Here is a 56,528-nt window from a genome sequence, read left to right on the forward strand (position 1 = left end):
ATTCCCTCACATCAAGAAGCAGCTCAATCGCCGGCACGGCCAACTGCGACGACCACTCGCATGCATTTGATGATGCCATCGTCGAGATGAAGCGCTGGGCGAGCGACGTCGACACAATTGACGCAACCCGTTCTCTTGATTTATCGTGGCTCCATGCAACGCAAACCGATTTCCCTCTCGAGCATCACCACAACGACGACCACCGGTAACGGCGGGTCGTCTGGAGGGTGCGCGCAGTAGTTTCGGCAGTTGCATACCACCAAGGGCCCCGCCGGCAACGGACGGGGCCCTTGGCGTTTACGGCGCTCCGTGTGTTACCAGCACGCATCTAAACGGAGTCATCGTGAACGACATCGATCATCGCATTCTCGGAAACAAACTCGGCCTGTTCCATCAGCAACAGGAAGGTCCAGGTATGGTTTTCTGGCATCCACGCGGCTGGGCGCTGTACCGCGTGCTGGAGGATTACGTGCGAATGCGAATGCGTCGCGCGGGTTTTCGCGAGATCCGCACGCCGCAACTACTGGCGCGCTCGCTGTGGGAACGCAGTGGGCATTGGGACAAGTTCGGCTCGCAAATGTATGCGCTCCCCGATCGATCGCCGATCGAGCCATCAGCAGATATCGATCACGACGATGCGCTGGCGCTTTGTCTGAAACCGATGAGTTGTCCCTGTCATGTGCAGGTTTTCAATCAGGGGCTTCGTTCATATCGTGAGTTGCCGATTCGCTATAGCGAGTTCGGTGCGTGTCACCGCGACGAACCATCCGGATCGCTGGAAGGACTCAAGCGCACACGTGCGTTCGTGCAGGACGATGCGCATGTGTTCTGCACGAAATCGCAAATCGAAAATGAAGTAGCGCGCTTTTGCAACTTGCTGAGGGCTGTCTATGCAGACCTCGGGTTTTCGTCCGTCACGGTCGCGCTGGCAACGCGGCCGATGCAAAGGGCGGGCGAGGAAGCCGTCTGGGATCAAGCCGAAGCATCGCTTGCGGCCGCTGCCCGGGCAGCCGGCCTGGAATTCGAACTGTCCGAGGGCGAAGGTGCCTTTTATGGACCCAAGCTCGAATTCAAGCTGGCCGACAGTCGTGGCCGTGAATGGCAATGCGGGACGATTCAACTGGACTTCGTGCTCCCCGGACGGCTGAGCGCGCATTTCATCAACGCGGAAAGCGTACAAGAGACGCCTGTCATGCTGCATCACGCCGTACTTGGCAGCATGGAGCGTTTCATCGCAATCCTGCTGGAGCACTACGAGGGGTGGTTGCCTGTATGGCTCGCGCCCGAACAGATTGTCGTGGCGAGTATCAGTGATGCACACGCACCGTACGCAATGCGGGTGGTACAGATGCTTGATGACGCGGGGCTACGCGTCGTTGCCGATTGCCGCGCCGAGCGACTGGAGCGAAAAATCATTGATGCCCGGAAATTGCAGATTCCGTTCTTGATTGCCGTAGGGGCACGCGACGAACGGAATGGAACGGTCAGTATCCGAAATCGCAATGGCGATCAGGTGACGTTGCCGCTTGATGAGGCAATCACGGTTTTATCGTGCGAGGCCAAGGCACCGTCGCCATAATTGCGCAAAGCCACGTCGCGATCGACGCTCGCCCCCTTTCGGAATCGCTCGTCGATTGACGATCCTGATGTTGAAGTAGCGTGACCGAAACGGGGCGATGTCTTCATGAATTCACGATAGAGGATCGCAGTATGCCGTCTGGATACGTGTCTGCCTTCGAGGTTCACACTGCCCGGGAGAATACGATTCCCGTTTTAGCGACGATCCCGCACAGCAGCACCTACGTTCCTCCCGATATTGCCCCCTGGGAAATGGACAGAATCGCCAGTCACGCCAAGCACGTACGACGGGGAACCGGTGTATATGCTCGAGCCCACTGCAGCGGGGGCAGCCGTCAGGATCGGCTGCATTCATCGGCCGTTTCACCAGAGGCTCGAGACAGAAATCGATGCGACGGTCGCAAACTTTGGTCATGCCCTGCTGCCTGACCTGCACGCGTTCATGGGGCCGACGACTTTCGATGTTTGCCGTGGGAACCGCGGCCACACCACCACGTCTCCACAAACGTTCCAGGCGTTCGCTCAGAACGTAAAGCGGGTGTGGAATCGCAGGATACTGGCGGCAGGCGGCACCAAGAGGCACCGCACCAGTCCATGCCTATAGCCAGTCAGACGTCGCCGCGCTGCTGCGAACCACACCCGTCACATACGCCTTAAAGCCCAAGCGCCTGTTCCAGTCGCCGCATTTCTTCCCGCCACTGTTCCTGCAGTTGCGGCTTTTGATGTTTCGGTTTGCGTGCGAGCTCTGCCGTCAGCAATGTCTCCAACTGACACAACCGTTGCCACTGTGCCTCAGCGTCGCTGCTGGTGAATTGAACGCCGGTGTGGTTCCGTGTGGCCGGAATCTGCTCGGGTGCAACGGGCGCACGAGAGGTGAACAAATTTCGATACGCACTTTCAGCATCCGGAAATTCCTGCAAGCGCCCGTCATGGATTGCCCAGAAGCGATTGCAACTGTGCTCGATCAATTCGCGGTCGTGCGAAACCAGAATGAAACCGCCATCGAACGCCGCCAGCGCGGCGGCAAGTTCACTCTTGCCTTCCATATCCAGGTGATTGGTCGGCTCGTCAAGCCACAACAGGTGGTAGCTCGCCATGGACAGCGCGAGAAAGAGCAGACGGGCCCGCTCGCCGCCGCTCAGCGTAGCCACGGTCTGACCATGGCGTACATACGCAAACCCCGCAGAAATCAACGCCTGCCGCCGCTCTTTGTCGCCGACCGGCGCAAATTTATACAGCGCGTCAGACAAAGTGGCGTCGTCGGCCAGTTGATGCAACGACTGATCGTAATAGGCGATGCGCGCCGCCGGATGATAACGCCAACCCATGCGCGCTTCTCCCTGCTGCAGATCACTCCAGCACTGGCGCAACAACGAGGATTTGCCCGTGCCGTTGCTGCCCAGAAGGGCGACCTTGTCACCTGGCCGCAACCACAAATCGTGAACCTCAAACAGGATCGGCTCTTCTGCCTGGGCGCGTACATGCAGCCCTTCGAAGGCCATCAGACGATCCGCCGCCAATGGTCTTCCTTGTAGCTTCAAGCGCCACGGGCTGCCACGACTGACAAAGGTCTGGTCTTCCTTGAGTTTTTCGACACGCCTTTGCATGGACTTGGCTTGGCGCGACAGTTTCTCATTGTCGTGCTCGCGCCCCCAGATGGCCAGACGTTTGCTGCTGGCGGCTAGCCGGTCTATCTCGCTTTGCTCACCTGCACGACGCGCTTGTGCCGTTGCGTCGGCCTCGGCCAACGCGACCAGGGCCCGGCTGCACGGCATGTCGAAACTGTACAAGCGCTGATCGCGCAGAATCCAGCTTTTGTCGCTGAGGCTGTCCAGAAGTCGCGCGTCGTGCGACACGAGGATGAAGCCGCCCTGCCAGCGGCGCAGGAAATTTTCCAGCCACAACAACGAGGGGAGATCCAGATGGTTGCTTGGTTCATCAAGCAACAGCAGATTCGGCTGCGTCAGTACCGCACGTCCCAGCAGCAAACGCGTGTGCTGTCCGCCGCTCAGGTCGGAAACGGGCGTGTCCGCCGCAGTGGCCAGTTCCAGATCGTCCAGGAGACTGTCTACCCGCCAATGCTCGGTCCGTTGCTCGCCGACGCTCTCCAGCAACGCCTCTCGCGTCGTCAGGTCGGCAAGTCTTGGCGGGAGATGCTGCTCGACGTGTTGCAGCCGGCACATTGCCGCATATTGCACGCTACCGACACTGGGCTCGCGGCTGCCCGCCAATACATCAAGCAGACTGCTCTTGCCGCAGCCGTTGTGGCCGATCAGGCCGATGCGGTCGCCAAGTTTTACGGTAAAGGAAAGGTCCTGGAATAGCGGGCCATGGCCGGTTTCCAGATTCAAGGAAAGCGCGGAAATCAGGGTTGTCATGCTCATGCTCTCGTTTTTTCGGGACGTGTTTGTCCCTGTCAACAGGAGCGCTGGCGACAACTTTGGAGTCGAGAAAGGACTCGGAAGGAGAAGGCTTTGCTCTGACCGGGTTATCGCAGCGCGATGGAACTCAGACGAGAGCAGGCGAATGTGCTGAACCAATGTGCCAACATCAGTGGGCGCATAAGCAAAACCATATTTACCTCCTTTTAAAAAAAGAGTTGGATGTAGCGGCGGAGTTTATCTCGGCTTACGCCAGTTATACAAGCCGCGGGAGTGACGGCTCGCAGTTTCTTCCAGGAAAGATCACTGAATGCTTTGCAGCAACTCGCTATTGAGCGGCTAATGTCTGTTTTGAAGAACGTGTTTTGAGTGACTGCTACTGACCGGCTGCTATCCGATGCGGCCGAACGGTTGCACCTCGATGGCAAGTGTCAGAGCACAACGGTCACACGTTCCGGAGATCCGAAAGCTTGCCCTCCCTTACCGAATCGGCTGCAGCAGCTGGGGGGCCGGCGCACCACGCGATTGACCTGACGCCAGCCCCGTACCCGGCACAAACTGAGCCCCCAATGGCGAGCGATGATCAGAGATCGCCGCGCACTTCCCCGGTTCCCAGCGCAATCCGCTGCCGGTTGACTTCCGCCCAAAGCTCGTCGCTGTCGTCTTCGCGCAGCACGACCATCCAGTCCAGTTGATCGTCAGTCACGTCGAAGTATTCCAGGATTTCTTGGCGAGTCGCGTCGATGAACTGCGCGTATTCCGGGGTTGCCTGGGCCTCCGCGTGCAAGGCGTCGTATTCGGCATCGTCCGCGCCGCCGCCGTGCTCGTCGATATAGTGCGAGATCCACTGGTCTCGTTCGCGGTCGTAATCGGCCTCGGCGCGCATCGCCTGCAAAGCCGTGTAGATATCCAGTTGGGCAAACGCGGCGATCGCCGCCGTTGTCGCCTCGTCGAAGGTAGTCATCATTCCATCTCTCATGTCAGTCATGGCACATCATCGCACGGGCCGCACCCGGGCAGGTGCCGCGAATCCGGCCGGCACAACGCGCCGCCTGGCGCCGATGATTGATCGGAGCAAAAGGCATCACGATCGCGAGATTCACGCCTTCCGGTGCGCAACTCATCGCGGACGCCTGCGCAACCTGGCACTGCAAGCACTGCAAGCACTGCAAGCACTGCAAGCACTGCAAGCACTGCAAGCACTGCAAGCACTGCAAGCACTGCAATGAAAACACCCAAGCGCGGCTGATCGCAGAACAAGCTTCGAGCGTATCGCCGCAAGCGTCACGCCGGCACTTGAGCGCCACCGCTGGCGCCGGCCGTGAATGGCGCATGATGGCCGAACCGAACGCCGTCGGATACCTCCGTGGTGGTCCGTCACCGGCTCACAACGATCCTGAACGGACTGCCGGCATTCCCGACTACGGCCTATCGGCCTGGTGTTTTGCCGACTGCAGATGACTACAGTCGGCCCTGGATACAAGCTATGCAGGGCCAACGCACTTGGTCATCGGCACGCACGCCAATTCCAGTCCGCTCGACGTTCGGTACGTCGAAATCGATGTCCCCGACCAGCCACAAGAGCGATAAAACGGCGCCGCGTTCAGCGTGGCATCGAGACGCATCGAGGCAAGCCCATGATCGCGAGCCAATGCTTCGAGTGACGCCAGCATGCTGCGTCCAACACCGCGCCCCATGTGAGACGGCCGGACGAAGATCGCATCCACTTGCCAGTTTGCGACGGTAAGCATGCCGGTGCCCACGACCAACCCGTCATCGACGGCTACGTATAAGTCGCGCTCGACGATGCGGGCCCACTTGTCGGTCGGCGATCCAGCCACCCAGGCTGACAACGACGCTTCTGGGTAATATTCAGCACACGCAACCCGTACCGAAGCTTTGCGGATTTCCCACGTATCGAGTACATCGCCGCCATTCGCTTTTCGTATTGTCAGCATGCCGCGCTCCCGGGCGTGACCTGCCAGATCAAGGCGTCGACCAGGCGCAAAAGATTAACAACACATGATTTTTCGTGCATGCAATCACTCCGATTTGTGCCAATGCAAACGGAGCGATTGAAACGACACGGCCCCGTCATGAGTGGCGGGGCCGCTGAGGAAATCTACGTACGATGTATGAACGTCACGATTCCCACGACTCGCCACCGGCGGTCATGGCGCACATCATAAATTTTCGCGCGTCGTAGTTCATGACCGAAAGATTGCCGTTCGGTAACGTGGCTGTCAAGAACGATTGGGATATCGTTACCGATTCAGGTAATCGGCGTGAGAGGCTCAACCGAAAAGTCTATCTGCCAGAGCACATAGTGTGGCAATTCAGTCGCAGGTCTCAGCGGTGTGATTGCGCTCATACCGTTCGGTGCGCGCCCAGGACGTCGAGTCGTTGAAAACGCGCACATGCCATAATTCGCCGATTCCTGAGCTACCGGACGCATCGTGTCATACGCGAAATGATTTTGATCAGATCACTTGCCGCCTACCTGTTGCTGGCTGGATGTCTTGCTACAGCACACGCCGAGACGTATCCACCAGAAGTATCGAGAAACATCGACAAGCTTCAGTCCAAATGCGCCCGCAAGTCCAACGATCCCGAGGCGCCAGCCTGCATCGAATACAAGGCCACGTTGGCCCGCACCATTCCGTCTGCCGTCCAGGCACTCATGCATCAGGAAGAAGTGGCCAATGACAAATGCCGGAACGGCCCGGCACCGAAATTATTGCCTGACGGGCAATATGCTCCAGGAAGCGCCTGCGCACAACGCGAACAGTTGATGAAGACCATTCACCAGCACAACTGGTGCTGGGGTCATACGGACATGGATAGCTACCTTCCGGGTTGGGTGATCTGCCATCCTGGTGAATGGCAGTAAGGCCGCATCAATAACAGGACGGGATTCCGCAAGGCTACGGAGGCGGCTTTTTCCCGGCACCGGCATGGCACCCGCCATGGCTTGCAGCACTTTGGGTGCATGAAAAGATCGGACTTGCTCCGCTTGTCCACCGTCACCACCCACTGCTTGATCTTGCTGGCCGTGGCATTGGGCGGGCTGACGCTGATGTTGAACGGGTCGCGCAGAATGGTCGCCTCCATCGCGCGGATATCGTCGGTAAACGTGGCCGAGAACAGCAAGGTCTGGCGCTGCGCGGGCAACGCGGCAAATACGGCTTGAGTTAGCGCGCAAAGCCGAGCGCTTCGATATTTCTCGGGTGATCTGCTACAAAGAAATATCGCGACAGGACCTCTCGTCGACAAACGGCCGCTACGATGCCGCGAGTTCCTTGTGTCGAGCCACCGCCTGCTCAACCGTTTTTTCCAGATCCTTCATCTCACTTCCAACGAGGAACCCTCCATGGCTATCCATCGAACTGGCCACAGGTATCGCGATGCGGCTTCAGGCAAGACGATCGATGTCTGGTTTCCAGCATCTGGTGCCGGAAAACGACGCGGTTGCCTTGCCGAGAAGGTCGGCATCATTTCGGGTGATTTCGTCGAAGTGGTGATTGAAGCACTGGAAACCCCTCCAGCCTCGACCGAGGAAGCTTATCTGCGGTTGCACCTGCTGTCCGAGAGATCGGTAAAGCCTAACGAAATCAATCTCGACGGCATTTTCGGCCTGTTGCCCAATGTTGCCTGGACATCTGCAGGCCCGGTATTTCCCGGAAATGTCGATGATCTCAGGGATCGACTGGCATCCGAGCACCATCATCTAACCGTGTCCTCCGTAGATAAATTCCCGCGGATGACAGACTACGTCGTTCCCGAGGGCGTGCGCGTCGCCGATGCAGATCGCGTGAGGCTCGGCGCCCATCTGGCAAGTGGCACAACCGTCATGCACGAGGGTTTCGTCAACTTCAATGCAGGCACACTGGGCGAATCGATGGTCGAGGGGCGCGTGACCCCGGGCGTTACGGTCGGCAAGAATTCGGACGTTGGCGCCGGCTCGTCAATCATGGGCACGCTGTCGGGCGGGGGCAAGAGCAAGAACGCCATAGGCGAGCGCAGCCTGCTCGGAGCGAACGCAGGCATCGGCATTTCACTTGGAGACGAGTGCATTGTCGAAGCCGGCCTTTACGTCACCGCGGGTACGAAGGTGAAGATGCCCGATGGCAGCGTCGTGCCCGCAAGACAGTTGTCCGGTCAATCCGGCTGGCTGTTTCGTCGAAACAGTCAGACCGGCGCAGTCGAGGCACTGCCGACAGATTCCTCGCGATGGGGTGGACTGAATACGAGCCTGCACAACAACGATTGAGTGTCACCTCAGCCGCTTTTATGCGCCGCAGGCATCCCGCCCGAGTACGGGGGTGACCGCATTACGCCAGGGTGCTCGAACGTCCGCTCGTGACCGCGAATTCGCTCGGTCGATGCAACCCACTCGAAGATGTCAGCGGCCACCGAGCCGCCAGCCATGTTGAATGGCTGGCGTGCCTCATCCCCACGAATCAGGACGGACGTTTCCCTCGCCCACCAGCAGGTTTGCCAGCCGGCTTGCGCGCTCCCGCCGCCGGCTTGGCGGCAGATTTACCACGCGGCTTCTGCACGCTGAACGGACTGCCAATGGTGTAGTCCGGTCCGTTACCAGCCGGTTTCGCGTGCGCCGCCGCAGGCTTCCGCTTGTTTTCGCCATTCTGCGGACGCGGCTTTTTGCCCGGCACAGGCATGGCACCCGCCACAGCGTGCGGCACTTTCGGCTTCTTGGGCTTTTTGGGTTTCTTGATGATCTCGCCCGTCGCGCTGGTTTCCGGCACGCGGTGTTCGGCCTCGAAACCCGGCTCTTCTTCACGGCGCAGCGTTTGCTTGATCAGCGCTTCGATCGCGGCCAGTTGCGGCGCTTCGTCCGCACACACCAGGGACACCGCCACACCGCTGGCGCCCGCGCGGCCGGTACGGCCAATACGGTGCACATAGTCTTGCGCCACGATCGGCAGGTCCACGTTGATCACCAGCGGCAAGTCGTCGATATCCAGCCCGCGCGCCGCCACATCGGTGGCCACCAGCATCTGTACTTCGCCCGTCTTGAAGCGCTCCAGCGCACGCAGGCGCGCCGGTTGCGGCTTGTCGCCATGAATGGTGTCGACTGCATAGCCGGCTTCGTCCAGCATGGCCGCCAGGTAATCCACGCCGTTGCGCGTCTTGACGAATACCAGCGCATGCTCCCACTTGTTCTCGGCCACGAGGTGCATGAAAAGGTCGGGCTTGTTCCGCTTGTCCACCGTCACCACCCACTGCTTGATCTTGCTGGCCGTGGCATTGGGCGGGCTGACGCTGATGTTGACCGGGCCGCGCAGAATGGTCGCCGCCATCGTGCGGATATCGTCTGAAAACGTGGCAGAGAACAGCAAGGTCTGGCGCTGCGCGGGCAGCGCGGCAAAGACGGCGTTGAGCTCGCGCGCGAAACCGAGATCCAGCATGCGGTCGGCCTCGTCCAGCACCAGCGTCTGCACCTGATCGAACTGCACCGCATTCTGGCGGTTGAGATCCAGCAAACGGCCCGGCGTGGCCACGAGCACATCCACGCCCTTGCGCAACTTCATCATCTGAGGATTGATACTCACGCCCCCGTAAGCGGCCAGAAATCGCAAATCGAGGCCCTTGCCGTACGCGATGAAGCTTTGCAGCACCTGTTCCGCCAGTTCACGCGTGGGCACCAGCACCAGAACACGTGCGCGGTTGCTGGACACCGCGGGGCCATGTTGCACCAGCCGCTGCAACAGCGGCAGCGCAAAACCCGCCGTCTTGCCCGTGCCGGTCTGGGCGCCCGCCATCACGTCCTTGCCACCGAGCACGGCAGGAATCGCCTTGGCCTGCACCGGCGTAGGGGCCTGGTAATTGAGGTCCTGCAGGTTACGCAGCAAGGGATCGATCAGGCCAAGCGAGGCAAAAGACATGGACGTATTCCGGACTAAAACCGCAATTCTAGCGGTTGCCGGGCGATTCAAGGCCCACTGGTCCTGGCAGGAAGGTGCCGACGGTGAGCGACGACACGGCCAGCCCGCACAGCCACTGGCGCAAAGCTAGCCAATCCCCCCTTTTTCCCGCATCAAATTGCCTCTCGCAGCAGCTCAGCCCCCTTTTTTCCCGTCTATAGCGGCTCGGGCCACAAGATGACGGAAACCCACATCCCAGTTGGCAACGAAGGCCGGCTTGCGCGGCTCGACGCTGCGCTATGACGAAAGCCAGGTGATAAGCTCGATGCCGACGATCAGCCGCGCATCGACGCGCCCCGAACCCTACGACCGCCACGAGCCTGCCATGCCCCTCGCCCCTTCCGTCCTCTCCGCGTTCACGCCGACCGGCAAGCTGCGCGCGTCGATCAACCTCGGCAACCCGATCCTCGCGAACCGCGACCCGGCAACCGGCGAACCGTTCGGCGTGTCGATCGACCTCGCGCGCGCGTTCGCCGAACGCCTGTCGGCCGAGCTGGAGCTCGTGGTGTTCGACGCCGCCGGCAAATCGGTGCAGGCACTGACCGACGAGCTCGCCGATTTCGGCTTCTTCGCGGTCGATCCGCTGCGCGGCGAAACGGTCGCGTTCACGGCGCCGTACGTGCTGATCGAGGGGTTCTATCTGGTGCGCGACGCGTCGCCGATCCGCACCAACGCGGACGTCGACCAGCCGGGCAACCGCGTGACCGTCGGCAAAGGCAGCGCCTACGACCTGTTCCTGACGCGCGAACTGAAAGCCGCGCAGATCGTGCGTGCGCCGACATCGCAAGCCGTCGTGCAGACCTTCATCGAACAGCAACTGGAAGTCGCGGCGGGCGTGAAGCAGCAACTCGAGAGCGACGCGGCGAAAACGCCCGGCCTGCGCCTGCTCGACGATCGGTTCATGGTGATCCGGCAGGCAATGGGTGTGCCGAAGAGCCGCGGCGAAGCGGCCGCGGCGGCGCTGAATGCGTTTGTCGAGGAAATGAAGGCATCGGGCTTCGTCGCGGATTCGCTGCGGCGGCATGGCATCACCGGCGCATCCGTCGCGCCGCAAGCGTGATGGCACGGGGCGTAACGCAGCGATCCAGGACTGCTAGCGCCCCGCTTTCCCGCCGGCCGCATTCGTGCGGCCGCCTCGGGCGCGGGACGCCACGATCGCTTCCCGCTTTTCCACCAGAAAATCGATCAGCGCCCTGATCTTCATCGGCATCTGCGCACGGGTCGGCGCATACACGTAGAAGCCGGCGAACGGTTTGCACCACGGTTGCAACACCCGCACCAGTGCGCCGGAATCCAGATGCGGCTGCACGGCAATGTCGATGTGCTGGATCAGCCCGACGCCCTGCAACGCCGCGCGGATCATCCCGTCGTCGTCGTTGGTGGTGATGCTGCCCAGCGGCTCCACCGTGAAGCCGTGCCCTGACGCATCCGGCGACTCGAACTCCCACGGATGAATGGCCCCGCTGACCTGCCGGAATCGCAGGCAATTGTGCCGGACCAGATCGGCCGGCGTCGCGGGCTCGCCGTGACGCTTGAAATAGGCCGGCGTGCCGACGACCGCCATTTCCAGCGACGGCGTAATCGGCACGGCCACCATATGCGGCGCGAGGCTCTCGCCGATCCGGATGCCGACATCGCACCCGTCGGCCACGATGTTGGCCAAGCCGTCGTCCATTACCAGTTCGAGGCCGAGCCCCGGAAAGCGGGTGCTGAACTCCTCCAGGTGCGGCTCGATCAGCGTCTTGGCGGCGACGCGCGACGTGTTCATGCGAATCAACCCGGTCGGCGCGTCGCGCGCCTCGTGCAACGCGTCGACGGTCCGCTCGACGGCAACCAGCGCCGGATACCACACGTCGTAGAGCCGCTGCCCTTCCTCGGTCAGCGACATGTCGCGGGTCGTCCGGTACAGCAGCTTGACGTTCAGCCGGCGCTCGAGCGCCTTGACGTTCTGGGACAGGTTCGCGCGGGAAACGCCCATCTCGGCGGCCGCCTTCGTGAAGCTCCGATGATGGGCGACGTGGGCAAACCACGCGAGAGACGGAAGCAATGAAGGGTCCATGCCAAGGCCATTGTCAATTTCGGAATACCACTGTAGTCCAGATTGCGATCTTTCGTAAATCCAATCGCCTCTCTATATTCGAGTCATTGCCCCGGTTGCCCAAGCGTCACCCGGCCCGGCGAACCTCGAATCTCCCCCTGAATGGAGCTGTCATGAAAAGTGTGAAGATCAAGAATCTGTACTGGGACATTGCCGCCAACGTCTACTTCCCGTCGAATTTCGATGATGGCAAGCAGTATCCCGCCATCATCAGCGCTCATCCGATCGGCAGTTGCAAGGAACAGACGTCCGGGAACGTGTACGGCGAGGCGCTGGCCAAGGAAGGCTTCGTGGTCATCGCATTCGACGCCAGCTTCCAGGGCGACAGCGGCGGCGAGCCGCGCTACATCGAAGATCCGACGTTGCGGGTCGAGGATTTCCGCGTTGTCTGCGACTACCTCGTGACACTCCCGTACGTCGACGAAGCGCGCATCGGCGTGCTCGGCATCTGCGGTGGCGGCGGCTATTCGATCAATGCGGCGATGACCGAACGCCGCATCAAGGCGGTGGCCACCGTGACGGGCGCCAACTACGGCCGCCTGATGCGCGAAGGGTTCAGCAACTACGACCCGATCGCCGCCCTCGAGGCAATGGCCAAGCAACGGACGGCGGAAGCGCGCGGTGCCGCGCTGCGCGTGGACGACCTGCTGCCGCCGTCGCCCGAAGCGGCCCGGGAAGCCGGCCTCACGGAAGTGGACGTGTACGGTGCGACCGAATACTACCGCTCGGATCGCGGCCGCGCGCCGAACGGCGTCAACCGCTCGCTGTTCTCGCACCAGGCCGCCGCCGTGGGCTGGGATGCGTTCCATCTGTGTGAAACGCTGCTCACCCAGCCGCTGATGGTGGTGGTGGGCGATCAGGTCGGTGCGTTCGGCGCCTATCGCGACGGGTGCGAAATCATCGGCCGCGCAGCATCGAAGCAGAAGGAACTGGTGGTGATCGCAGGCTGGTCGCACTACGACCTGTACGACAAGCCGGAGCCGGTCGGCAAGGCGCTGGCCAAGCTGATCCCCTTCTACAAGGAACACCTGTAATTCCCGTTGCCGGGATCCTGCCGGCACGCTCTTGCGCCGAGGAGCCCGTCCCGGGTTCCTCGTTCTTTCGTAATCCGGAACAAACACCATGACCAACGTATTGATCCTCGGCGCCAGCGGGCAGATTGCCCGCTGGGCCGTGCAGATGCTGGGCGAGCACCAGAACGTCAGACAAACCCTGCTCGTGCGCGATCCTGCGAAGCTGGCCGGCAACGAGCCCGCCAACGCGAGCGTGGTGATCGGCGATGTCCTGGACAAGAAGCTGCTGCCCCGGATCATGGACGGGCAGGACATCGTCTACGCCAACCTGGCCGGTGACGTCGACGTGCAGACGGAGCATGTGCTTGCCGCCATGAAGGCCGCGAACGTCAAGCGGCTGATCTTCGTCAACTCGCTCGGCATCTACGACGAGGTACCCGGCAAGTTCGGCGACTGGAACCGCCGTGAAATCGGCCAGTACCTGCCGCCGTATCGCCGGTCCGCCGACCTGATCGAGGCATCCGATACGGACTACACCGTCCTCCGCGCCGCGTGGCTCCAGGACAAGGATGAGGTCAGCTACGAGATCACCCGTCGCGACGAGCCGTTCAAGGGCACCGAGGTGTCGCGCAAAAGCGTCGCCGCGCTGGTCACCGAGCTGGTCGCGCATCCGGAAAGGCTGGTGCGTGCCAACGTCGGCGTCAACAAGCCGGGGACCGACGGCGATCGACCGGCTTTCGTCTGATCTTCCAGCGTGGACATGCCAGGCGACGGCCAGCATCCGCCGCCGGCTTCGCCAATCAGTCGCGCGGCCGGTCGAGCAGTTGCTTGACCAGCGCGCGCACGATCGGATTCTGTTCGCGACCGCGCGCCGTCGCGATATGAATGTGTCGCACCGCCCAGGGTTCGGCCAGCTCCAGCACGGCAACCCGGCTGAACAGCTCGTGACTGACCAGGCATTCCGGCTGAATCGTGACACCCAGCCCGGCCTCGACGAGGCTGACCGCGACGCCCGCACTCCGGACGCCGTAGCGTGGCTTGAATTCCTCCCCCAGGCGCCGCGCGGCCGCCCGTATCACGCCGACCATCGCGGTGACGGTAATGACGTTTTCCGGCAGAAGATCCTTGAAGGTCACGCTCGCGCGTCCGCTCAGGTGATGCTCCTTGGGGACGACCGCGATCAGCCGGTCCTCGCGGTACGGCGTGATATCGACGCCGCCCAGGTCGATCTCGTGGGCGGCGGCGAATACGCCCACATCGGCTTCGCCGCGGGCCACCGCGTGCACGATCTCGGCGTTCTCGAGCTCCTGGATCACGAGCTCGACCCGCGGATACTCGCGGCCGAACTCGCCGACTTCACGCGCGATGAACGGCACGATGATCGAGCGTGCCGACGCGACGGTCAGCTCGCCCTGCATGCCCTCGGTAAAGGAGGCGATCTCGGATCGCATGTCGTCGAGGTCGTCGAACATCTTGCGGATATAGCGCAGCAGGACTTCGCCCGCCGGGCTCGGCGACACGCCTTTCGGGCCGCGTTCGAGCAGCTTGACGCCGGCGATGTCCTCGAGATCCTGGATGCGCTTGGTCGCCGTCGACGCCGCGATATTCTCGCGGATCGCGGCCAGGCCGATCTGCTGCTCTTCAACCGCGGACACGAACAGTTTCAGCGTAAACAGATCGACCTGCCGAATCAGGTGCAATCGGTTGAATGTACTCATGTCTCCTCGCATGCACTGGTTCATGACGTTGTCGGGCGTCATGTCGCACGGCGCGCGGGTTCGTTCCCGCTCCTCCCGCCATGGCAACGCGTCGAGCCAGTCCGTGCCTGTGCAACAGCGATGCTGCGTGTCACAGGCGCACGACGCTACCCTCCGCGATCGTACACCTGTGCCCTGCCGCTTGTTTTGCGAACACACGATCTACCCAACCGCACGCCACGCGCAACACTGCCCGGTACGGGTGAGCGGCCGCTCCGCCAGCCTGCTCGACGCATCATCGAGCCGGCCCGTGCAACGGCAGGTCACGCCTTCACATACGACGCGTCGATGCGAGCCGCCCTGGGAATCTGCGTCACCACGACGGCGGCAATGATCGACGGAATCGCAAACACGTAGAAATTCCATTGGTGCCCGAGGCTCGACCCGACGACCCATCCGCCGATCATCGGCCCCAGCACCGAGCCGATCCGCCCCAGCCCCTGCGCCGTCCCGATGGCCGAGCCGCGACACGACGCCGGGAAATATGCGGCGATGAAGCCGTACCCGAGCGTGGTCGATCCGATCGACCCGAGGCCCGCGCCGAACACCGCCAGCATCAGCCACGCATAACCGGGCTTCTGGCTCATGACCAGCAGCGAAAGCGCGCACACGAGGAACAGCGAAATGAGAATTTTCCGCGCGCCCACGCGATCAGCAAGCCATGCGCCGATCAGGTTGCCCGCAACGGCACCGAACTGCATGACCAGCAGAAAGTGCAGCGACGATCCCAGCGGATAGCCGGCCTTGCGCATCAGCGTGGGCAGCCAGACGTTCATGCCGTAGACGACGATCTGTCCGCAAAAGAACAGCACCGCAAACAGCAGCACCTTCGATCGCCAGTCGACCGACATCGCGAGCCGGAAGCCGCCCGCATGGCCCGACGCCGCATGAAGCTGCCGCTGGTGCGCGTGATCGGCCAGCACGCGATCGAAGTCGATCGAATAGCGGGCCGCCAGTTCGCGCGCTTCGTCGATCCGGTTGCGTTCGACGAGAAAACTGACCGATTCCGGCAGGAAGAAATACATGACAGGCAGGATGACCAGGTACAGCGCACCGGCGCCATAGAGCACTCGCCAGCCATGGCTCTGCAGCAGTGCAATGGCCAGCAGCGCACAGACCACGCCGCCCACCGCATAGCCCGTGAGGGCAAGCGCGTTGTAGAGCTGCCGGCGATTTCGCGGCGCGTACTCGATCGTCAGCGCCACGGACGACGGCACCACGCTTCCGAGCCCGATGCCCGTGAGGAATCGGGCAATGCCCAGTTGCGTCGGCGAATGGGCCAGTGCGCACAGCAGCGAGCCGATCGAGAACCACAGCACGCCGGCCATGATCAGGTTGCGCCGGCCGATCCGGTCGGACAGCGATCCGGCGCCGAACAGGCCCAGCATCAGACCGGCCAGCGTCCAGCTTCCGATCATGCCGGCACCGCCGGCACTCAAACCCCATCCGGGTTCTGCGAGGAGCGCCGACACCGTCGCGCCGTAGACGATCAGGTCGTAGCCGTCGACGGCAATCGTCATGAAACACAGTAGTACTACGAACAGGCTGCTTCGAGAGGGAATGGATGAATCGTTCACGTCGTCTCCTGGTTACTCGTGATCGCCCGTCGTCGAGCGGGATTTTTTATGTTCTCGCCCACTATAGGGACGCGAAATTTCTCGACCAAGTGCCGGATTTCGAAACGACGTTTGACCAAATTCGAATCGCGCTTCGTGAGATCGGAATCGCGTGTTTACGAAGGGCGGAATGGGCTCGACACACGCGGTCGAGCGTGCATTCGCACTTCGTCACGCGTGGGATTCAGTGGAATTCGTCGAGCGGAAAGTCATGGGGAGACGACCTCGATAAACCGGCCGTACCGAGGCGAAAACGCATCGTCCGCCGAGGAGGCGGAGATGACGACGCGAACCGAAGCGACGCTGCCGGCCGCCCCGAGCGAATGTCGAGGCCGCAGCGTGAGTGAAAGCGTCGTTAGTGGTCGGTCAACTGCGCGACAAACGCCCGCGTCGCCGCTGTCAACGCATCGCCGCGCCGCGTACCGATGCACAGCCGGCGCAACGCCCACGGTTCGTCGAGCGCCACGAGCGTCACCTTGTTGACGTCCTCGGCCGGCAACATGCTTTCGGGGTGAATCATCACGCCGAGGCCGGCCTTGACCAGGCTGCGCGCCGCCTCGATCGAGCTGACCCGGTACTTGACGCGCAGCTCGCGCCCGAGTGCGGATGCCGCATCGTGCAGTTGCGTCATCAGCAAGGTCGTCGGCGCGAGGCCGATGATGTTCTCGTCGACGAGATCCTGGGTCGTGACGCTCGCGCACGCCCCGAGGCGGTGGCCGTGCGGCACGACCGCAACCAGTCGATCGGTCCGGAACTCGATGATGTCGAGCGCGTCGCGGTCGACGTCGGCCGTCGCGTAGAACATCGCGACGTCGGCCTTGCCGGTCACGACCGAGCCGATCACGTTCGCATTGGTGTCCTCTTGCAGCTCGATCTCGACGAGCGGAAAGTCTCGCGTGAATTCGGCGATCTCCCGCGCGAGAAAATGGACGATGATCGTGCTCGTCGAACTGATGCGGATATGACCGCGCACGCCCTCGGTGAATTCGGCGACCTCGCGGCGCATCACGTCGAGATTCTCGAACAGCACGCGCAAGTGGCGCGCCAGCACTTCGCCGGCCGGGCTCGGCACCATGCCACCGGGCAACCGCTCGAACAGGTCGATGCCGGCAATCTCCTCGAGATCCTGGATGCGCCGCGTCGCGGCCGACGGCGTGATGTTTTCCCGCACCGCCGCGCGACGCATCTGCTGCTCTTCGACGACCGTGAGAAACAGCCTCAGCGTGAACAGGTCGACGCGCCTCGTCAGATTGTGGAGACTGAGCCCCGTCATTTCCGCTCTCCTGTCTTCGTGCCCGGCCGGATCGCAAGCATGCGCGATAGAGACTAAGCCGGGGGTCGGCATGCGTCAATCGGGATCGAAGACAGGCCGGCCGTGACTGCCGCGGCGATGTCGCCCGCTTTGCGCAACGAGATCGCGCATCGCGAATCGGCCGGTTCAGATCACGTTCGTGTTCCGCAATGTCGTGATCGCGTGTTCATCCAGGCCCAGCCAGTCGTGCAGCACGTCCGCGTTGTGCTCGCCGAGAACCGGCGGCGTCTTCGCGTCCGGTTCGGGCACATCCGACATCTTGACCGGATTGCCCGCGACCTGAATGGAACCCCATGCCGGGTCGTCGAGCGTCATGAGCATCTTCCGGGCGGCAACGTGAGGGCATTCGAACAGGTCCGGCACGTCGTTCACGTTCGAGCACGGCACGCCACCCGCGCGCAGCGCCGCCAGCGCCGCTTCGCGCGACCGGTCGCCGAGCCACGCATCGATCTCGACGTTCAGCGCGTCGACATGCTGCTTGCGCAACATGCCGTCGGCGAATCGCGGATCGTCCTTCAGGCCGGGCCGGCCGATCACGTCCGCAAACCGCTTCCAGATGTGTTCGCCCAACACTGCGATCACGATATAGCCGTCTTTCGCGCGATAGGTGCCGAACGGCGCGGTAACGGCATGCACGCCGGGCGGCGACGTGCGCTTCGTCGCCGAGTACATCGCGACCGAGATTTCGTTGAGGATCAACGATGCATCGACCATCGAGATGTCGATCTTCTTGCCCTTGCCCGTGGTGTGCCGATGCAGGAGCGCCAGCACGATCCCGTAGAGCGCCAGGATCCCGCACTCGATATCGGCCAGCGAAAAGCCGAGATAGGTCGGACGATCGTCGCCGCGCTCGGGGCGGTACATCAGCCCGCTCATCGCCTGCCCGACGATATCGAACGCGGGGAAATCGCCGTACGGGCTCGGCAGGATGTCGTCGTGCCCGAAGCCGGAAATGGCGCCGTAGATCAGGCGTGGATTGATCCGGCTCAACGCCGCGTAGCCGAGCCCCAGCCGGTCCATCACGTTCGGCCGCAAGTTCTCGAGCACCACGTCGGCCTGCGCGGCGAGCTCGGTGAAGATGCGGCGCCCCTCCGGGTGCTTGAGATCGAGCGTGACGCTCTTCTTGTTCCGATTCGTCCGCAGAAAGGCGAGCCCGCTGGGCCGGCCATCGGCGCCCGGCCGGACCGGGTCCGTGCTCCGTGCATAATCGCCGCCCTCGCGCGCTTCGATCTTGACGACTTCCGCGCCGGCGTCCGCCAGCCACATCGAAGCAAACGGCGCCGCGATGAAGTTCTCGACCGTCAGCACGCGAATACCGGCCAGCGGTCGTCCCGCGCCGATCGTCGTTCCGGCGCGCGACTCATGAATCACCTCCTCCATCTCCTCTCCTTTTTCATCGTCTCCTGATACCGCGGTTCGCATGCGACGTTGCGCGGGTGTCGTGGCGATTCCGTCACAGGCAGCACCGGCGCGATGCACACGCGGGCCACGGCTACGCATTCACCGCGGCACACCGACACGGCCAATGCTAGGGGCGCGGCCCGCGCCGTTCAATTGCCGATTCATGAAAGCGGGATTGCGGTCTCGCGAACGTCAACATCGGCCCGCACGCAGCCGGAACGCCGGGCGACGCGACCGTCACGCATCGATTCGAAAAACGTCAACCGGGCATTCGAGAATCGGCACTCGAATTGAGGATTCCACGTCCGTACTATTGGTCAGGCAAACAGCCGGCGGACCGGTACGCGCAATCCGCACGATCGACACGGTCCCGCGTCAGGCCAGCAACGCGCATCCGAAGTTTATTCAACGAACTGAAGAAGGCATTTTTCGATGAGCAGTCTTGAAGGGAAAGTAGCCATCGTCACCGGCGGCACCGGCGGGATCGGCAAAGGCATTGCACTGCAACTCGCCGCGCGGGGCGCCACGGTCGTCATCAGCGGGCGCAACGCGGCCAAGGCCGAGGGCGTCCTCGCCGAATTGCGGCAAGCTGGCGGCCAGGCGGATTTCCTGCCGGGCGACGTGCGGAACAAGGCCGACATGGACGCCCTGGCCGCGGAAACGGCACGCCGCCACGGCGGCATCGACATCGTCGTCGCCAATGCCGGCGGCAACGACGACGAGGCGCGCTCGCCCGACGTGCGCGGCCCGTTCGCCAACATCGATCTCGCGCGTGTCGCGGCGGTGGTGGCGGAAAATACGGCCGCCAAACTCTTCCCGGTCCAGGCCGCGTTGCCCTACATGCGCCCCCGGGGCGGCGGCAGCGTGATCTTCGTGACGTCGGAAGGCGGCCGGGTGCCGACGCCCGGGCAGACCGCCGTGTCGACGTTTGCCGGCGGCCTGATCCGGGCAAGCAAGGTGATCGCGAAGGAACTGGCGCGAGACAGGATCCGGGTCAACTGCGTCTGCGTCACGGTGGTGCGCGACAGCCCGTCGTGGGAAGCCGTGTTCGGCGCCGACAGCAAGGTATCGGTGCAGCATCGCAAACAGTACGAGAAGATCGTCGACGGCTGCCCGCTCGGCGTGGCGGCCCCGCCCGACATCGGCCAGGTCGTCGCGTTCCTCGCATCGGACGAGTCGGCCTACCTGACCGGCGCCACGCTCAGTCCGACCGGTGGATTGACCATTCATTGACCACGCCGCGCGTGGCGCCCCGGCTCAGCGCAACAGGATCGGCATCGCGCCGCCTTGCGCGCGCGAGCTGAAACGCACACGCCGGCTCAAGAACAATAAACCGGAGGAGTTTTCATGCGCGGCATGGTCTTTCAAGGGCAGTGCAAGGTCGATGTGCTCGATTTCGACGATCCCGTTCCGGGATACGGTGAAGCCGTGATCGAGATGAAGGCATCGGGCATGTGCGGGACCGACCTTCACTATTACCGCCACGGCATGGCGGAATCGCTGGGCATGCTCGGCCTGCGCGACCGGATGGAGTCCGCACAGGTGATCGGCGGCCATGAGCCGTGCGGCGTCGTAGCCGCGCTGGGCCCCGGCGTCGATCCGAAATCGTTCCGGGTCGGCGATCGCGTCATGGTGTTTCACTACGCGGGTTGCAGTTGCTGCGATCCGTGCCGCACCGGCTGGACCCAGCTCTGCGATCACGGCGCGCGCATCTATGGCGTGCTGAGCCACGGCGGGCACGCGAACTACATGAAGGTGCCGGTCTCGTCGCTGGTTCATCTGCCGCAGGAAGTGTCGTTCAAGGGCGGCGCGGCCATCGCGTGCGGCACCGGCACCGCGTATGGCGCGCTGCTGCGCCTCGATATCAGCGCGCGCGACACGCTGGCCGTCTACGGGCTCGGCCCGGTCGGCCTGTCGACCGCCCAGCTCGCCGCCGCGATGGGTGTCGAAGTGATCGGCGTCGACATCAACCCGCATCGCGTCGAACGCGCAAAGGCATTCGGCGTCGCGCACGGCATCGATGCCAGCCAGTGCGACCCGGTCGAAGCCATCCATCGGTTGACCGGCGGCCAGGGCGTGTCGTGCGCGGTCGAATGCGCCGGCGGTGAATTGCCGCGCGCGCAAGCGATTCGCAGCACGAAGGTGTGGGGCCGTGTGGTGCTCGTCGCCGTCGGCGGCAACGTGACCGTCGACGCAATGAAAGACCTGATCGGCAAGCAACGCACGCTGATCGGCTCCTTCACCTTCTCCGAGCCGGGCATGAAGGAATGCGCGCACTTCATCGCCGATCACGGCGTCGAGGTCGACAGGCTGTTCACCGACGAATGGCGCCTCGAACAAGCCGGTGACGCCTACGCTCACTTCAATCGGCAAACGAGCGGCAAGGGCGTCATCGTATTTTGACGGCACGCATGACGATGCCGTCCGGAATCTGGAAAGCGCCGTCCATGACGGCCATGGAGAATGAAATGACCAACAGAACGATTGAACTCAAGCATCCTCGAGCGTTCTACATCGGCGGGCAGTGGGTCGCGCCGTCCACCCCGGACACGTTCGACGTGCTCGATTGCGCGACGGAAGAAGTCGTGGCGACCGTGGCGAAAGCCGCGTCGGCCGACATGCAGCGCGCGATCGACGCAGCACGCGACGCGTTCGACAACGGCCCGTGGCCGCGCATGACGCCACAGGAACGCGCGGGTTATCTGGAAAAATTCGCGGAACGGCTGGAAGCGTTGAATGACGAATTTGCCCGCATCTGGACGATCGAAACCGGGATCGTCTACAAGGTCGCGCAGCCGCGGATCGGCCTGTTCATCAGCGGCGCATTTCGCCAGTATGCGGCGATGGCCGCGACGTTCCCGTTCGTCGAGGAACAGCGATCGGTGACAGGCAATCTCGGCTATCGCGTCTACGAGCCCGTCGGCGTGGTCGGCGAAATCATCCCGTGGAACGGCCCCGCCGGCCTGATGGCGTACAAGACCGCGCCGGCGCTGCTCGCCGGCTGCACGCTGGTGATCAAGTCGTCGCCCGAGGCGCCCTGCTCGGCCTACCTGTTCGCCGAGATCTGCGACGAAATCGGCTTGCCGCCGGGTGTCGTCAATGTCGTGACGGCCGATCGCGACGTGTCCGAGGAACTGGTGCGCCATCCCGGCGTCGACAAGATCACGTTCACGGGATCGACGGGCGCCGGCCGCCGGATCGCGTCGATCGCCGGCGACCGGATCGCCCGCGTCACGCTCGAACTCGGCGGCAAGTCGCCCGCGGTCATCCTCGACGACTACGACATCGAAACCGCGGCGAACGTGCTCGGCCCGTCCTATTTCGGCTACAACACCGGGCAGATCTGCCATAGCCTGACGCGCGTGATCGTGCCGCGGGCCAAACACGATGCGATGGTCGAAGCGTTGTCGGCCATCGCGAAGCAGATCGTGGTGGGCGATCCGTTCGCACCGGAGACGACGTCCGGCCCGCTCGCGAGCGCACGGCAGCGCGAGACGGTCGAACGATTCGTCGCCACGGGCATCGCGGAAGGCGCGACGCTGGCCACCGGCGGCAAGCGGCCGGCGGGACTGGCGCGCGGGTTCTTCTTCGAGCCGACGGTATTCGGCAACGTGGACAACCGTTCGACGATCGCGCAGGACGAGATCTTCGGGCCGGTGCTGAGCGTCATTCCCGCCGACGACGAAGCGAGCGCGATCCGGATGGCAAACGATACGCCGTTCGGGCTGAACGCCGCGGTCTTCACGAACGACCGTGCTCGCGCGTTGCACGTGGCGCGGCAAATCCGCTCGGGCACGGTCGGCCACAACGGCCCGCGCACCGATTTCTCGATCGGGTTCGGCGGCTTCAAGCAGTCCGGCATCGGTCGCGAAGGCGGCGTCGAAGGGCTGACCGCGTTCATGGAATCGAAGACGATCGTGATGGCCTGACGGTCTGACGGCCGGGCGCTTCGCGCCGGGCCGAGTCGGGTCGAATCGAGTCGAAGAAGCGCCGGCGTCGTGCCGGCGCTTCACGTTGCGTTGCGATCAACTGCGTCGACTCACGCCTCGTTCGGCGGTACGAGAAGGTCGATACCGGCCGCCTCGATGGCACGCCTGTTCGGCAATCGCGTGCATCGTCGTGGCCGCATCGCCGCGCATCGCATGCAAGCGCGCAGCGTGTCGCGACAGCATGTCCCCCGCATGCACGCCGGCATTCGCAGTCCGCTTCGGCGCGATTGCGCGGCGGACATACGCGGCCTGCTTATCCGCCTGCACGAAGCGCTTGTTCCAGCTGCTCGCGATGATCCGGATGGGCAACCGCGATCATTCTCGGAATGCGCTGCGCGAGCGACAGCCCGCGCAGATCGGCGATCCCGTACTCGGTGACGATCACGCATGCATCGCTTCGCGGTATCGTGACGGGCCCCGTCACGCGCGGCACGATGCGGCTGTGCCGGCCGGCAGTCGACGGCAACGCCACGACAGGCACACCGCCCCGGCTGGCCTGCGCCGCACGCAGGAAGTCCGCCACGCCGCCCACCGCGCCGACATACGTGCCGCCGATCGCCTCGGCGTTGATCTGCCCCGTCAGGTCGACCTCCACCGCCGAATTGATCGCGACGAAGCGGTCGATCCGGCGCAGCACGTGCGGATTGTGCGTGTACTCGGTGCCGCGCAGCTCGAGCGCGGGGTTGCGGTGCGCAAAGCGGCGCACGCGCTCGGAGCCGATGATCACGCCACCGACGGTGATCCCCGCATCGATCGTCTTGCGTGCATTCGTCACGACACCGGCTTCGCACAACGCCGCGACGCCGTCCCCGATGCTGCCGGTATGCACGCCGAGATCGCGCTTGTCGTGCAAGGCCGCCATCACCGCGTCAGGAATCGAACCGATGCCCGTCTGCAACGTCGCGCCATCTTCGACGAGCGACGCGACGTGCCGTCCGATCGCCCGCTCGACCGGCCCCGGCGCAGTGGCCGCGGCCTCGGGAAACGATGCGTCCGATTCAACCAGCAGGTCGATGTCGGCCGCGCCGAGCGTCGGGCTGCCGTAGGTCCATGGCACGTCGGGATGCACTTCGGCGACGATCGCGCGCGCATGCTTCACCGCTTCGACCAGGTATTCGCGTGCCAGCCCGAGGCTGTAGCGGCCCTGTTCGTCCGGCGGCGACACCTGCAGCATCACGACGTCGATCCGCAGCCGGCCGTCGCGGATCAGCTCCGGCAGTTGCGAATAGTGCGCCGGAAGAATGTCGAGCACCCCGGCACGGGCGAGCGCACGATTCGATCCGCTGCCGCAGTAGGCGAGGAAGTCGAACGCATCGGCGTGCTCGGGCGCGAGCACGTCGGAGAGACCGATCCCGAGGAAGATGCGGATCCGCTTCAGGCGCTCGCGCTGCGCAACGAGTGCGCGCATCAGCGTCACGGGTTCGGCGTGCGACTGGCCCCACATCACCGTATCGCCGGGACGAATGATCGCGGCAAGATCCACGCTGCCGCCGGACGCGACGGCAGCGCTCGCGCGGCCCGGAATCTCCTGTGCGATGTCGTTCATGCAGATCGAGCCGGCGACACCGGCGTAGTCACGGGAAACTCGGGCGCGCGCTTCTCGCGGAACGATTTCACGCCTTCGCGCACTTCGGCCCCGCCGAAACCGAACATCTCCAGTGCGAGCGACGCGTCGAACGTCGGCCCGGCCTGGCGCAGCCAGTTGTTGAGCGCGTACTTGGTCCAGCGTGTCGCCGACGGCGCGCCGTTCGCGAGCCGCACGGCGATCGACAGTGCGGTTTCCTGCACGTCCGCGTCATCCACCGCGACGGAGACGAGGCCGATCTGTTCGGCCTTCTCGCCGTTCACGGGCTCGCACAGCATCAGGTGATACTTCGCCTTCGCCATCCCGCACAGCAGCGGCCAGATGATCGCCGCATGATCGCCGGCGGCGACGCCGAGCCGCGTGTGGCCATCGACCAGGCGCGCGCTCCGGCCGGCCACCGAAATGTCCGCGAGCAGCGCCGCCACTAGGCCAGCGCCGACGGCTGAGCCGTGGATCGCCGACACGATCGGCTTCGAGCAATTGATGATGTTGTAGACGAGATCCTTCGATTCGCGCCACACGCGCACGCGTGCATCGAACGAGTCGATCATTTCCTCGACCATGTCGAAGTCGCCGCCGGCGGAAAACGCCTTGCCCGCGCCACACAGGATCACGGCGGAGACGCTCGGATCCTCGTCGACTTCCCGCCATACGCGCGCGAGTTCGTCATGGCCGCGCGCATCGAGCGCATTGAGCCGATCCGGCCGGTTGAGCGTGATGCGCAAGACGCCTTTCGCGGGGCGGTCGAACGCCAGGCTTGAATACGACGCGTAGTCGGACGCGTGCTGACTGCTTTCGGACATGATGCTTCCCTTTCCATGTTGGGCTCGCCGGGCGGCGTGGCGATCGTTCCGGACGCCTCGGTTGGCCAGCGTCCGGGGACCTCCTTGAACGCAGCCGACGGCATCGCGAAACCCGATCGGTGTCGATGTCCATCGTGTGCGCCGCCGCTGAACGCGTCAATCCACGCGCGGGCGTTGTTCCGTACGTCGGAACGGCTGCGTGCCACGTGCGCGTCGACGCATCGCGATCCGGCACGCGCGACGCGTTCCACTGGCTTCTCGCACGTTCCGAAGTACGGAATCGTCGGGCAAGCAGTCTTGACGCCACGTCCGTCGAACCGACACTGTGGGTTCTCCCCGAGTGCCCCGGTTTTTTTCGCGTGGCTGGCGGTGAGTGGTCGAATGGAAAGGAGACGCAGAATGAAGGTATCGCTCGCGACCGAACGTCTCGCAGACGCGAACGTCAAGGCCGGCGTGGCCGATTGCAGGACGGACACCGCGCAGAAGCGGCGCACGGAAAACTGCGCACCGAACATGCGGGTCGCACGCGAGGCCGCGCGCGACAGCGCCAACGCGGAAGACGCGGCGCTGTGGCGATGGTTTGCCGAGTTGCTGGACGATCGTCGGATCCGCTGGTGCCACAGCGGTCGCGGCTGGTTGATCAGTGTCGATCACCGTCATGTCGCAACCGGCGCGCAGTTCGATCAGGCGATGCGCATCGCGAAGGCCAACGTCGAAGCCGACGACATCGAACACGCAGGCGCTACCCGAAAGCGCAAGCGTATCCAGTAATCGGTTGCGATCTGCCTGCCGGACGCAACACGAATCAGCATTGCTTCACGCGCGACAGGCCCATGAACAACAATGAAAGGGCCGACCGCGAATGCGCCGATGCGCATGTCTCAGCCAGCCGCCGTGCTGCGCACTTCTCCCATCGCCCTGCCCTGATGCGGCTTTACCCTTAAGGGTCTCCACGCTGATTGCCGGGCCCGCGACGCCGTCGTTTTCAATGCACGGAATCTCTCGGCCCAAGCGGTTGACCGGTGACATTCGCCCCGAATCTAATCGATCAACGCTGCGATGACATGCGGTTCCGGATTCGGTTGAATTGACCAGGACGAGCGTTTCACCTGGTCTTCGATCCGATTCCATTGATATGCTGTACTGATCAAATGTCAGATGAAAAATCGCGGCGCCATACAACATGAATTCAGAAGAAACTTTGGAGACGTTCAATGAGAAAGACGATTGCGCTTTGCGCAGCAGCCGGGTTCGTCAGTGGGACAGCGCATGCGCAAAGCACCGTGCAGCTCTACGGCATTCTTGACGAAGGGATCAACTACGTCAGCAACGCATCGGGCAACCACCAGTACGCGATGGCGAGCGGTGTGCTGAACGGCAGCCGCTGGGGGCTGCGCATCAAGGAAGACCTCGGCGCGGGCTATGGTGTGGTCGCCGTGATGGAAAACGGCTTCGACGTCAATACCGGCAAACTCGGCCAGGGTGGGCTCGGGTTCGGGCGGCAAGTCTATGTCGGCCTGTCCAGCCCTTACGGCACGATGACGCTCGGGCGCCAGTACGATTCCGTCGTCGATTCCCTCGGCCTGTTCGAGGCGGGCGATCAATGGGGCGGCTACCTCGCTGCCCATCCGTCCGACAACGACAACTTCAACAACACCAACCGCGTCAACAACGCGATCAAGTACACCAGCCCGGTCTTTCACGGCTTGACCGCGACCGCCCTCTACTCGCTGGGCGGCGTGCCGGGGCGCACCGGCCGCAACCAGATCTGGTCGGCCGGCGCCAGCTACACGAACGGTCCGCTCGCGCTGGCCGCCGGCTACCTCAATGTCCGGAATCCGAATACGTCGTTCTACGGTTCGGGCGGCACCGTCGCCGCGACCGTCAATGACGTGCCCGGCTCGAACTTCGGTGCATCGCCGGTGATTTCGGGCTATGCATCGGCGCATACGCTGCAGGTCATCGGCACGGGCGCCGCGTACACGATCGGTGCGTTCACCGTGGGCGCGACCTATTCGAACACGCAGTTCCGCGGCCTCGGCGACACCACGACGGGCCCGGTACCGGCAGGCGGCATCGCCGGCACGGCGAAATTCAACAACGCCGAGCTGAACGTGAAGTATCAGATCACGCCGGCCTTCCTCGTCGGCGCCGCGTATGTCTACACGAAGAACAGCGGTGCCGATGGCCAGAACGGCGCGCACTACAACCAGGCATCGTTCGGTGCCGACTACTTCCTGTCGAAGCGGACCGACGTGTATTTCGTCGGCACGTATCAGCGCGCCAGCGGGACGGATTCGACCGGCCGTATCGCAGTTGCATCGATCAACCAGTTGACGCCGTCGACGTCCAATCACCAGACGGCGCTGCGCGTCGCCATTCGACACCGGTTCTGATACGCCGCGATCGCGTCGATCGGGATCCGGAAGCGCCGCAAGGCGCTGCGCACCCGCCGGAGCAACATGATCCGGTGGGTGCATGGAGGCTTGCGGCGCGATGCGTTTGGAGCGAGTCGGACGGATCGGTACTCCCTGCACGGCACTGGAGGCCGGCCCTCGCCGACTTCAGTGCAACTGGCTGCAGAGATCCAGATACCAGAGCAGCAGTTCTCGGTGGCTGCCAATCGCCAGCCGTTCATATAGACGTTTCCGATACGTGACGACGGTCTCGGTGCCGATGCCGAGATCCGCGGCAATGCCCGAAGTCGGCAAACCGTACAGATAGCGCGCGCAGACCTCGGACTCCCGAGCGGTCAAGCGCTCGCCCGCCAGCGCGATCTGCCGTTCGATCCCGGCCAGGTCGGTCAACAGGTCCGGCAAACGGCGTGCGCGCATCGCCAGGTCGCAATGTCTGGCGACGATCGACAGCATCGTCGCCGCGCGTTCGGCCAGCGCATCGACATGACGCGTCTCGAACGGGCCGTATTGCTCCGACCGTGTCACGCTGAGCACCAGCGGATTGCCGTCGACTCGGCTGCACATCAGCACCCGGTCGCGAATGTTGAGTTGTCCATACAGCGTCTGGCGCAGGCGCGGCGGCGCCGACAGCTTGAAGTCGGTCTTGAGAAACCGACTCGCACCGCCCTCGCCCGCCGCGAGTTCGTTGATCTCGTCGTCGAACTGCCACCACTTGCCGCCGAGGTACGTATTGCGCACGTACTCGACGCGATTGGAACCGTCGCACCCGATCGACACGAACTCGACCGGACGCGAATCGACCAGACGAAAAATGAACGCGAGCTCGGCGCCGCACAGCGCCCGCAAGGAGGCGCCGAAGCACTCGCCAAACGTCGCGCTCCCGATCGTGCCGATCAGGTTGTCCAGCGGGTTATTCGCTCCGATTGCAGCACCGGACAAGGTCGCCTCCATCTACCCGACAAGGTTGATCCACCGAGGTTGCGATCCGTCCGGACGATACGCCGGAGCCGGACGCGCAACCGATCAAATGTTAGGTAGACGGGCGAACCTTTCATAGCTGGTGTTTTCCTGTAGAACAGGTGCCGTGCGAACCCGGTCAGCGCGCCGCGCGCAAGCGTCTTGTTCCGGCCTCGTCGATCCGCAACCCCTCCGGGTCGCGCCGTGGATCGCCCACCACGATCACGCCATAGTCGCGCGCCGCCCCTGCGATGCTGACATACTCGTCGCGCACGTCGGCCAGCACCCTCGCCGGATCGCGGCTGAACGCATCGCCCCAGCCGCCGCCGCCATTCGTGATGTAACGCGATATCGCACCCGGTGCGGTCTGCCAGACCGGCCGGCTCGCGTAGTAGTGGTAGCGCCCCTCGCCCGGATCAAGCACCTTGCTTTGCGGGTTCAGCACGCCCGCGACCGGCGTGCTGGCCGCATAGACCTCCGGGCCGGTGCCGAGCAGCGCATCCGGACGGCCGTCCGCACCCGCCGCGGGCGGAAAGAACCAGACGCCGCCGCATGGCCCCGCGTCGCCGCCGTTCGCCCCGACGCCGCTCGGCTCGCGCGTGCGAAACGGCGAACTGTGGTGACTGGCGGCCGTCAGCCACAGCGTGTCCTTCAGATGCGCGGCGCCGCCGCGGTGCGTGCCCGCGCCGCCGCCGTCGATCGCATGCTCCTTGCGCAGCAGCACCACCGGCGAATCGGCCTCGATGGACTCGGTCGCCGGGTCGAGGTTGTTGAGCGTCAGCAGCACGGTGTAGCTATCGCCGTCGGCTTCCTTCGTCGCGCCCCACGGGCCGTGTTCGCCGCCGCACTGGCAGACGTTGGCCCACGGCGTGCCGGCCCCGGTCACGCCATACGCGTTGTGCGTGCTGGTCGACCCGTAGTCGCCCGCCACCGCGTTCTCACCGAGCACCGGGTTGAGTGCCTTGAGGATCGCCGCGACCAGTGCGCCGCTGCTTTCCCAGAACATCATGATGGCGCCGTCGGGCGGCAGCGAGGTCAGGAGCGTGCCGGCCGGCGCAGCCAGGTCGATGTCGCGCCAGGTGCCGGAGGTGAACGGCGCGTCGGGATCCAGCAGCAGGGTCAGCGCCACGCCGAGCGCGGTCTTTGCATCGAGGATGCCGCAGTTGATCGACGAGCGCGCCTGCGCCGACGTGCCCGACAGGTCCGCTTCGATCCGGTGGCCGCGCTTGCGCAGCGTAATGTTGACGCGATAGTCGACGGTGTCGTCGACGCCGTCCGCATCGATCAGCGCATCGCCGTGGTAGTCGCCGTCCGGAATCCGTTCGATCGCGCCGCGCATGCGTTCGGCCGACACGTCGCACGCGTAGGCCAGGCTGCCGAAATAGGCATCGAGGCCGTAGCGCTCGATGTTTTCGCGCACCAGACGCTCGCCGAGCTCGAGCTGATGGGCGATGCTGTAGAAGTCCGGCAGCAGCAGGCCGCCGAAACGCGAGTTGTCGAAGATCAGGCTGAACGTCGAGCGCACCGGCTTGCCCTTCGACCACAGCAGCATCGGCGGGATCACCAGCCCGTTCTCGTAGACGTTGCGCTTGGTCGCCGAGAAGCCGCCCGGCACGACGCCGCCGATGTCGAGCTGGTGCGCGCGCATGTTGACGAACGACACGAGCCGGCCGTCGACGAATACCGGGCGGATGAAGCAGACGTCGTTGACGTGCGTGCCGACGCGGTACGGATCGTTGCAGATCAGGATATCGCCGGGCTCGAGGTTCTCCGGCCCGTATTCCTGCACCGCGTTGCGCACGGCGTCGCCCATCGTGCCCAGGAACACGATCAGGCTGTTGCTGACGACGGGCATCGGATAGTCCATCTCCGGCGGCCCGCTGATGGTGCACGCGAAGTCATACCAGTCGCGGATGATCGGCGAAAACGCTTCGCGCATGAAACCGGTCGACATGTGTTCGACCGCGTAGCGCAGCCGGTTGATCAGCACGGACGCCGTGAAGCGTTCGCACGCGTAACGCTCGAAGAACTGCGCGTCGGACAGCGCGCGGATGCGCTCGGCCGTGTCGGAACCGCGCGGCGCGGCGGCGATATCGGTCATGAGATTCATGGTGCGGTCATTCCTCGTTGCGGATCAGCATTTCGCCAAAGCGGCCCACCGTCGCGGTCTGGCGCGCGCCGACGTGCGTGGTCGACAGCCCTTCGTTGACGACGGCCGGCCCGTGAATCACGTCGCCTCGCCGCAGCGCGTCGCGCCGGTAGACGGCCGCCTCCTGGCGCCCCTCCCCGCTCGCGTCGGACAGGTCACCGAGGTAGCGCAGCGTCACGTGCGCGACCGGCAGCAGCGGCTCGTCGCCGCGCGCCGGCAGTTCCGGGTACGCGACTTTGGGCGTCTCCAGCACCGCGCGCACGCGGAACGTCACGCCCTGCACCGGGAACGCGTCGAAGCGGTTGCCCGAGCGCTTTTCGTAGCTCCGATGGAACGCGGCGATCATCGTATCGATCGCGGCGGCATCGATCGTGCCGTCCGGTGCAGGCACGAACGGCGTCTCCCAGCTCTGGCCGGCAAGCCGTGCGTCGAAGCTGCGCTCGAACGCGACCTTCGCATCGGCGTCGAGCCCTTCGCGCAGTTGCGCTTCCATGCTCGCGTAGAGCGCGTTGATGCGCGGCGCGAGATCCGCCGACAGCATCGCGTAGAGGCTGCGGCTCGCGCTGAACACCTGGTCGGCCGACAGCAGACCGAGCGCCGAGAACAGGCCGGGATTCGGCGGCACGATCACCTGCTTGCACTTGAGCGTGTCGAGCACGCCCGGCAGCAGCATCGGCCCCGCCGCACCGTATGCCATCAGGCTGTAGTCCCGCGGATCGATGCCGTTCTTGATCGCCACGTTGAGCAGCCCTTCGGCGATGTTGTGAATCGCGATCTCGTACGCATAGCGCACGCGCTGGGCCAGCGTGAAATTCGAGTCGAGCGCGTCGAATGCCTGCCGCGACAGCGTGCGGTCGAGCCGGATCGCGCCGTTCGCGAACCCGTGCTCGTCGATCACGCCGATCATCAGGAAAGTATCGGTAGTGGTCGGCTGCGTGCCGCCTCGGCCGTAGCAGGCCGGCCCCGGCGTCGAGCCCGCGCTGGCCGGCCCGACCTGGATTTCGCCGGCCGGCCCGATCGCGACGATGCTGCCGCCGCCCGCACCGATCGCCGTCACGTCGATCGCGAGCGAGTTCACGACCATGTCGTGCTCGAGTTCGAATGACGTGTTGACGAACGGTGCGCCGCCCGTGACCACGCTGATGTCGAGCGAAGTGCCGCCGACGTCGGCACACAGCAGGTTCGGCTCGCCGATCATCGCGCCGAAATGCGCACTGCCGATCGCACCGGCGGACGGGCCGGAGAACACGATGCGATATGGCTGCTCCATCGCGCGCCGGACCGGCACGAGCGTCGCCGCACAATCGGCGAAGTTGAGTTCGCCGGTGAAGCCGGCCGCCTTCAGCCCGCTCTCGAGCCGCCCGGCGTAGTCGGCGTAAATGATCTTCATGAAGGTGTCGATCACCGTCGTCGACGCACGCGGATACTCGCGCGCTAGCGGCGACACCTCGCTCGATATCGAACACGCGACATCGCCCAGCACTTCATGCACAAGCGCCTTGAGACGCAACTCATGAGCGGGATTCAGATACGAATTGAGCAGACAGATCGACACGCCGGTGACACCGCAGCGTTTGAGGACCTCGAGTTCCTCGCGCGCCTGTGCTTCGTCGAGCGGGAACAGCACGGTGCCGTCGGCGAGCATCCGCTCGCGGATGCCGCGGCGCAGATAGCGCGGCACCAGCGGCCGTGTGGCGTCGCCGAAACTGCGACGCCAGCGCGGGTCAAGAATCGCCGATGCGGGGCGCCAGACACGCCCCATGTCGAGAATGTCGCGATGGCCTTCCGTGGTCAGGAATCCGATCTTTGGCAACCGGCGCGTGATCACGGCATTCAGCCCGTGCGTGCTCGCATGGTTGAACGCTTTCGCATCGGCGACGTTCAATGCCCGCGCACCGGCCAGAATGGGTTTCGTGACGTCATCATAGTCCGTCGAAATCTTCGCGGTCTCGATGCGTCCGTCGCGCAGCGAAACCACGTCGGTAAAGGTACCGCCTACGTCGATAGCGATCATCTCGTGGTTCTCTCTTACAGGGTGTCCGACAACAGGCGCAGTGCCGGGCCGAGCCGGGACGCGGGCGCGCGCGAAACGGAATGCAGGCAGGCCTGGCACTTGACGACGTCGAACCAGCCGCCTTCCGAATGCACGGGATAGCGCGCCAGCGCCTTCGATGAGCACGCGGGGCAGATGCCGTCCACCGCTTCGCGTTCCAGGATCAGCGCCTGGCTCGTCACGCTTGTTGATGTCATGGGGTCCTCGTCGGGTGAGCAACGGGACCGATGATAGGAACGCGGCCTGCCGGCCACCATCACCTTCCGGGGGGACAAGCGATGCGCGCGATCGATTGTCAAGCCACGCTTACATGTGTAGTAGCCGGCCGGCGCTGTTCCTACCATTTGAACCGGATCAACGCGCACGACGTACCGAAGTAAGTGGGCGAAGCCGTCTGCGTCCTCGCACCGTTTTTCCTGCGCACGTTGAAGTCAATCCGTGCCCCCATACGATTGGAGCCACACATGAGCACGAGCAACATCAAGAGCGTGAACTACCCGAACCTGGGCTGGGACACGGCAGCCGACCTCTACTTGCCGCCGGGCTTCGACGCGGGCAAGCAATACCCGGCCATCGTCAGCACGCACCCGATCGGAAGCTGCAAGGGCCTGGCTGACGGACGAAGATGAAGTGGACTATGAACTCACGGCCCGGAGCGAACCGTTCAAGGGCACCGTGGTGTCCCGCAAGAGCGTGGCCGACCTGATTCTCAAGGTCATCGCATCGCCCGGCCTGCATGTCGGCGAGAGCCTGGGGATGAACAAGCCGGACTTCGACGGCGACAAGCCTTACTTCATGTAAGGGCATCCGACGATGAAACTGCGAGACCTGACCGGCAAGGTCGTGGTTCGCGGCTTCTGCAACGGCTTGCGGCAGGAACTGACCGGCGACGGCATCCGCGTGTCGCTGCCCCATTCGGACGCCGTGCGTATCGAATGGGGACTCAACGTCCCGGCCGTAACGAGGTCCCGGCGCTCAGTACGACTTGACCGCCACCGTGGCCGGCGACTCGCTCAACGGGACAAAATGGCGCGTCGCGCCGTCGAGGGCGTCGATGCGCCCCATCTCGATGTCGTAGACCCAACCGTGCAGATTCATTCGTCCTTGCTCGAGCGCGAGGGCGACCGACGGATGCGTGCGCAGGTTGGCGAGCTGCGCGATCACGTTCTCGCGCACCAGGCCGTCGAGCTTGGCCCGCGGGGAGTCGAACTGATGCGCGGCATTGATGGCTTTCGCGGCATCGGAATGGCGCAACCAGTTCGCAACGGCCGGCATATGGTCCAGGCACGTGCACCGCGAGATCGCGCCCATCGCGCCGCAATCCGAGTGTCCGCAAATGACGATGTCCCGCACGCCGAGCACGGCGACCGCATATTCGACCGTGGCGGACACGCCCCCCGGTTCCGGTCCGTACGACGGAACGATATTGCCCGCGTTGCGAATCACGAACAGTTCGCCCGGCTCACGCTGCGTCAGCAGTTCCGGCACCACGCGGCTGTCCGAGCACGTCACGAACAGCGCCTTGGGATTTTGGGTGGTCGCGAGCTGCTTGAACAGCTCGACACGTTGCGGATAGACCTCGCGCTGAAAGCGCAGGAAACCGTCGATGATGTCGCGCACGGGATTCTCCTGATACGAATTCGCGGCGGGCGGCAACGCGATCGTACGCTGCCGTCCGCCAAGGCGGGCGCCATTATCGCAGATCGCGGCGTCGCGATCAGGTTGGCGCGGACGTCGGCCAGCCGGACCACCTCATCGCGCCCTCTTGCACGCACCGCCCATCCGACCCCGTCTGCTCGCGACCGAAAACACGGCGCGAGACGGGGACGTCCATAGTATCGACGCACCAGCCCAAGTTGGCGGCGGCACCCTTGATTAGATGCCCGGTTTCGGTATATTTGCGAAACACACGAGGGGATGGCGTGCTCGCACAGGAATCGCGCCGTCAAAACGACCAAAAAACATATAACCGAGAAGAACGATCATGTCCGGCACATACGACCCTACGCTTGTCGTCATTTCCTGCTTGCTTTCGATCCTCGCATCATTCACGGCACTCAATGTCTCCGATCGACTGAATCTCATCGGGAATCGTTCGATCTGGCCTTGGATCGCGTTAGGTGGTTGCATCATGGGGCTCGGTATTTGGTCGATGCATTTCGTCGCCATGCTGGCATTTCACCTGCCTGTCGCCGTTGAATACGATATTCCTGCGACAGTCGCGTCCTTGTTCATTGCGATTGCTGCATCGGCGGTCGGCTTTGTACCGCTTTCCCGCTTCAATCTGCACTGGCCGCTGCTCATTGTCAGCGCAATCGTCATGGGACTGGGCGTCGCCGGCATGCACTATCTCGGCATGCAGGCAATGAGCATCTGCTCCGGGATTCGATACCAGCCGTGGTTGGTCGTGCTGTCCGTCATCATCGCGATCCTGGCAAGTGGCGCCGCCTTGTTGCTTGCCTTCGATCTGCGCCGGCCGAGCACATTCGGCAGAACACGCCAGATCGGTTCGGCAATCGTCATGGGCGTTGCGGTGTGCGGGATGCATTATTGCGGCATGGCAGCGGCAAGTTTCGAGAAAGGCAGCTACGCGACAGCGACCTTCTACAATCTCCCCGCACCGTGGTTGGCCGGTATCGTCGTGACGTTCAGCCTGGTGATTTTCGCGATCGCCACGGCGATCATGCTTCTGGATGCCAGAACCAATACCCAGGCGCGAGTGCGAGTTCAGGCGACCTTGAGCAGCCATCTCGATCGACGGAATCCCACTCGCTGACAGCGCATGATCGATTTCATCCGAAATCGTGAAGCGTTGTGTTCAAGCTGCATCCGGCGGGCGACGGCAGCGGCTCCCGAGTCGGCAGCCGGTGTCTGCGGGCGCGCATGACGCGACAGTCGGCGCCCGACGCGATGCTGCATGTGATCGACGGCCCACGGTTCGGGTCGGGCGAAGCGAAGTAATCGTGCGTTGTCGGACCGCCCGCGATCGGCACGCGGGATGGGGCCAGCCGGTCGCCGCCGAAATCGACCGGCGGCGGCAGCACACTGCGCTCAAGCGGCCGTCGGCTCGTCGCGATGCACCGGGAACCAGCCCTTCATCGCATCGATAACCCCCCACAGCTTGTCTGGAATGACCAGTTGCGGCACGTCAACCGGATGCAGCTGCGTGCGAATCGCAGCAGCCTCCCCGCGCATCGCCTGCTCGACCCACGCGGGATTCATCACGAGCCCCTTCCCGACCGCCACCACCGACAGGCCGAGCGCGAGCGCAGCCTCCGCCTGCGCGGGCGTCCGGATCTGGCCGGCCGCAATCACCGGCACGCGCTGCTGCACGGCCGCCACCACACGCTCGATCGTGCGGCGCTCGTCGGTCGCGTCGAGTGGCTTCGCGTCGAGCAGATCGGTCAGCGACACGTGGATGTAGTCGATGCCCGCGACGATCAGCCGGTCGATCAGCGTCAGCGCATCGTCGACGCGCAGCCCGCCCGCATCGGGCTCCTCCGGCGAGATCCGGTAGCCGAGCAGGAACGGACGATCCGCATGCTGTGCGATCACGCGCCGGATTTCGGCGACCAGCGCAAGCGGAAAGCGCATCCGGTTCTCGAGCGAGCCGCCCCATGCATCGGCGCGCCGATTGAACAGCGGCGAGAAGAAATTCTGGATCAGGAAACCGTGCGCGCCGTGCAGCTCGATACCGTCGAAGCCCGCTTCGATCGCGCGTCGCGTGGTTTCGCCAAACGCGCGAATCATCTCGCCGATCTCGTCGTGCGTCAGCGCGCGGCTTTCGAGCTCGCCGTTGTTGAACGGCCCCGGCGGCGCCTTCATCGCGCTTGCGCTGACGAGCTCGCCGCCCGGCACGAGCGCCGGCACGGCCTTGTTCCCGGCGTGGAAGATCTGCAGGATCGCCGGCGCCCCGCCGCTCTTCGCGGCCTGCGCCAGCGCGCGCAGGCTCGGCGTGTAGCGATCGTCGTGCGCGGCGAATTCGTCGGTGAAACCGATACCGTTTTCCGTCACGTGCGTGCAGCCGGTCAGCACCGCGCCGACGCCGTTCACGCGACGACGGTAATACGCGAGCTCCTGGTCGGACACCGTGCCGTCCGGATTGGACGACCATGTGGTCATCGGCGCCATCAGCACGCGGTTGCGCAGCGTGATGCCGTTCGGGAACGTGAACGGCTGAAACAACGAAGCAAATTGCTGGGTCATGGGGATTCCTCGGGGCCGTCGCAACGCGACGCATCGCGTTCGCGGGACGGCACGGATATGAAAGGCGCAGCGAGAGGCCGCCATTGCATCGCGGTCGCTTCCGGCAGGCGGCGGGTTGCCGCCACGCACCGGTTCTTTCGCGAACCCTCGTATCGTAGGTCCCGATTTGCATTACTCAAGCGCACAAAACTGACAACAGTTGTATGCGCGACTTAACAATCAACGCGTCATGCAGCGCTGCACCGCTTTCGCGTATCGCATCGTTCTGTAAAGTCTGGCTTAACACTGAAGTCTCCTTTAGACGATATATCCGGATCAATTTCCTGCCTATGATGGCTTCATACCGCTTCACTTCCGCCACCCACCACCGGAGTCATCGATCATGCAAACAGTCAGCTTCAAGAACCTGAACGGCCAGGGCATCACGATTGCCGCCGTCATCCACTTCCCGGAAGGTTTCGATCAAGGCAAGCACTACCCGGCCGTGGTCGTCGCTCACCCGGGCGGCGGCGTGAAGGAGCAGGCTGCCGGCCTGTACGCGAAGAAGCTGGCCGAGCACGGCCTCGTCGCGATCGCGTTCGACGCGTCGTACCAGGGCGAAAGCACCGGCGAGCCGCGCCAACTCGAGAACCCTTACGTCCGTACCGAAGACGTCAGTGCCGTGATCGACTACCTGACCACGCTGCCGTATGTCGACGCCGAGCGGATCGGCGCGATGGGCATCTGCGCAGGTGGCGGCTATGCGGCGAACGCGGCCATCAACGACCGGCGCATCAAGGCGCTCGGCACCGTCAGCGCCGTGAACATCGGCTCGATGTTCCGCAACGGCTGGGAAAACACCGTCAAGGATGCCGAAGCAATTCCATACGTCGCGGCCGGTTCGCAGGCACGCACCGGCGATGCGTCCGGCGCGCAGCTCGCCACGCTGCCGCTCGCGCCGATGCGCAAGGAAGACGCGCCGAACAAGGAACTGGAAGAAGCATGGGAGTACTACCATACGCCGCGCTGCGCGCATCCGAACGCACCCGGTTTCATGACCGCCCGCAGCCTCAACCAGATCATCACGTACGACGCGTACCACAAGGCTGAAGCGTTCCTCACGCAGCCGCTGCAGATCGTGGCCGGCAGCGTCGCGGGCAGCAAGTGGATGAGCGACGACCTGCTCGCCCGCGCGGCCAGCGCCGACAAGCACCTGCACGTGGTCGAAGGCGCGAACCACATGTCGCTGTACGACGTGCCGCAGTACGTCGACGAAGCCGTGTCCGTGCTCGCGCCATTCTTCAACGGCAAGCTGTAACGCGCGCCTCCGCACGGCACCGCGCCACGGCGGCCGGATCGTGCATCGTGAACGACGGCCGGCTTGCCTCCCCCGGGCAAGCCGGCCGTATGCGTTGGGGCATTGATGCCGTCATGCTTGCGGATCGGCGTCACGACAGATGCCACGCAGGAATGCGCCCGCTACCGCAATGCGCTCGCCCTCCTTCAGCCCGCAAGCGGCCCCCTGCACGCGGCCGCCTCCCGCCCCCGGCTCACGCCGCCCGCCGCCTCCCCTCCGCACAGCATCTCCGTATAAACCCCAATGACGGTCTCGCGATTTGAGCGCCAAACTAACTACCAGTTGTTAGGTTGATGCCTAACGATGAATCAGGCGACTCCATCAACAGGCCAAGACCATCATGACGACGCAGATGAAACCCATCCGTTCCTTCCTCTTCGTTCCAGGCAACAAGCCGACCTGGATCGAGAAGTCCATCCAATCGAAAGCCGATGCGCTGATCCTCGATCTCGAGGACAGCGTGCCGCCCGCACAGAAAGTCGAGGCGCGTGAAATCGTCCGGTCAAAGCTCGCGTGGCTGGCCGAGCAGAAGCAGCGCATCTGGGTGCGCATCAACCGCAGCGCGCACCTGTACGACTTCGACGACATCCTCGCGATCGTGAACCCGGTCGTCGAAGGCATCGTGATTTCGAAGCCCTGCGGCCCGGAAGACATCCACACGGTGTCGTCGATGCTGGCCGAAGCCGAATACCGCGCGGGCGTCCCGGTCGGCCATACGAAGGTGATCCCGCTGCTGGAAACCGCGCGTTCGCTGGAGCTCGCGTACGACATCGCGCAGCACGAGCGCGTACCGGCCATCGTCGGCGCCACCGCGAAAAATGCCGACGTAGCCCGCGCCCTGAAGACCGTGTGGTCGCTCGAAGGCCGCGAGACCCAGTACCTGAAATCGCGCATCGTGATGGCCGCGCGCGCCGCCGGCAAGCTGCCGATCGGCGGCGTATGGCAACAGGTGCATGACCTCGAAGGACTGAAGGTGTCGTCCGCGAACGACCGCCAGCTCGGCATGAGCGGCGAACTGGTGCTGCATCCGTCGAACGTCGAGATCGTCAACCGCACCTACAGCCCGACCGAAGAGGACGTGGCGTTCTACCAAGGCATGATCGACGCGCTGGACCAGGCCCAGGCCGAAGGGCGCGCATCGTGCATCTACGACGGCGAGCACATCGACATCGCCCACGCGAAAACGGCACGCGAAATCATCGAACTCGCCGAGTCGTTCAATCGCTGATCGCTTCCCGGACACCCAAGGAGACAGAAAAAATGGCAGGCCTTTACTTTGAAGAATTCAAGCCCGGCATGGTGATCGAGCATGCGATCCGCCGCACCGTGACCGAAACCGACAACGTGCTGTTCTCGGCGATGACCTACAACTGCGCGCCGCTGCACATCGATGCCGAATACAGCAAGAACACGATGTACGGCCAGCGCCTCGTGAACAGCATGTTCCTGCTCGCGCTGGTGGCGGGCATCACGGTGTACGAAACCACGCTCGGCACGACGCTCGGCAATCTCGGCTTCGGCGAAATCGCGTTCCCCAAGCCCACTTTTCACGGCGACACGATTCGCGTCGAAACCGAAATCGTCGACACGCGGCTGTCGAAGAGCCGCACCGATTCGGGCATCGTCACGTTCAAGCACGTCGCGAAGAACCAGCGCGACGAGATCGTGTGCACGGCCGTGCGGACGGGCCTGATGATGCTGCGTCCGGCCGGTAACGCGTAACGGCGTCCTGCAGGAGACTCGATCATGAACTACCAGCTCACAGCCGACCAGCAGGCAATCGTCGACGCCGCACAAAAGATCTGTGCGGACTTTCCGCTCGAATACTGGCGCAACAAGGACAAGAATCATCAGTTCCCGCATGAATTCTTCGACGCGGTCGCGAGCGGCGGCTGGCTCGGCATCTGCATGCCCGAAGACGTCGGCGGCGCGAATCTCGGCGTGACGGAGGCCGCGCTCTTCATGCGCACGGTCGCCGAATGCGGCGGCCAGGCCGCGGCGTCCACCATCCACATGAACATCTTCGGCCTGCAGCCGGTCGTGCATTTCGGCTCGGACGCGCAGAAGAAGGCGTGGCTGCCGCCGTTCACGCGTGGCGAGCACAAGGCGTGCTTCGCGGTGACCGAGCCGGACACCGGCCTCGACACCACGAAGCTGAAGGTCGTCGCGAAGAAGCAGCCCGACGGCAATTACCTGATCTCGGGCAAGAAGGTCTTCATCTCGACCGCGCAAGTGGCCGACCACATGCTGATCCTCGCGCGCACCACGCCGATCGAGCAGGTGAAAAAACACAGCGAAGGGCTGAGCCTGTTCTACACGAAGCTCGATCGCCGATATGTCGACATCCGCGAGATCGACAAGCTCGGCCGCGCGGCGGTCGATACGAACGAGCTCTTCATCGACGACCTACCGGTGTCGAAGGACGAGCTGATCGGCGAGGAAGGCAAGGGCCTGAGCTACATCTTCCACGGGATGAATGCGGAGCGCGTGCTGGTGGCGGTCGAGCAGGTCGGCATCGGTCGCGCGGTGCTCAATCTCGCGACGCAGTACGCGAAGGAGCGCGTCGTGTTCGGCCGCCCGATCGGCCAGAACCAGGGCGTCCAGCATCCGCTGGCGCGCAACTGGGCCGAACTGGAAGCGGCGAACCATATGATCTTTGCGGCCGCCGACCTGTACGACCGCGGGCAGTCGTGCGGCTCCGAGGCGAACGCCGCGAAGCTGCTGGCATCCGAGGCGTGCATGAACGCATGCCAGACCGCGATCCTCACGCACGGCGGCTTCGGCTACGCGAAGGAGTACCACGTCGAGCGGTTCATGCGGGAAGCGTGGATCGGCTACATTGCCCCTGTCACCCCGCAACTCATTCTGTCGAACATCGCTGAACGCAAGCTCGGATTGCCGAAGTCCTACTAAGCGCGGCCATCCGCCGGCGGTTCCCGCATCGGGCATCGCCGGATCGCGGGCGGTGCCGGCCATGCAGGCCCGGCACCGCCCGCACACAAGATTCAGGAGACAAGCATGTCAGCTGCAAGACCTCTGGACGGCATTCGCGTCCTCGATTTGACCGTGGCGTTGGCCGGCCCCTACGGATCGCTGTTGCTGGGTGGAATGGGCGCCGAAGTCATCCGTGTCGAGTCCCCCGGCGGCGGCGATATTGCGCGCAACAATCCCCCGTACGTCGGCAAGGACGGTGTCCACTTCGGCGTGAAGGGCGACGACGAAGTGTCGCTGACCATTCTCAACCGCGCACGCAACAAGAAGAGCATCACGCTCGATCTGAAATCCGAACAGGGCCGCGCGCTGTTCATGGAACTGGTCAAGGAATCCGACGTCGTCATCGAGAACGCGAGCGAAGGCGTCACGGCCCGCCTGGGCGTGGATTACGAAAGCGTGCGCCAGGTCAATCCGAAGATCGTCTATGCGTCGATCAAGGCGTTCGGCGAACCCAGCCCCTACAAGAACCTGAAAGGCATGGACATCATCGTCCAGGCGCTGTCGGGGATCATGGACGTGACCGGCTTCGCCGACGGCCCGCCGACGCGCTCGGGCCTGCCGATCGCCGACCTGATCGCGCCGCTGTATGCGGTCAACGGCATCCTCGCCGCCTTGATTCACCGCGGCCGGACCGGCGTCGGCCAGTGCGTGCAGGTATCGATGCTCGATTGCCTCGCGTCACTGGTGGCCGAGGAGCATTTCGACGTGTTCCTCAAGCACGGTTACGCGAAGCGCTCAGGCAACTTCCAGGATCGGCTGGTGCCGTTCGGCGTGTACGGCACGCGCGACGGTTATGTGGCGATGGTGGCCTTCCAGCCCGACTGGTTCCAGAACCTGATGGAAGCCGTGGGCCGGCCCGAGATGGCCACCGATCCGCGCTACGCGACACGCGGCCCGCGCATGAAGCATGCGACCGAGATCAACGCGATCATCGAGGCATGGACGCGCCGCCACACGACGGAAGAAGTGATCGACGAACTGCAGATCAAGCGCGGCGTGCCGGCCGCCCCGGTACGCTCGCCGCTCGACGTGCTCAAGGATCCGGTGCTGCAGGAGCGCGGCGCCGTGGTGCGGCTCGAGCACCCGGGCCTTGCCGACGTCAACGCCATGGGCATGGGCCTGCCGATCAAGCTGTCGGGGACGCCCGTACAGTTCGACCAGCCCGCGCAGGCACTCGGCGCCGCCAACGACGAGATCTACCGGGAGCTGCTCAAGCTGCCGGAAGAGCGCCTGCAACAACTGCGCGACGCGGGAGTGATCTGATCATGCCCGCAGCACCCTCCCGTTCCGGCCCGTTGGCCGGCATCAAGATCGTCGAGATCGCGGGCATCGGCCCCGGACCGCTGGCCGCGATGTTCCTCGCCGATCTCGGCGCCACCGTGATCCGCGTCGATCGCAAGGAGCCGTCCGGCCTCGGCGCACCGCGTCCGGTGCAATTCGATCTCGGGCTGCGCAACCGCAAGTCGATTCGCGTCGACCTGAAGGATCCGGCCGCCGTCGACATGGTGCTCGACCTGATCGCCAGCGCCGATGCGCTGATCGAAGGGTTTCGCCCCGGCGTGATGGAACGCCTCGGCCTCGGTCCCGAACCGTGCCTCGCGCGCAACCCGCGCCTCGTCTACGGCCGCGTGACCGGCTGGGGGCAGGATGGCCCGCTGTCGCAGGTGGCCGGACACGACCTGAACTACATCTCGATCACCGGCGCACTGCACGCGATGGGCCGCGCCGGGCAGGCGCCGACGCCGCCGCTCAACGTGCTCGGCGACTACGCAGGCGGCTCGCTGTACCTGGCGTTCGGGCTGCTCGCCGGCATTCTCGAAGCGCGTGGCTCCGGCAAAGGCCAGGTGGTCGATGCCGCAATGGTGGACGGTGTCGCGTCGATCATGACGGTGACGATGGGCCTGCATGCGGCCGGCATGCTCGACAAAGCGCGCGGCACCAACCTGCTCGACACCGGCGCACCGTTCTACGAGGTCTACGCGTGCGCCGACGGCAAGTACGTGAGCGTCGGCCCCATCGAAGGCAAGTTCTACCGGCTGCTGCTCGAACACCTCGACCTGCAGGATCACCCGCTGCTGCAGGCGCAGATGGATCGTGCGCAGTGGCCGCAGGCCAAGCAGGTTTTCGCCGAAAAATTCAGGGAGCGCACGCGGGACGAGTGGACGCAACGGCTCGGCCATCTCGACGCGTGCGTGGCGCCCGTACTCGACTTCGACGAAGCGCCGAGCCATCCGCACCTCCACGCACGCGGCACGTTCGTCGATCTCGACGGCGTGACGCACCCGGCGCCCGGCCCGCGTTTTTCGCGCACGCCGGCCGCACGGCCCGAGGCGCCCGCGGCACCGACGACCGACAACGCGATCGCCGCGCTGCAGGGCTGGCTGCCCGACGCACAGATCGACGCCTGTCGCGCGCGAGGCACCTTCATCTGAGACCTGACTGACATGACCACCCCTACTCCCGAGCTCGCAGCGCTGGATCGCCTGACGAGCGGCCGCTCCACCTGTCGCGCGTACCGGCACGACGCGCTGGACGTCGAGCTGATCCGCAGCATCGTCGCCATGGCCAGCCGCTCGGCGTCGTGGTGCAACGTGCAACCGTGGCAACTCGTGATCACCGAAACCGCCGAAAGCACCGGGCGCTTTCGCGAAGCGCTGATGCAGCGGGTCCAGGATCATCCGGAGAACGAATCGGATCTGCCGTTCCCGCCGAGCTACCAGGGCATCTACGGCGAGCGCCGGCGCGGCGCCGGCATTGCGCTCTATGCGTCGCTGGGCATCGGCCCGAAGGACCGCGAGCGCAGCGCCGAGCAGGCATTCCGCAACTTCCGCCTGTTCGATGCGCCGCACGTGGCGATCGTCACCGTGCCGGCGGAACTGGGCCCGTATGCCCTCGTCGATGCTGGCGGCTTCGTGTCGTCGTTCCTGCTCGCGGCCTATGCGCACGGCGTCGCCACCACGCCGCAGGGCGCACTGGCCCGCCATGCGCATTTCGTCCGCGACTATTTCGACATCCCCGATACGCAGCACATGATCTGCGCGATCTCGTTCGGTTACGCGGAAGACGAACACCCGGTCAACCGGTTCCGCACCACCCGCGCCGGTGTGGACGACCTGACGCGTTTCGCGTGAGCGTGGCACGCTGTGCACGATCGAGATCGATGCAAGGAGAGGCGAGCATGGCCGAACGTATTCACGAACTGCTGGATCGCTGGCTGACCGACGCCCCCGAACGGCCGTTCATCCATCTCGCCGACCGCACGCTGAGCTATGCGGACGTCGGCGCGCTGGCCGATGCGCTCGCGCGCGAACTGCGCGACGACGGCGTGCGCGCCGGCGACCGCGTGCTGGTGGTGGCCGAGAACTGCCCCGAGCACGCGGCGCTGCTGATCGCGTGCAGCCGCGTCGGCGCGTGGTCGTGCGGCGTCAATGCGCGCATGGCGCCGGGCGAAGTCGACGCATTCGCCGCGAAGGCCGACGCGCGCGTGCTGTATTTCACATCGGAAGTTTCGCCGGCCGCCGGCGCCCATGCGGCGCGGCACGATGCCCGCCCGTCCTGCGTGGGCGGCCTCGCGCGCAGCGCCGTGCGCGCCGCGGCCGAGGTCGAACCCGAACCGCTGGCGAGCGACGTCGCCGCGATCATCTTCACGTCCGGCACGACGGGTGCGCCCAAGGGCGTGATGATGACGCACCGCGGCGTGCTGCATTTCGCACGCGTCTCCGCGCAATCGCGCGCGTTGGGGCCGGACGACAAGGTCTACGCGTACGCGCCGATGACGCACATCTTCGGGCTGGGCACGGTGCTGCTTGCGTCGCTGCATGCGGGCGCCGCGCTCGAGATGCGCTCGCGGTTCGAGCCGGCGGACCTGTTCGACGCGCTCGCGCACCGGCGCGTGAGCCAGGTGCAGGGCCCGCCGATGCTGTTTGCCCGCCTGCTTCAGCACGGCGAGGAACAACGCATCGCGCACCCCGACGCCCCGCACCTGCGCTACCTGTACGCCGGCGCCGGGCCGCTCGACAGCGCGCTCAAGCAGAAGGTCGAGGCGATGTTCGGCCAGCCCCTGCATCACGGCTACGGACTGTCGGAATACGCGGGCTCGCTGCACGCGACGCGGCTGGGCGAAACGCGCCACGACACCAGCGCGGGCTACGCGTTTCCGGGCGCCGAACTGCGCATCGTCGATCCGGCCAGCGGCCGCACGCTGCCGGCCGGCGAGCGCGGCGAAATCTGGCTGCGCGGCACGGGCCTGATGCCCGGCTATTTCCGCGACGCGGCCGCCACCGCCGACGTGATGCGCGACGGCGGCTGGTACGCGTCGGGCGACCTGGGCGAACTGCACGACGACGGCGCGCTGTTCATCGTCGGACGGCTCAAGGACATGATCATCCGTTCCGGCTTCAACGTGTATCCGGGCGAAGTGGAACAGGCGCTCAACGGGTTCCCCGGGATCCGGAACTCGGCCGTGGTCGGCCAGAAGGAAGCAGACGGCAACGAGGCCGTCGTCGCGTTCGTCGAACTCGATGCCGCGCATCCGCTCGACGAAGCCGCGTTGCGCCGGTATCTGCGCGAACGGCTCGCCGCCTACAAGCACCCGGCGCGCATCATCCCCATCGATGCACTGCCGTTCAACGGCAACGGCAAGCTCATGCGACGGGAATTGCTGGCGCGGCTGTAGCCCGCGAAACAGTGCCGGCGCGGTTTCCCCTTCTCCGAAAAAACCGCAAAATCTGCAAACCCGCCGACCCTACATTGCTCCTCCAGGAGCCCGCAATTGAAAACCCGAACCCTGACCCAATACGCCCGGCGCATGGACCCCGTCCTGCGCTGGCTGGCAAGCCACCCCGACGCCGACCCGGATCTGTATCTGCTGGCCGACCTCGCGTGCTTGTCGCCGTATCACTTTCATCGCGTCTACCGCGCGATGCTCGGTGAGACGGTGAACGCCACCGTGCAGCGCATTCGCATGCACCGCGCGGCGGTCGCACTGGGCGGGACCGGGGTGCCATTGCGCGACGTTGCGCAGCGCGCCGGCTATACGTCGGACGCTGCCTTCAACCGCGCGTTCGGCGCGACCTTCGGCCTGTCGCCGGGGCGCTACCGCGCGGCCCGCTCCGTTCCGTTCAATCCACAGGAGCTCGGCATGTATCCCGTCACCATCGAAACCTTCCCTGGCGCCGTACTGGCCGCATTGCCGCACCACGGCAGCTATCAGGAGATCGGCCCGGTCTTCACCCGTGCGTTCATGCTGGCCGCCGCCCGCGGCCTGGCGCGCCCCGAGGCGATCGGCTTCGGCGTGTATTTCGACGATCCCGAGCAGGTGCCGGCCGACCGCCTGCGCTCGATGGCCGGCATGTCCGTCGCGCCCGACGCCGAGGTAGGCGACGAGCTGGAACGCTTCGAGATCCCCGCCGGCCGCTGCGCGATCCTGACCTACACGGGGCCGTATAACGAAATGGACCGGCCGTATAACTGGATGTTCTCCGAATGGCTGCCCGCGAGCGGGATGGTGCCGGCCGACTTTCCGATGTTCGAGCAGTACCTGAACGACCCGCGCAGCACGCCGCCCGCGCAGCTGCAGACGCGCATCTGCATGCCGGTGAAGTAAGCGCCGCGCGGCCCCGTGGAGTCACGCCGGGGCCGGTCCGGCGCTGCCGTGTTCCGGCCCCGCACATCCGCCGGGGAGGCCACGACCGCCCTGGACGCGGCTCACGCCGATCACAGGCTCTCTCTAACCCAGCCAGCGCGCATCGGGCCAGTCGCCCTGGTCGAACGTGGCCTTCACGCAGTCGAGCAGCACGGCGACCACGCAGCGCACCGGCGCCGTGGCCTGCCGGCTGCTGGGCGCCGCGAGCACGATCGTGCGGCGGACGCCCGGCGACGCGAGCGGCGCCGCGGTCAGGATGCCGCGCTCGACCTCCTGCGTCACGCCGACGGCCGGCAGGATCGTCCAGCCGTGGCCTTGCGCGACCAGTTCCTTCTGCACGCTCAGCGCATTGGTTTCGGCGAAGACCTGCAATGTCACGCCCGCCTCGGCCGCCGCATGCTCGATCGCGGCCCGCAGGCCCTGCGGCGCGGAAGGCAGGATGAACGGCTCGCGCGCGACCCGCTCGAGCGGCAGCGGCCGCTTGCGCGACAGCCCGGCCGACGGCGCCGCGACGGCCCACAGACTCTCGTCGATCAATGCCTTGACGTGCAGCGCGGGCGTCTCCTTCTGCCCGTACAGCAGCGCCGCGTCGACATCCCCCGCTTCGAGCCAGTCCTGCAGGTGGCCCGCGTAGCCGATCGTGAGCCGCAGCCGGATGTGCGGGTAGCGCCGCGCGACCTCGCCCGCCAGCCGCGTGGCCAGCAGATCCGACGTGCTGGCCAGCAGCCCGATGCTCACGATGCCCGCCACCGGCCCCTCGGTCGGCTGGATCTCGGCCTTGGCCCGCGCCACCTCGTTGAGGATGCGGCGCGCGTATTCGAGCATCGTCTTGCCCGACGGCGTGAGCTGCATCCCGTGCCGGCTGCGGTCGAACAGTTCCGTCCCCATGTCCTCCTCGAGCAGGCGCAGCTGGCGCGACACGGCCGGCTGCACGAGATTCAACAGGCTCGACGCCCGGGTGACGTTGCCCGTTTCGGCCACGGTGACGAAGGCGCGCAGTTGCTTGAGATCCATCGCGGATACCTCGATGCCAAAAACTGATTTGGCGATCAGAAAATTCTATTGTTTAAGAAATCCATCAAAACTTATTATGGACTCAACCCATGCCAATGACGAGACAGGATTCATGAGCGCCTCCGTTTTCTCCGCCCCCGACCAGTACCAGGAAATCCGCGACGCGGTACGCGGCCTGTGCAATCAGTATCCGGCCGAATACCACCGCAAGATCGACGAGGCGCGCGGCTACCCCGAAGCGTTCGTCACGGCCCTCACGCAAGCAGGCTGGCTGGCCGCGCTGATTCCGCAGGAATACGGCGGCCCGGGCCTGTCGATGGCCGAGGCGTCGGTCATCATGGAAGAGATCAACCGCTCCGGCGGCAATTCGGGCGCGTGCCACGGCCAGATGTACGTGATGAACACCATCGTGTTCAGCGGCACCGAAGCGCAGAAGCAGCGCTACCTGCCGCGCATCGCGGCGGGCGAACTGCGCGTGCAGTCGATGGGCGTGACCGAGCCCACCACCGGCAGCGACACCACCAAGCTCAAGACCACGGCCGTGAAGAAGGACGGCCGCTGGGTCATCAACGGCCAGAAGGTGTGGATCTCGCGGGTCCAGCACAGCGACCTGCTGATCCTGCTCGCGCGCACCACGCCGCTCGACCAGGTGCAGAAGAAGAGTGACGGCCTGTCGTGCTTCATCGTCGAGCTGGACAAGGCGATCGGCAACGGCCTCACGGTGCGCCCCATCCTCAACATGGTCAACCACGAGACCAACGAGCTGTTCTTCGACAACCTAGAGCTGCCGGAAGACGCGCTGCTCGGCACCGAAGGCAAGGGGTTGAAGGTGATCTTCGACGGCCTGAACGCCGAGCGCACGCTGATCGCGGCCGAATGCATCGGCGACGGCTACTGGTTCCTCGAGAAAGCACGCGACTACGCGAGCGAGCGCAAGGTGTTCGGCCGCCCGATCGGGCAGAACCAGGGCATCCAGTTTCCGCTCGCCGAATCGTTCATCGAGCTGGAGGCCGCGAACCTGATGCGCTGGCGCGCCTGCGAGAAGATCGACGCGCGCCAGAACGCCGGGGTCGAAGCCAACATGGCCAAGTACCTGGCCGCGAAGGCAAGCTGGGAAGCGGCCAATGCGTGCCTGCAGACGCACGGCGGCTTCGGCTTCGCATGCGAATACGACGTGGAGCGCAAGTTCCGCGAAACGCGCCTGTACCAGGTCGCGCCGATTTCCACCAACATGATCCTGGGGCACGTAGCCGAGCACGTGCTGCAGCTCCCCCGTTCCTACTGATTCCGGAAGGATTCCTCTCCATGAAGATTCTCGTACCCGTCAAGCGCGTGGTGGACTACAACGTCAAGGTTCGCGTCAAGGGCGACGGCACCGGCGTCGATCTCTCGAACGTCAAGATGTCGATGAACCCGTTCGATGAAATCGCGGTTGAAGAAGCCGTCCGCCTGAAGGAAGCCGGCGTGGCGACCGAAGTGATCGCAGTATCGGTCGGTATCGCGCAGGCACAGGAAACGCTGCGCACGGCGCTGGCGATCGGCGCGGATCGCGCGATCCTCGTCGAGTCGAACGACGGCGTCGAGCCGCTCGGCGTCGCGAAGATCCTGAAGGCGCTGGTCGACAAGGAACAGCCGCAACTGGTGATCGTCGGCAAGCAGGCGATCGACGACGATTCGAACCAGACGGGCCAGATGCTGGCCGCGCTGGCAGGCTTCCCGCAAGCGACGTTCGCATCGAAGGTCACGGTGGCCGACGGCAAGGCGACGGTCGCACGCGAAGTCGACGGCGGCGCGGAAACGCTGTCGCTTCAACTGCCCGCGGTCGTCACCACCGACCTGCGCCTGAACGAGCCGCGTTACGTGACGCTGCCGAACATCATGAAGGCGAAGAAGAAACCGCTGGAAACGGTGAAGCCGGAAGACCTGGGCGTCGACGTTGCGCCGCGTCTGAAGACGCTGAAGGTGGTCGAGCCGCCGAAGCGCGCGGCCGGCGTGAAGGTGCCGGACGTGCAGACGCTGGTCGAGAAGCTGAAGACCGAAGCCAAGGTACTGTAAGAGGGAGCGGAAAAAATGACGATTCTGGTGATTGCAGAACACGACAACGCGTCGATCAAGGCCGCGACGCTGAACACGGTGGCGGCCGCAGCGAAGATCGGCGGCGACATTCACGTGCTGGTCGCGGGCCACAATGCGCAAGGCGCAGCCGATGCGGCAGCGAAGATTGCAGGTGTGTCGAAGGTACTCCTGGCCGATGCGCCGCAACTCGAAGCGGGCCTCGCGGAAAACGTCGAAGCCACCGCGCTGAACATCGCGAAGGATTACTCGCACATCCTCGTCCCGGCCACGGCCTACGGCAAGAACGTCACGCCGCGCATCGCCGCGAAGCTGGACGTCGCGCAGATCTCCGAAATCACGGCGGTGGTGTCGGCCGACACGTTCGAGCGCCCGATCTACGCGGGCAACGCGATCGCGACGGTGCAGTCGGGCGATTCGATCAAGGTGATCACCGTGCGTGCGACCGGGTTCGATGCGGTGGCAGCGGAAGGCGGCAGCGCAGCGGTCGAGACGATCGCAGCGGCAGCCGACGCCGGCCAGTCGCAGTTCGTGAGCCGCGAAGTGACGAAGCTGGACCGTCCGGAGCTGACGAGCGCGAACATCATCGTGTCGGGCGGCCGTGGCCTGGGCAGCGGCGAAAACTACACGAAGGTGCTGGAGCCGCTGGCCGACAAGCTGAACGCGGCACTGGGCGCGTCGCGCGCGGCAGTCGACGCCGGTTTCGTCCCGAACGACTACCAGGTCGGCCAGACCGGCAAGATCGTCGCACCGCAGCTGTACATCGCGGTCGGCATCTCGGGTGCGATCCAGCACTTGGCCGGCATGAAGGATTCGAAGGTGATCGTCGCGATCAACAAGGATCCCGAAGCACCGATCTTCAGCGTGGCGGACTACAGCCTCGAAGCCGACCTGTTCGCGGCCGTGCCCGAGCTGGTCAACGCACTCTGACGGCAAGGGCAGCCGGCGCCTGGCATGCAGGCGCCGGCTGCCTGCCGGACGCTTCCATCATCGAGCACGAAACACCATGAGTGTCGAGCCTTCCGAATCCTTCGACGCGTGGGTCGGCCGCAGTGAAGACAGCGCGGACCGGATTACCCGGGCCCCCGTCCGTCTGCTGCAGGCGACACTGGACTCCGCGAACCCATCCGAACTCCCCGCGACGCTGCCGCCGCTGTGGCACTGGCTGTACTTCCTGCCGGGCGAGCGCCAGTCGAACATCGGTGTCGACGGCCACCCGCAGCGCGGCGGCTTCCTGCCGCCCGTTACGCTGCCGCGCCGCATGTGGGCCGGCGGACGGCTGCAGTTCCTGCGTCCGCTGGCCGTCGATGCGCCGGTGCAGCGCCGGTCCACGATCCTGAGCGTGCAGAGCAAATCCGGCCGTAGCGGCCAGCTGGTGTTCGTCACCGTCCTGCACGAAACGAGCGACGCCGACGGCGTGGCCATCCGCGAGGAACAGGACATCGTGTATCGCGACGCGCCGCCTCCCGCCGCGGCCGGTGCACCGGCACCGCAGCCGGCACCGGCGCCGGCCGACGAGCAGTATTCGCGCGTCGTCACGCCCGACCCGGTGCTGCTGATGCGCTTTTCCGCCCTCACCTTCAACGGCCACCGGATCCACTACGACCGGCCTTACGCGATGCAGGAAGAAGGTTATCCGGGCCTGGTGGTGCACGGCCCGCTGATCGCGATGCTGCTGCTGGAGGAACTGCGCCGCACGCACCCCGGGAAGACTGTACGCAGCTTCGAGTTCAAGGCCGTGAGCCCGCTGTTCGACACCGCGCCGTTCACGGTGAACGGCAAGCTCGACGGTCATGCCGCCCGCCTGTGGGCACGCGGCCCGCAAGGGCAGCTGGCCATGCAGGCCAGCGCCGAACTGGAGTAACGATCCGATCATGCAAGCTCGAAAAGGCCCGCTGAGCGGGATGACCGTCGTCACGCTCGAACACGCGATCGCCGCGCCGTTCTGCACGCGCCAGCTCGCCGACCTCGGCGCCCGCGTCATCAAGGTGGAACGCCCCGGCGTGGGCGATTTCGCGCGTGCGTACGACCACCGCACCCGCGGTCTCGCATCGCACTTCGTGTGGACCAACCGGTCGAAGGAAAGCCTCACGCTGGACCTGAAGCAACCGGCCGCGCAAGCAGTGCTGGGCGAACTCGTGGCCCAGGCCGACGTACTGGTGCAGAACCTCGCGCCCGGCGCGGCCGCGCGCATGGGCCTGTCGTTCGATGCGCTGCACGCGAAGTACCCGCGGCTGATCGTCTGCGACATCTCGGGCTACGGTGCCGACGGCCCCTACCGCGACAAGAAAGCCTACGACCTGTTGATCCAGAGCGAGGCCGCGTTCCTGTCGATCACGGGCACGGCCGACGAGCCCAGCAAGGCCGGCAACTCGATCGCCGACATCGCGGCGGGCATGTATGCGTACACGGGCATCCTCAGCGCGCTCCTGCAGCGCGGCGTCACGGGCATCGGCTCGCACGTGGAAATTTCGATGCTCGAGGCGCTGGCCGAGTGGATGGGCTTCCCGATGTACTACGCGTACGACGGCCAGCAGCAGCCGGGCCGCAACGGCGCCGCGCACGCGACCATCTACCCTTACGGCCCGTTCAAGGCCGGCGACGGCCGCGTCGTGATGCTCGGCCTGCAGAACGAGCGCGAATGGAAAGCGTTCTGCGATGTCGTGCTGCGCGACCCGACGCTCGCGACCGATCCGCGCTTCGACGCCAACGTGCACCGCTCGGAACACCGTGCGGAACTGAAGGCCGTGATCGAGCAGGCGTTCTCCTCGCTCACCGCGCAGGACGTGATCGCGCGCCTCGACGAAGCGCAGATCGCGAACGCCGCCGTGAACCAGGTCGGTGATCTGTGGACGCATCCGCAACTGCACGCGCGCGAGCGTTTTCGTTCGATCGATTCGCCGGCCGGCGAACTGCAGGCGCTGCTGCCGCCCGCCACGGTCGACAGCTTCGACGTGCGCATGGATGCGGTGCCTGCGCTCGGCGAGCACAGCGCGGCGATCCTGCATGAACTCGGGCGCACCGACGCCGATATCGAACAACTGCGCGCCGCCGGCGTGATCTGAGCCATGTCCAAGCCCCTCTCCCCCGTCCAGCACGCGCGCAGTCTCCTGTTCGTGCCGGCCACCCGCCCCGAGCGCTTCGCGAAGGCGCTCGATTCGGGCGCCGACTGCATCATCGTCGACCTCGAGGACGCCGTCAGCCCCGACAGCAAGGACAACGCTCGCGCGCAACTCGCGCAGCACCTGCCGCTGCTGACGCCTGAACAGCGATCGCGCACCGTCGTGCGCGTGAACGCGGTCGGCACGCCGTGGCATGACGCGGACATCGCGCTACTGCGCGACTGGGCCGCGCAAGGCGTGATCGTGATGCTGCCGAAGTCCGAAGACGCGGGCGCGCTTCGCCACGTCGCGGCGCAGCTCGGCGAGCACGCGCAACTCGTCGCGCTGATCGAATCGCTGGCCGGGCTCGATGCCGCCGATGCGCTCGCGCGCGACCCGCAGGTCGTGCGCGTCGCGTTCGGACACCTGGATTTCCAGCTCGATCTCGGCATGCGCGCGACATTGGAAGAGCCGGAGCTGGCCTTTGCGCGTAATGCGATCGTGGCCGCGTCGCGCCGCGCCCGGCTGCCCGCGCCGATCGACGGCGTGACCACGCGCACCGACGATGCCGAACGCCTGGCGGCCGATGCGCGGCGCGCGCGCGCATTCGGTTTCGGCGGCAAGCTGTGCATCCACCCGGCCCAGGTCACCGGCGTGAACGACGCGATGGGCTACTCGGAAGACGAACAGGCTTGGGCGCGCCGCGTGATCGACGAAGCCGCGAAACACGGCGGCGCCGCGTTCAGCCTGGACGGCCGCATGGTCGATCTCCCGGTGATTCGCGCGGCCGAGGCGATCATCGCCGGCACGCGGAAGTAATCGATCGCCGCGCGGCAGGATCCTGCGACTCCGGGGGCCTGCCTTGCGACCATCGCGACCATCGCGCCCCTCGTGCGGCTCGCGCCGAACGCGGCAGCAGGCCAGTCATTCCGACAGGTAGCCAGTTATGGGAAAAAACATGGGCGGCGTCCGGCATCCGGACGCCGCCCATCGTTTTGAGCCGCTTTCAGTCGCGTGGCGCCGGGAGACGCTTGCGCGCCCCCTCGCCGATTTCCCCCTTAGTCTTCAACCGCCCACAGGCGAGTCAACTCGGCGGCCTTCATCGCCGGGTTCAACTCGCGCAGCGCGGCCAGCAGTTGCCGGGCCCGTTCGGCACCCAGCACATCCTGGGTCAGGTCCATGAACTTCGCGTCCTGCTCGTGCTCGGGCATCGGATTCGTGTCGGTGCCGATCGGGTCGCCGACGAACACGTGCTCGGTGCGGCCATCCTTGAACGTCACGGTCACGTCGGCCACGAACTTGCCCGGATACTGCTGTTCCAGCTCGGGCGCCTCACTGATGCGAATGCTGCGCGCGATCTCGATGACCGGCGCCATGTCCACCTTGCCGGCGAGGTAGTCGCGATGGACCGGATAGCCATTGCCGTGGCCCAGCAGCGTCAACGCCGCCTGGATCGGCAGGCTGAACTGCACGTGCTCGATGTTCTTCGGCGTGTACGCGTTGGCGTTGGCCGTGCCGACGACGACGTTGAAATGCGGCGTGATCTTCAGGTGGATGTCGGCGATCTCGTCGCGGCGCGCCGCGAACGGCCGCAGCGCGTCGATGTACGCATGCGTGCAGTAGCACGCGCAGTACGCCTTCAGCCACACCGTGCCGATCTCGAACGGCCGGTCGATCGCGAAGCGCCGCTCGGCCGCGTCGCCGGCCTGCCGCTGCAGCAACGTGCGGAAAAAGCCCTTGTTGCCGCTCAGGAACGCGCGCGGGCCCGTGATGCCGGCGCGAGCCATGTCGGCCGCCGCCATCCCGTTGCGCGTGCCGATGCCGGCATGGATCCGCTTGATGGAGCCGCCGGTGGACGTGTACTCCGTCGTGCCCGACACGTGGCTCAGCGCAATCGCGAGCGCGTGCAGCGTCGTTTCGGCATCGAAGCCGCGCAGCTTGGCCGCCACGGCCGCCGCGCCGAAGTTCGACAGCGTCGCATGCGGGTGGAAACCGCGCTGCAGCAGGTCGGGCGCGGCCAGCTTGCCGATGCGCGCGTACACCTCATAACCGGCTACCATCGCGACGACGATGTCCTCGAGCGACGAACCCAGTTCCTCGCCGATCGCGAGCGCAGCGGGGATCACGCAGCTGCCCGGGTGACTGTAGCTGGGGCCGTGCGCATCGTCGTACTCGAAGCCGTGGCCGTACGAGCCGTTGACGAACGCGGCGTCCGCCGCGCTCATCGTCAGCGACGATGCGCTGACGCGGCTGTTGCCCGGGCGCTGCTGGGCCTTCGCGTAGTCGAGCAGCTGCACCGACCACGGCAGCTTCGAAATGCCGACCTGCAACGCGATCTGGTCGCGCATCAGCCGGTTGAGGCCGGCGTGCGCATGCGCATCGAGATGCTCGTATTTCAGTTCCTGGATGAAGCGCACCACCGCCTGTTCCAGCGGCGGGCAGTTGTCCGGCGCAACGGGCCGGGGCTCTTGGGTAATGCTCATTTACGGTTCCTCGACATTCGAAATGGGGATGGCCCGGCACGTGTCCGGGCATCCGGTGCTCGTCTCTTCCATCGGGTCAGAACAGGAACGCGCCCTTGCCGCCCGACTGCGCATCGAACATCCGGTACGCTTCGTCGGCCTGGTCGATCTTCCAGTAGTCGGTGAACAGCTTGTCGACGTCCACGCCGTGATCCGCGACGAAATGGATGCATTGCTTCATGCTGACCTCGGAGAACGTGTACGACCCGATGATGGTGCGCTGCTTGCCGATCACGTCCTTCATGCCGTCGACGTTGAGGTTGCCGCCGACGGCCACCAGCGCGATGCGGCCCCACGGGCGCGTGCTGCGCACGGCCTGCTGACGCGGCACTTCGCCGCCCGCGCAGTCCATCGAGCAGGTCACGCCCAGGCCGCCGGTGAGCTTCTGGATCTCTTCGATCGGGTCCAGCTTGCTGCCGTCGATCACGTGGGTCGCGCCGAATTCCTTCGCACGGGCAACACGATCGGCCGCGATGTCCACCCCGATGACTTCCACACCCATTGCCGCGGCCAGCTGCACGGCGGACAAGCCGACCGGGCCCAGCCCGAACACCGCGAGCGTGTCGCGTGCGCTGATATCGAGG

51 protein-coding genes and 1 pseudogene (1 of these 52 running past the window's edge) are annotated in these 56,528 nt (G+C 64.9%); 31 read left to right on the forward strand and 21 right to left on the reverse strand.

The genetic code is table 11. From position 1 onward, the window contains the following. Both G3O00_RS00595 and thrS read left to right on the forward strand, forming a co-directional pair. A partial coding sequence (locus G3O00_RS00595; RefSeq protein WP_206141672.1) for a hypothetical protein occupies positions 1 to 209 on the forward strand: 209 nt, incomplete at its 5' end. Between the two features lie 134 nt (positions 210 to 343). Beyond that, a complete protein-coding gene (gene thrS / locus G3O00_RS00600) occupies positions 344 to 1,579 on the forward strand; it encodes a threonine--tRNA ligase (RefSeq protein WP_206141673.1) in 1,236 nt (411 codons plus the stop codon). Between the two features lie 652 nt (positions 1,580 to 2,231). On the opposite strand, the gene G3O00_RS00610 is transcribed toward thrS, so the two are convergent. Next, entirely contained in the window at positions 2,232 to 3,956 is a 1,725-nt protein-coding gene (locus tag G3O00_RS00610; protein ID WP_206141675.1) for an ABC-F family ATP-binding cassette domain-containing protein, read from the reverse strand. Positions 3,957 to 4,542: 586 nt separating this feature from the next. Further along, positions 4,543 to 4,926, reverse strand: coding sequence for an ATP-dependent protease (locus G3O00_RS00615; protein WP_206141676.1), 384 nt, complete (start codon positions 4,924 to 4,926; stop codon positions 4,543 to 4,545). 10 nt (positions 4,927 to 4,936) lie between these two features. Here G3O00_RS00615 and G3O00_RS00620 point away from each other — a divergent pair, with 10 nt between their 5' ends. Then, on the forward strand, positions 4,937 to 5,188 hold the full coding sequence (locus G3O00_RS00620; RefSeq protein ID WP_206141677.1) for a hypothetical protein: 252 nt from the start codon (positions 4,937 to 4,939) through the stop codon (positions 5,186 to 5,188). Positions 5,189 to 5,443: 255 nt separating this feature from the next. Here G3O00_RS00620 and G3O00_RS00625 read toward each other — a convergent pair whose 3' ends face one another. After that, a complete protein-coding gene (locus G3O00_RS00625) occupies positions 5,444 to 5,917 on the reverse strand; it encodes a GNAT family N-acetyltransferase (protein WP_206141678.1) in 474 nt (157 codons plus the stop codon). Positions 5,918 to 6,429: 512 nt separating this feature from the next. On the opposite strand from G3O00_RS00625, the gene G3O00_RS00630 reads away from it, so the two are divergent. After that, positions 6,430 to 6,849, forward strand: coding sequence for a hypothetical protein (locus G3O00_RS00630; protein WP_174929274.1), 420 nt, complete (start codon positions 6,430 to 6,432; stop codon positions 6,847 to 6,849). A 95-nt stretch (positions 6,850 to 6,944) separates the two neighbouring features. On the opposite strand, the pseudogene G3O00_RS43215 reads toward G3O00_RS00630, so the two are convergent. Continuing rightward, positions 6,945 to 7,168: pseudogene (locus tag G3O00_RS43215) on the reverse strand (DEAD/DEAH box helicase); the annotation flags it as partial. Positions 7,169 to 7,329: 161 nt separating this feature from the next. Between G3O00_RS43215 and G3O00_RS00640 the strand changes: the two are divergent. After that, positions 7,330 to 8,229, forward strand: coding sequence for a DapH/DapD/GlmU-related protein (locus tag G3O00_RS00640; RefSeq protein WP_174929272.1), 900 nt, complete (start codon positions 7,330 to 7,332; stop codon positions 8,227 to 8,229). A gap of 190 nt (positions 8,230 to 8,419) precedes the next feature. On the opposite strand, the gene G3O00_RS00645 is transcribed toward G3O00_RS00640, so the two are convergent. Further along, positions 8,420 to 9,865 (reverse strand): DEAD/DEAH box helicase, encoded by a 1,446-nt coding sequence (locus G3O00_RS00645; RefSeq protein ID WP_206141680.1) that lies wholly within the window; start codon positions 9,863 to 9,865, stop codon positions 8,420 to 8,422. 364 nt (positions 9,866 to 10,229) lie between these two features. Here G3O00_RS00645 and G3O00_RS00650 point away from each other — a divergent pair, with 364 nt between their 5' ends. Continuing rightward, positions 10,230 to 10,964 carry an ABC transporter substrate-binding protein gene (locus tag G3O00_RS00650; RefSeq protein ID WP_206141681.1) on the forward strand — a complete coding sequence of 245 codons (735 nt, stop codon included), beginning with the start codon at positions 10,230 to 10,232 and terminating at the stop codon, positions 10,962 to 10,964. A 33-nt stretch (positions 10,965 to 10,997) separates the two neighbouring features. Here G3O00_RS00650 and G3O00_RS00655 read toward each other — a convergent pair whose 3' ends face one another. Beyond that, the gene (locus tag G3O00_RS00655) at positions 10,998 to 11,963 is read right to left on the reverse strand and encodes a LysR family transcriptional regulator (RefSeq protein WP_206141682.1); all 966 of its coding nucleotides are present in this window, start codon (positions 11,961 to 11,963) and stop codon (positions 10,998 to 11,000) included. A 152-nt stretch (positions 11,964 to 12,115) separates the two neighbouring features. On the opposite strand from G3O00_RS00655, the gene G3O00_RS00660 reads away from it, so the two are divergent. After that, entirely contained in the window at positions 12,116 to 13,036 is a 921-nt protein-coding gene (locus tag G3O00_RS00660; protein WP_206141683.1) for an alpha/beta hydrolase, read from the forward strand. A gap of 88 nt (positions 13,037 to 13,124) precedes the next feature. Then, positions 13,125 to 13,760 carry an SDR family oxidoreductase gene (locus G3O00_RS00665; RefSeq protein WP_206141684.1) on the forward strand — a complete coding sequence of 212 codons (636 nt, stop codon included), beginning with the start codon at positions 13,125 to 13,127 and terminating at the stop codon, positions 13,758 to 13,760. 55 nt (positions 13,761 to 13,815) lie between these two features. Here the strand turns inward: G3O00_RS00665 and G3O00_RS00670 are convergent, their stop codons facing one another. From G3O00_RS00670 to G3O00_RS00685, 4 genes are all read right to left on the reverse strand, one after another. Further along, positions 13,816 to 14,733 (reverse strand): LysR family transcriptional regulator, encoded by a 918-nt coding sequence (locus G3O00_RS00670; RefSeq protein WP_011349958.1) that lies wholly within the window; start codon positions 14,731 to 14,733, stop codon positions 13,816 to 13,818. A gap of 302 nt (positions 14,734 to 15,035) precedes the next feature. Continuing rightward, positions 15,036 to 16,349, reverse strand: coding sequence for an aromatic acid/H+ symport family MFS transporter (locus G3O00_RS00675; RefSeq protein WP_206141685.1), 1,314 nt, complete (start codon positions 16,347 to 16,349; stop codon positions 15,036 to 15,038). Positions 16,350 to 16,743: 394 nt separating this feature from the next. Continuing rightward, the gene (locus G3O00_RS00680) at positions 16,744 to 17,661 is read right to left on the reverse strand and encodes a LysR family transcriptional regulator (protein ID WP_174929265.1); all 918 of its coding nucleotides are present in this window, start codon (positions 17,659 to 17,661) and stop codon (positions 16,744 to 16,746) included. Between the two features lie 165 nt (positions 17,662 to 17,826). Continuing rightward, entirely contained in the window at positions 17,827 to 19,080 is a 1,254-nt protein-coding gene (locus G3O00_RS00685; RefSeq protein WP_241024871.1) for a CoA transferase, read from the reverse strand. A gap of 453 nt (positions 19,081 to 19,533) precedes the next feature. Here G3O00_RS00685 and G3O00_RS00690 point away from each other — a divergent pair, with 453 nt between their 5' ends. The 3 genes from G3O00_RS00690 to G3O00_RS00700 all read left to right on the forward strand — a co-directional run bounded on the left by G3O00_RS00690 (position 19,534) and on the right by G3O00_RS00700 (position 23,030). Next, positions 19,534 to 20,334, forward strand: coding sequence for an SDR family oxidoreductase (locus G3O00_RS00690; protein ID WP_011349963.1), 801 nt, complete (start codon positions 19,534 to 19,536; stop codon positions 20,332 to 20,334). 114 nt (positions 20,335 to 20,448) lie between these two features. Then, positions 20,449 to 21,504: a zinc-binding dehydrogenase gene (locus G3O00_RS00695; protein ID WP_206141687.1), complete on the forward strand. Its 1,056-nt coding sequence runs from the start codon at positions 20,449 to 20,451 to the stop codon at positions 21,502 to 21,504. Between the two features lie 65 nt (positions 21,505 to 21,569). Continuing rightward, a complete protein-coding gene (locus tag G3O00_RS00700) occupies positions 21,570 to 23,030 on the forward strand; it encodes an aldehyde dehydrogenase (RefSeq protein WP_011349965.1) in 1,461 nt (486 codons plus the stop codon). 313 nt (positions 23,031 to 23,343) lie between these two features. Here G3O00_RS00700 and G3O00_RS00705 read toward each other — a convergent pair whose 3' ends face one another. Further along, entirely contained in the window at positions 23,344 to 24,636 is a 1,293-nt protein-coding gene (locus G3O00_RS00705) for an acetyl-CoA hydrolase/transferase family protein (protein ID WP_206141688.1), read from the reverse strand. Beyond that, a complete protein-coding gene (locus G3O00_RS00710; RefSeq protein ID WP_206141689.1) occupies positions 24,633 to 25,478 on the reverse strand; it encodes an enoyl-CoA hydratase/isomerase family protein in 846 nt (281 codons plus the stop codon). The genes G3O00_RS00705 and G3O00_RS00710 overlap by 4 nt, the downstream gene beginning before the upstream one ends. A gap of 399 nt (positions 25,479 to 25,877) precedes the next feature. Here G3O00_RS00710 and G3O00_RS00715 point away from each other — a divergent pair, with 399 nt between their 5' ends. Further along, complete coding sequence (locus G3O00_RS00715) at positions 25,878 to 26,249, forward strand: hypothetical protein (RefSeq protein ID WP_241024872.1); 372 nt, start codon at positions 25,878 to 25,880, stop codon at positions 26,247 to 26,249. 443 nt (positions 26,250 to 26,692) lie between these two features. Next, positions 26,693 to 27,874, forward strand: coding sequence for a porin (locus tag G3O00_RS00720; RefSeq protein WP_206141690.1), 1,182 nt, complete (start codon positions 26,693 to 26,695; stop codon positions 27,872 to 27,874). Positions 27,875 to 28,042: 168 nt separating this feature from the next. Here the strand turns inward: G3O00_RS00720 and G3O00_RS00725 are convergent, their stop codons facing one another. From G3O00_RS00725 to G3O00_RS00740, 4 genes are all read right to left on the reverse strand, one after another. Then, a complete protein-coding gene (locus G3O00_RS00725; RefSeq protein ID WP_206141691.1) occupies positions 28,043 to 28,846 on the reverse strand; it encodes a helix-turn-helix transcriptional regulator in 804 nt (267 codons plus the stop codon). 145 nt (positions 28,847 to 28,991) lie between these two features. After that, complete coding sequence (locus G3O00_RS00730) at positions 28,992 to 30,962, reverse strand: hydantoinase B/oxoprolinase family protein (protein ID WP_206141692.1); 1,971 nt, start codon at positions 30,960 to 30,962, stop codon at positions 28,992 to 28,994. 7 nt (positions 30,963 to 30,969) lie between these two features. Then, positions 30,970 to 33,015: a hydantoinase/oxoprolinase family protein gene (locus G3O00_RS00735; protein WP_206141693.1), complete on the reverse strand. Its 2,046-nt coding sequence runs from the start codon at positions 33,013 to 33,015 to the stop codon at positions 30,970 to 30,972. Between the two features lie 14 nt (positions 33,016 to 33,029). After that, positions 33,030 to 33,251 (reverse strand): hypothetical protein, encoded by a 222-nt coding sequence (locus tag G3O00_RS00740; RefSeq protein ID WP_174929255.1) that lies wholly within the window; start codon positions 33,249 to 33,251, stop codon positions 33,030 to 33,032. 267 nt (positions 33,252 to 33,518) lie between these two features. On the opposite strand from G3O00_RS00740, the gene G3O00_RS00745 reads away from it, so the two are divergent. Beyond that, a complete protein-coding gene (locus G3O00_RS00745) occupies positions 33,519 to 33,683 on the forward strand; it encodes an alpha/beta hydrolase (protein ID WP_206141694.1) in 165 nt (54 codons plus the stop codon). Position 33,684: 1 nt separating this feature from the next. Then, entirely contained in the window at positions 33,685 to 33,855 is a 171-nt protein-coding gene (locus tag G3O00_RS00750; protein ID WP_206141695.1) for a hypothetical protein, read from the forward strand. Between the two features lie 174 nt (positions 33,856 to 34,029). On the opposite strand, the gene G3O00_RS00755 is transcribed toward G3O00_RS00750, so the two are convergent. After that, complete coding sequence (locus tag G3O00_RS00755) at positions 34,030 to 34,674, reverse strand: carbonic anhydrase (protein ID WP_041492480.1); 645 nt, start codon at positions 34,672 to 34,674, stop codon at positions 34,030 to 34,032. 364 nt (positions 34,675 to 35,038) lie between these two features. Between G3O00_RS00755 and G3O00_RS00760 the strand changes: the two genes are divergently transcribed. Continuing rightward, a complete protein-coding gene (locus G3O00_RS00760; RefSeq protein ID WP_174929253.1) occupies positions 35,039 to 35,830 on the forward strand; it encodes an MHYT domain-containing protein in 792 nt (263 codons plus the stop codon). A 275-nt stretch (positions 35,831 to 36,105) separates the two neighbouring features. Here G3O00_RS00760 and G3O00_RS00765 read toward each other — a convergent pair whose 3' ends face one another. After that, complete coding sequence (locus tag G3O00_RS00765) at positions 36,106 to 37,260, reverse strand: NADH-dependent flavin oxidoreductase (protein WP_206141696.1); 1,155 nt, start codon at positions 37,258 to 37,260, stop codon at positions 36,106 to 36,108. 382 nt (positions 37,261 to 37,642) lie between these two features. Between G3O00_RS00765 and G3O00_RS00770 the strand changes: the two genes are divergently transcribed. The 9 genes from G3O00_RS00770 to G3O00_RS00810 all read left to right on the forward strand — a co-directional run bounded on the left by G3O00_RS00770 (position 37,643) and on the right by G3O00_RS00810 (position 47,195). Further along, a complete protein-coding gene (locus tag G3O00_RS00770; RefSeq protein ID WP_206141697.1) occupies positions 37,643 to 38,557 on the forward strand; it encodes an alpha/beta hydrolase in 915 nt (304 codons plus the stop codon). Between the two features lie 379 nt (positions 38,558 to 38,936). After that, positions 38,937 to 39,824 carry a CoA ester lyase gene (locus tag G3O00_RS00775; RefSeq protein WP_011349975.1) on the forward strand — a complete coding sequence of 296 codons (888 nt, stop codon included), beginning with the start codon at positions 38,937 to 38,939 and terminating at the stop codon, positions 39,822 to 39,824. Between the two features lie 32 nt (positions 39,825 to 39,856). Continuing rightward, entirely contained in the window at positions 39,857 to 40,318 is a 462-nt protein-coding gene (locus tag G3O00_RS00780) for a MaoC family dehydratase (protein ID WP_011349976.1), read from the forward strand. A gap of 24 nt (positions 40,319 to 40,342) precedes the next feature. After that, positions 40,343 to 41,509 carry an acyl-CoA dehydrogenase family protein gene (locus G3O00_RS00785; protein WP_206141698.1) on the forward strand — a complete coding sequence of 389 codons (1,167 nt, stop codon included), beginning with the start codon at positions 40,343 to 40,345 and terminating at the stop codon, positions 41,507 to 41,509. A 105-nt stretch (positions 41,510 to 41,614) separates the two neighbouring features. Beyond that, positions 41,615 to 42,853, forward strand: coding sequence for a CaiB/BaiF CoA-transferase family protein (locus G3O00_RS00790; RefSeq protein WP_174929249.1), 1,239 nt, complete (start codon positions 41,615 to 41,617; stop codon positions 42,851 to 42,853). A 2-nt stretch (positions 42,854 to 42,855) separates the two neighbouring features. Continuing rightward, positions 42,856 to 44,022, forward strand: coding sequence for a CaiB/BaiF CoA-transferase family protein (locus tag G3O00_RS00795; protein ID WP_206141699.1), 1,167 nt, complete (start codon positions 42,856 to 42,858; stop codon positions 44,020 to 44,022). A 12-nt stretch (positions 44,023 to 44,034) separates the two neighbouring features. Then, positions 44,035 to 44,721 carry a nitroreductase family protein gene (locus tag G3O00_RS00800; protein WP_174929247.1) on the forward strand — a complete coding sequence of 229 codons (687 nt, stop codon included), beginning with the start codon at positions 44,035 to 44,037 and terminating at the stop codon, positions 44,719 to 44,721. 47 nt (positions 44,722 to 44,768) lie between these two features. After that, positions 44,769 to 46,265 (forward strand): class I adenylate-forming enzyme family protein, encoded by a 1,497-nt coding sequence (locus G3O00_RS00805; RefSeq protein WP_241024873.1) that lies wholly within the window; start codon positions 44,769 to 44,771, stop codon positions 46,263 to 46,265. A gap of 96 nt (positions 46,266 to 46,361) precedes the next feature. Beyond that, positions 46,362 to 47,195 carry an AraC family transcriptional regulator gene (locus G3O00_RS00810; RefSeq protein ID WP_174938666.1) on the forward strand — a complete coding sequence of 278 codons (834 nt, stop codon included), beginning with the start codon at positions 46,362 to 46,364 and terminating at the stop codon, positions 47,193 to 47,195. 123 nt (positions 47,196 to 47,318) lie between these two features. Here the strand turns inward: G3O00_RS00810 and G3O00_RS00815 are convergent, their stop codons facing one another. Beyond that, a complete protein-coding gene (locus G3O00_RS00815; protein ID WP_011349983.1) occupies positions 47,319 to 48,248 on the reverse strand; it encodes a LysR substrate-binding domain-containing protein in 930 nt (309 codons plus the stop codon). Between the two features lie 112 nt (positions 48,249 to 48,360). On the opposite strand from G3O00_RS00815, the gene G3O00_RS00820 reads away from it, so the two are divergent. The 6 genes from G3O00_RS00820 (at position 48,361) to G3O00_RS00845 (ending at position 54,241) form a co-directional block, all read left to right on the forward strand. After that, positions 48,361 to 49,533, forward strand: a complete 1,173-nt coding sequence (locus tag G3O00_RS00820) for an acyl-CoA dehydrogenase family protein (RefSeq protein ID WP_011349984.1) — start codon at positions 48,361 to 48,363, stop codon at positions 49,531 to 49,533. A 20-nt stretch (positions 49,534 to 49,553) separates the two neighbouring features. Further along, positions 49,554 to 50,303: an electron transfer flavoprotein subunit beta/FixA family protein gene (locus G3O00_RS00825; RefSeq protein WP_206141701.1), complete on the forward strand. Its 750-nt coding sequence runs from the start codon at positions 49,554 to 49,556 to the stop codon at positions 50,301 to 50,303. 15 nt (positions 50,304 to 50,318) lie between these two features. Then, complete coding sequence (locus tag G3O00_RS00830) at positions 50,319 to 51,251, forward strand: FAD-binding protein (protein WP_206141702.1); 933 nt, start codon at positions 50,319 to 50,321, stop codon at positions 51,249 to 51,251. A gap of 76 nt (positions 51,252 to 51,327) precedes the next feature. Beyond that, entirely contained in the window at positions 51,328 to 52,185 is an 858-nt protein-coding gene (locus G3O00_RS00835; RefSeq protein ID WP_206141703.1) for a MaoC family dehydratase N-terminal domain-containing protein, read from the forward strand. Between the two features lie 10 nt (positions 52,186 to 52,195). After that, positions 52,196 to 53,386 carry a CaiB/BaiF CoA-transferase family protein gene (locus G3O00_RS00840; RefSeq protein ID WP_206141704.1) on the forward strand — a complete coding sequence of 397 codons (1,191 nt, stop codon included), beginning with the start codon at positions 52,196 to 52,198 and terminating at the stop codon, positions 53,384 to 53,386. A gap of 3 nt (positions 53,387 to 53,389) precedes the next feature. Continuing rightward, positions 53,390 to 54,241: a CoA ester lyase gene (locus tag G3O00_RS00845; RefSeq protein ID WP_206141705.1), complete on the forward strand. Its 852-nt coding sequence runs from the start codon at positions 53,390 to 53,392 to the stop codon at positions 54,239 to 54,241. Positions 54,242 to 54,480: 239 nt separating this feature from the next. On the opposite strand, the gene G3O00_RS00850 is transcribed toward G3O00_RS00845, so the two are convergent. Both G3O00_RS00850 and G3O00_RS00855 read right to left on the reverse strand, forming a co-directional pair. Next, a complete protein-coding gene (locus tag G3O00_RS00850) occupies positions 54,481 to 55,905 on the reverse strand; it encodes an MmgE/PrpD family protein (RefSeq protein ID WP_206141706.1) in 1,425 nt (474 codons plus the stop codon). A gap of 76 nt (positions 55,906 to 55,981) precedes the next feature. Continuing rightward, positions 55,982 to 56,528, reverse strand: partial view of a zinc-binding dehydrogenase gene (locus G3O00_RS00855; RefSeq protein WP_206141707.1) — the 3' portion only. It continues 524 nt past the right edge of the window; the window shows 547 of its 1,071 coding nt (coding positions 525-1,071); its start codon lies off the right edge, out of view; its stop codon occupies positions 55,982 to 55,984.

Source organism: Burkholderia sp. Ac-20384 (genome assembly GCF_017104605.1).
GTDB lineage: Bacteria > Pseudomonadota > Gammaproteobacteria > Burkholderiales > Burkholderiaceae > Burkholderia > Burkholderia lata.

What these genes read in the sequence shown, in the direction of transcription:
- G3O00_RS00610 (WP_206141675.1), bottom strand. Translation starts at nt 3,956, where the DNA reads ATGACAACCCTGATTTCCGCGCTTTCCTTGAATCTGGAAACCGGCCAT.
- G3O00_RS00615 (WP_206141676.1), bottom strand. Translation starts at nt 4,926, where the DNA reads ATGATGACTACCTTCGACGAGGCGACAACGGCGGCGATCGCCGCGTTT.
- G3O00_RS00620 (WP_206141677.1), top strand. Translation starts at nt 4,937, where the DNA reads ATGTCAGTCATGGCACATCATCGCACGGGCCGCACCCGGGCAGGTGCC.
- G3O00_RS00625 (WP_206141678.1), bottom strand. Translation starts at nt 5,917, where the DNA reads ATGCTGACAATACGAAAAGCGAATGGCGGCGATGTACTCGATACGTGG.
- G3O00_RS00630 (WP_174929274.1), top strand. Translation starts at nt 6,430, where the DNA reads ATGATTTTGATCAGATCACTTGCCGCCTACCTGTTGCTGGCTGGATGT.
- G3O00_RS00640 (WP_174929272.1), top strand. Translation starts at nt 7,330, where the DNA reads ATGGCTATCCATCGAACTGGCCACAGGTATCGCGATGCGGCTTCAGGC.
- G3O00_RS00645 (WP_206141680.1), bottom strand. Translation starts at nt 9,865, where the DNA reads ATGTCTTTTGCCTCGCTTGGCCTGATCGATCCCTTGCTGCGTAACCTG.
- G3O00_RS00650 (WP_206141681.1), top strand. Translation starts at nt 10,230, where the DNA reads ATGCCCCTCGCCCCTTCCGTCCTCTCCGCGTTCACGCCGACCGGCAAG.
- G3O00_RS00655 (WP_206141682.1), bottom strand. Translation starts at nt 11,963, where the DNA reads ATGGACCCTTCATTGCTTCCGTCTCTCGCGTGGTTTGCCCACGTCGCC.
- G3O00_RS00660 (WP_206141683.1), top strand. Translation starts at nt 12,116, where the DNA reads ATGAAAAGTGTGAAGATCAAGAATCTGTACTGGGACATTGCCGCCAAC.
- G3O00_RS00665 (WP_206141684.1), top strand. Translation starts at nt 13,125, where the DNA reads ATGACCAACGTATTGATCCTCGGCGCCAGCGGGCAGATTGCCCGCTGG.
- G3O00_RS00670 (WP_011349958.1), bottom strand. Translation starts at nt 14,733, where the DNA reads ATGAGTACATTCAACCGATTGCACCTGATTCGGCAGGTCGATCTGTTT.
- G3O00_RS00680 (WP_174929265.1), bottom strand. Translation starts at nt 17,661, where the DNA reads ATGACGGGGCTCAGTCTCCACAATCTGACGAGGCGCGTCGACCTGTTC.
- G3O00_RS00685 (WP_241024871.1), bottom strand. Translation starts at nt 19,080, where the DNA reads ATGGAGGAGGTGATTCATGAGTCGCGCGCCGGAACGACGATCGGCGCG.
- G3O00_RS00690 (WP_011349963.1), top strand. Translation starts at nt 19,534, where the DNA reads ATGAGCAGTCTTGAAGGGAAAGTAGCCATCGTCACCGGCGGCACCGGC.
- G3O00_RS00695 (WP_206141687.1), top strand. Translation starts at nt 20,449, where the DNA reads ATGCGCGGCATGGTCTTTCAAGGGCAGTGCAAGGTCGATGTGCTCGAT.
- G3O00_RS00700 (WP_011349965.1), top strand. Translation starts at nt 21,570, where the DNA reads ATGACCAACAGAACGATTGAACTCAAGCATCCTCGAGCGTTCTACATC.
- G3O00_RS00705 (WP_206141688.1), bottom strand. Translation starts at nt 24,636, where the DNA reads ATGAACGACATCGCACAGGAGATTCCGGGCCGCGCGAGCGCTGCCGTC.
- G3O00_RS00710 (WP_206141689.1), bottom strand. Translation starts at nt 25,478, where the DNA reads ATGTCCGAAAGCAGTCAGCACGCGTCCGACTACGCGTCGTATTCAAGC.
- G3O00_RS00715 (WP_241024872.1), top strand. Translation starts at nt 25,878, where the DNA reads ATGAAGGTATCGCTCGCGACCGAACGTCTCGCAGACGCGAACGTCAAG.
- G3O00_RS00720 (WP_206141690.1), top strand. Translation starts at nt 26,693, where the DNA reads ATGAGAAAGACGATTGCGCTTTGCGCAGCAGCCGGGTTCGTCAGTGGG.
- G3O00_RS00725 (WP_206141691.1), bottom strand. Translation starts at nt 28,846, where the DNA reads ATGGAGGCGACCTTGTCCGGTGCTGCAATCGGAGCGAATAACCCGCTG.
- G3O00_RS00730 (WP_206141692.1), bottom strand. Translation starts at nt 30,962, where the DNA reads ATGAATCTCATGACCGATATCGCCGCCGCGCCGCGCGGTTCCGACACG.
- G3O00_RS00735 (WP_206141693.1), bottom strand. Translation starts at nt 33,015, where the DNA reads ATGATCGCTATCGACGTAGGCGGTACCTTTACCGACGTGGTTTCGCTG.
- G3O00_RS00740 (WP_174929255.1), bottom strand. Translation starts at nt 33,251, where the DNA reads ATGACATCAACAAGCGTGACGAGCCAGGCGCTGATCCTGGAACGCGAA.
- G3O00_RS00745 (WP_206141694.1), top strand. Translation starts at nt 33,519, where the DNA reads ATGAGCACGAGCAACATCAAGAGCGTGAACTACCCGAACCTGGGCTGG.
- G3O00_RS00760 (WP_174929253.1), top strand. Translation starts at nt 35,039, where the DNA reads ATGTCCGGCACATACGACCCTACGCTTGTCGTCATTTCCTGCTTGCTT.
- G3O00_RS00765 (WP_206141696.1), bottom strand. Translation starts at nt 37,260, where the DNA reads ATGACCCAGCAATTTGCTTCGTTGTTTCAGCCGTTCACGTTCCCGAAC.
- G3O00_RS00770 (WP_206141697.1), top strand. Translation starts at nt 37,643, where the DNA reads ATGCAAACAGTCAGCTTCAAGAACCTGAACGGCCAGGGCATCACGATT.
- G3O00_RS00775 (WP_011349975.1), top strand. Translation starts at nt 38,937, where the DNA reads ATGACGACGCAGATGAAACCCATCCGTTCCTTCCTCTTCGTTCCAGGC.
- G3O00_RS00780 (WP_011349976.1), top strand. Translation starts at nt 39,857, where the DNA reads ATGGCAGGCCTTTACTTTGAAGAATTCAAGCCCGGCATGGTGATCGAG.
- G3O00_RS00785 (WP_206141698.1), top strand. Translation starts at nt 40,343, where the DNA reads ATGAACTACCAGCTCACAGCCGACCAGCAGGCAATCGTCGACGCCGCA.
- G3O00_RS00790 (WP_174929249.1), top strand. Translation starts at nt 41,615, where the DNA reads ATGTCAGCTGCAAGACCTCTGGACGGCATTCGCGTCCTCGATTTGACC.
- G3O00_RS00795 (WP_206141699.1), top strand. Translation starts at nt 42,856, where the DNA reads ATGCCCGCAGCACCCTCCCGTTCCGGCCCGTTGGCCGGCATCAAGATC.
- G3O00_RS00800 (WP_174929247.1), top strand. Translation starts at nt 44,035, where the DNA reads ATGACCACCCCTACTCCCGAGCTCGCAGCGCTGGATCGCCTGACGAGC.
- G3O00_RS00805 (WP_241024873.1), top strand. Translation starts at nt 44,769, where the DNA reads ATGGCCGAACGTATTCACGAACTGCTGGATCGCTGGCTGACCGACGCC.
- G3O00_RS00815 (WP_011349983.1), bottom strand. Translation starts at nt 48,248, where the DNA reads ATGGATCTCAAGCAACTGCGCGCCTTCGTCACCGTGGCCGAAACGGGC.
- G3O00_RS00820 (WP_011349984.1), top strand. Translation starts at nt 48,361, where the DNA reads ATGAGCGCCTCCGTTTTCTCCGCCCCCGACCAGTACCAGGAAATCCGC.
- G3O00_RS00825 (WP_206141701.1), top strand. Translation starts at nt 49,554, where the DNA reads ATGAAGATTCTCGTACCCGTCAAGCGCGTGGTGGACTACAACGTCAAG.
- G3O00_RS00830 (WP_206141702.1), top strand. Translation starts at nt 50,319, where the DNA reads ATGACGATTCTGGTGATTGCAGAACACGACAACGCGTCGATCAAGGCC.
- G3O00_RS00835 (WP_206141703.1), top strand. Translation starts at nt 51,328, where the DNA reads ATGAGTGTCGAGCCTTCCGAATCCTTCGACGCGTGGGTCGGCCGCAGT.
- G3O00_RS00840 (WP_206141704.1), top strand. Translation starts at nt 52,196, where the DNA reads ATGCAAGCTCGAAAAGGCCCGCTGAGCGGGATGACCGTCGTCACGCTC.
- G3O00_RS00845 (WP_206141705.1), top strand. Translation starts at nt 53,390, where the DNA reads ATGTCCAAGCCCCTCTCCCCCGTCCAGCACGCGCGCAGTCTCCTGTTC.
- G3O00_RS00850 (WP_206141706.1), bottom strand. Translation starts at nt 55,905, where the DNA reads ATGAGCATTACCCAAGAGCCCCGGCCCGTTGCGCCGGACAACTGCCCG.